Origin of the sequence: Paraburkholderia sp. WS6 (genome assembly GCF_030464835.1) — a bacterium.
Taxonomy (GTDB): Bacteria; Pseudomonadota; Gammaproteobacteria; order Burkholderiales; family Burkholderiaceae; genus Paraburkholderia; species Paraburkholderia madseniana.
In genome coordinates, this window is record NZ_JALQCK010000001.1 from 229,382 (window position 1) to 287,052 (window position 57,671).

General features: G+C 61.5%; 49 protein-coding genes (2 of these 49 running past the window's edge). 17 read left to right on the top strand and 32 right to left on the bottom strand.

Annotation, left to right across the window (positions count from 1 at the left end; translation table 11 throughout):
- The 4 genes in view from glgX to treY are tightly spaced (at most 30 nt apart) and all read left to right on the top strand, a layout consistent with a single transcriptional unit that may run on beyond the window.
- Positions 1-2,184, top strand: the 3' portion of a protein-coding gene (gene glgX, locus M0D64_RS00985; protein WP_266256314.1) for a glycogen debranching protein GlgX. It extends 36 nt beyond the left edge of the window; the window shows 2,184 of its 2,220 coding nt (coding positions 37-2,220); its start codon lies off the left edge, out of view; its stop codon occupies positions 2,182-2,184.
- Positions 2,185-2,214: 30 nt separating this feature from the next.
- The gene (gene treZ / locus M0D64_RS00990; protein ID WP_266256315.1) at positions 2,215-4,134 is read left to right on the top strand and encodes a malto-oligosyltrehalose trehalohydrolase; all 1,920 of its coding nucleotides are present in this window, start codon (positions 2,215-2,217) and stop codon (positions 4,132-4,134) included.
- Positions 4,131-6,332, top strand: coding sequence for a 4-alpha-glucanotransferase (gene malQ / locus M0D64_RS00995; protein ID WP_266256316.1), 2,202 nt, complete (start codon positions 4,131-4,133; stop codon positions 6,330-6,332). The genes treZ and malQ overlap by 4 nt, the downstream gene beginning before the upstream one ends.
- A complete protein-coding gene (treY, locus tag M0D64_RS01000) occupies positions 6,329-9,199 on the top strand; it encodes a malto-oligosyltrehalose synthase (protein ID WP_266256317.1) in 2,871 nt (956 codons plus the stop codon). Before malQ ends, treY begins: the two co-directional genes overlap by 4 nt.
- 84 nt (positions 9,200-9,283) lie before the next feature.
- On the opposite strand, the gene M0D64_RS01005 is transcribed toward treY, so the two are convergent.
- Together M0D64_RS01005 and M0D64_RS01010 are read right to left on the bottom strand one after the other, a co-directional pair.
- The gene (locus tag M0D64_RS01005) at positions 9,284-10,627 is read right to left on the bottom strand and encodes a hemolysin family protein (RefSeq protein ID WP_097394827.1); all 1,344 of its coding nucleotides are present in this window, start codon (positions 10,625-10,627) and stop codon (positions 9,284-9,286) included.
- 94 nt (positions 10,628-10,721) lie between these two features.
- Positions 10,722-11,528 carry a sensor histidine kinase KdpD gene (locus M0D64_RS01010; protein WP_266256318.1) on the bottom strand — a complete coding sequence of 269 codons (807 nt, stop codon included), beginning with the start codon at positions 11,526-11,528 and terminating at the stop codon, positions 10,722-10,724.
- A gap of 189 nt (positions 11,529-11,717) precedes the next feature.
- On the opposite strand from M0D64_RS01010, the gene M0D64_RS01015 reads away from it, so the two are divergent.
- Together M0D64_RS01015 and M0D64_RS01020 are read left to right on the top strand one after the other, a co-directional pair.
- A complete protein-coding gene (locus M0D64_RS01015; protein ID WP_027803023.1) occupies positions 11,718-12,059 on the top strand; it encodes an FKBP-type peptidyl-prolyl cis-trans isomerase in 342 nt (113 codons plus the stop codon).
- 44 nt (positions 12,060-12,103) lie between these two features.
- Positions 12,104-12,883 (top strand): AraC family transcriptional regulator, encoded by a 780-nt coding sequence (locus tag M0D64_RS01020; RefSeq protein ID WP_266256319.1) that lies wholly within the window; start codon positions 12,104-12,106, stop codon positions 12,881-12,883.
- A 66-nt stretch (positions 12,884-12,949) separates the two neighbouring features.
- Here M0D64_RS01020 and M0D64_RS01025 read toward each other — a convergent pair whose 3' ends face one another.
- From M0D64_RS01025 to leuC, 17 genes are all read right to left on the bottom strand, one after another.
- On the bottom strand, positions 12,950-14,140 hold the full coding sequence (locus tag M0D64_RS01025; protein ID WP_266256320.1) for an O-succinylhomoserine sulfhydrylase: 1,191 nt from the start codon (positions 14,138-14,140) through the stop codon (positions 12,950-12,952).
- 294 nt (positions 14,141-14,434) lie between these two features.
- Positions 14,435-15,982: an amidophosphoribosyltransferase gene (gene purF / locus M0D64_RS01030; RefSeq protein ID WP_153142101.1), complete on the bottom strand. Its 1,548-nt coding sequence runs from the start codon at positions 15,980-15,982 to the stop codon at positions 14,435-14,437.
- Positions 15,983-16,116: 134 nt separating this feature from the next.
- Positions 16,117-16,611, bottom strand: a complete 495-nt coding sequence (locus tag M0D64_RS01035) for a CvpA family protein (RefSeq protein ID WP_093634947.1) — start codon at positions 16,609-16,611, stop codon at positions 16,117-16,119.
- Positions 16,612-16,618: 7 nt separating this feature from the next.
- Complete coding sequence (locus M0D64_RS01040) at positions 16,619-17,539, bottom strand: SPOR domain-containing protein (RefSeq protein ID WP_266237901.1); 921 nt, start codon at positions 17,537-17,539, stop codon at positions 16,619-16,621.
- Between the two features lie 29 nt (positions 17,540-17,568).
- Positions 17,569-18,879, bottom strand: coding sequence for a bifunctional tetrahydrofolate synthase/dihydrofolate synthase (folC, locus tag M0D64_RS01045; RefSeq protein ID WP_266256321.1), 1,311 nt, complete (start codon positions 18,877-18,879; stop codon positions 17,569-17,571).
- 148 nt (positions 18,880-19,027) lie between these two features.
- The gene (gene accD, locus M0D64_RS01050; protein WP_093634944.1) at positions 19,028-19,900 is read right to left on the bottom strand and encodes an acetyl-CoA carboxylase, carboxyltransferase subunit beta; all 873 of its coding nucleotides are present in this window, start codon (positions 19,898-19,900) and stop codon (positions 19,028-19,030) included.
- Positions 19,901-19,981: 81 nt separating this feature from the next.
- On the bottom strand, positions 19,982-20,794 hold the full coding sequence (gene trpA, locus M0D64_RS01055) for a tryptophan synthase subunit alpha (protein WP_093634943.1): 813 nt from the start codon (positions 20,792-20,794) through the stop codon (positions 19,982-19,984).
- 33 nt (positions 20,795-20,827) lie between these two features.
- Positions 20,828-21,745: a site-specific DNA-methyltransferase gene (locus tag M0D64_RS01060; protein ID WP_266256322.1), complete on the bottom strand. Its 918-nt coding sequence runs from the start codon at positions 21,743-21,745 to the stop codon at positions 20,828-20,830.
- An 11-nt stretch (positions 21,746-21,756) separates the two neighbouring features.
- A complete protein-coding gene (gene trpB, locus M0D64_RS01065) occupies positions 21,757-22,950 on the bottom strand; it encodes a tryptophan synthase subunit beta (RefSeq protein WP_266237891.1) in 1,194 nt (397 codons plus the stop codon).
- 60 nt (positions 22,951-23,010) lie between these two features.
- Positions 23,011-23,724: a phosphoribosylanthranilate isomerase gene (locus tag M0D64_RS01070; protein ID WP_171927073.1), complete on the bottom strand. Its 714-nt coding sequence runs from the start codon at positions 23,722-23,724 to the stop codon at positions 23,011-23,013.
- Positions 23,721-24,533, bottom strand: a complete 813-nt coding sequence (truA, locus tag M0D64_RS01075) for a tRNA pseudouridine(38-40) synthase TruA (RefSeq protein WP_266256323.1) — start codon at positions 24,531-24,533, stop codon at positions 23,721-23,723. Before truA ends, M0D64_RS01070 begins: the two co-directional genes overlap by 4 nt.
- A complete protein-coding gene (locus tag M0D64_RS01080; RefSeq protein ID WP_266237885.1) occupies positions 24,530-27,247 on the bottom strand; it encodes a FimV/HubP family polar landmark protein in 2,718 nt (905 codons plus the stop codon). The genes truA and M0D64_RS01080 overlap by 4 nt, the downstream gene beginning before the upstream one ends.
- Positions 27,248-27,422: 175 nt before the next feature.
- Positions 27,423-28,544 carry an aspartate-semialdehyde dehydrogenase gene (asd, locus tag M0D64_RS01085; protein ID WP_027805102.1) on the bottom strand — a complete coding sequence of 374 codons (1,122 nt, stop codon included), beginning with the start codon at positions 28,542-28,544 and terminating at the stop codon, positions 27,423-27,425.
- A 361-nt stretch (positions 28,545-28,905) separates the two neighbouring features.
- On the bottom strand, positions 28,906-29,973 hold the full coding sequence (gene leuB, locus M0D64_RS01090) for a 3-isopropylmalate dehydrogenase (protein ID WP_054034794.1): 1,068 nt from the start codon (positions 29,971-29,973) through the stop codon (positions 28,906-28,908).
- A 26-nt stretch (positions 29,974-29,999) separates the two neighbouring features.
- Positions 30,000-30,653 (bottom strand): 3-isopropylmalate dehydratase small subunit, encoded by a 654-nt coding sequence (gene leuD, locus M0D64_RS01095; protein ID WP_154557949.1) that lies wholly within the window; start codon positions 30,651-30,653, stop codon positions 30,000-30,002.
- Positions 30,654-30,738: 85 nt separating this feature from the next.
- On the bottom strand, positions 30,739-30,897 hold the full coding sequence (locus tag M0D64_RS01100) for an entericidin A/B family lipoprotein (RefSeq protein ID WP_171927077.1): 159 nt from the start codon (positions 30,895-30,897) through the stop codon (positions 30,739-30,741).
- 6 nt (positions 30,898-30,903) lie between these two features.
- Positions 30,904-32,313, bottom strand: a complete 1,410-nt coding sequence (gene leuC / locus M0D64_RS01105; RefSeq protein WP_154557951.1) for a 3-isopropylmalate dehydratase large subunit — start codon at positions 32,311-32,313, stop codon at positions 30,904-30,906.
- A gap of 133 nt (positions 32,314-32,446) precedes the next feature.
- On the opposite strand from leuC, the gene M0D64_RS01110 reads away from it, so the two are divergent.
- On the top strand, positions 32,447-32,689 hold the full coding sequence (locus M0D64_RS01110) for a hypothetical protein (RefSeq protein WP_154557952.1): 243 nt from the start codon (positions 32,447-32,449) through the stop codon (positions 32,687-32,689).
- Between the two features lie 139 nt (positions 32,690-32,828).
- Positions 32,829-34,346 carry a Fic family protein gene (locus tag M0D64_RS01115; RefSeq protein ID WP_266256324.1) on the top strand — a complete coding sequence of 506 codons (1,518 nt, stop codon included), beginning with the start codon at positions 32,829-32,831 and terminating at the stop codon, positions 34,344-34,346.
- Positions 34,347-34,506: 160 nt separating this feature from the next.
- Here the strand turns inward: M0D64_RS01115 and gltA are convergent, their stop codons facing one another.
- The 7 genes from gltA to M0D64_RS01150 all read right to left on the bottom strand — a co-directional run bounded on the left by gltA (position 34,507) and on the right by M0D64_RS01150 (position 40,514).
- Positions 34,507-35,808 carry a citrate synthase gene (gltA, locus tag M0D64_RS01120; protein WP_028196113.1) on the bottom strand — a complete coding sequence of 434 codons (1,302 nt, stop codon included), beginning with the start codon at positions 35,806-35,808 and terminating at the stop codon, positions 34,507-34,509.
- A gap of 92 nt (positions 35,809-35,900) precedes the next feature.
- Positions 35,901-36,173 (bottom strand): succinate dehydrogenase assembly factor 2, encoded by a 273-nt coding sequence (locus M0D64_RS01125; RefSeq protein ID WP_097397112.1) that lies wholly within the window; start codon positions 36,171-36,173, stop codon positions 35,901-35,903.
- A gap of 84 nt (positions 36,174-36,257) precedes the next feature.
- Positions 36,258-36,962, bottom strand: coding sequence for a succinate dehydrogenase iron-sulfur subunit (locus M0D64_RS01130; RefSeq protein WP_054034792.1), 705 nt, complete (start codon positions 36,960-36,962; stop codon positions 36,258-36,260).
- A gap of 24 nt (positions 36,963-36,986) precedes the next feature.
- Entirely contained in the window at positions 36,987-38,762 is a 1,776-nt protein-coding gene (gene sdhA / locus M0D64_RS01135) for a succinate dehydrogenase flavoprotein subunit (RefSeq protein WP_093634934.1), read from the bottom strand.
- A gap of 4 nt (positions 38,763-38,766) precedes the next feature.
- A complete protein-coding gene (sdhD, locus tag M0D64_RS01140; protein WP_054034791.1) occupies positions 38,767-39,135 on the bottom strand; it encodes a succinate dehydrogenase, hydrophobic membrane anchor protein in 369 nt (122 codons plus the stop codon).
- Between the two features lie 4 nt (positions 39,136-39,139).
- Positions 39,140-39,556: a succinate dehydrogenase, cytochrome b556 subunit gene (sdhC, locus tag M0D64_RS01145; protein WP_054034790.1), complete on the bottom strand. Its 417-nt coding sequence runs from the start codon at positions 39,554-39,556 to the stop codon at positions 39,140-39,142.
- Positions 39,557-39,713: 157 nt separating this feature from the next.
- Complete coding sequence (locus M0D64_RS01150; protein ID WP_266256325.1) at positions 39,714-40,514, bottom strand: GntR family transcriptional regulator; 801 nt, start codon at positions 40,512-40,514, stop codon at positions 39,714-39,716.
- A 505-nt stretch (positions 40,515-41,019) separates the two neighbouring features.
- On the opposite strand from M0D64_RS01150, the gene M0D64_RS01155 reads away from it, so the two are divergent.
- From M0D64_RS01155 to acnA, 6 genes are all read left to right on the top strand, one after another.
- On the top strand, positions 41,020-42,003 hold the full coding sequence (locus tag M0D64_RS01155) for a malate dehydrogenase (RefSeq protein ID WP_154557955.1): 984 nt from the start codon (positions 41,020-41,022) through the stop codon (positions 42,001-42,003).
- A gap of 307 nt (positions 42,004-42,310) precedes the next feature.
- Complete coding sequence (locus tag M0D64_RS01160; RefSeq protein ID WP_266256484.1) at positions 42,311-43,327, top strand: CoA ester lyase; 1,017 nt, start codon at positions 42,311-42,313, stop codon at positions 43,325-43,327.
- Positions 43,328-43,487: 160 nt separating this feature from the next.
- Entirely contained in the window at positions 43,488-44,675 is a 1,188-nt protein-coding gene (gene prpC / locus M0D64_RS01165; RefSeq protein ID WP_266256326.1) for a 2-methylcitrate synthase, read from the top strand.
- A gap of 105 nt (positions 44,676-44,780) precedes the next feature.
- Positions 44,781-45,278: a hypothetical protein gene (locus M0D64_RS01170; RefSeq protein ID WP_154557958.1), complete on the top strand. Its 498-nt coding sequence runs from the start codon at positions 44,781-44,783 to the stop codon at positions 45,276-45,278.
- A 25-nt stretch (positions 45,279-45,303) separates the two neighbouring features.
- Positions 45,304-46,755 (top strand): bifunctional 2-methylcitrate dehydratase/aconitate hydratase, encoded by a 1,452-nt coding sequence (locus tag M0D64_RS01175; protein WP_266256327.1) that lies wholly within the window; start codon positions 45,304-45,306, stop codon positions 46,753-46,755.
- Positions 46,756-46,795: 40 nt separating this feature from the next.
- A complete protein-coding gene (acnA, locus tag M0D64_RS01180) occupies positions 46,796-49,513 on the top strand; it encodes an aconitate hydratase AcnA (RefSeq protein ID WP_054034783.1) in 2,718 nt (905 codons plus the stop codon).
- 233 nt (positions 49,514-49,746) lie between these two features.
- On the opposite strand, the gene M0D64_RS01185 is transcribed toward acnA, so the two are convergent.
- The 6 genes from M0D64_RS01185 to M0D64_RS01210 form a co-directional block, all read right to left on the bottom strand.
- Positions 49,747-50,607: a 2OG-Fe(II) oxygenase gene (locus M0D64_RS01185; protein WP_266237870.1), complete on the bottom strand. Its 861-nt coding sequence runs from the start codon at positions 50,605-50,607 to the stop codon at positions 49,747-49,749.
- A gap of 72 nt (positions 50,608-50,679) precedes the next feature.
- A complete protein-coding gene (locus M0D64_RS01190; RefSeq protein WP_266237867.1) occupies positions 50,680-51,780 on the bottom strand; it encodes a hypothetical protein in 1,101 nt (366 codons plus the stop codon).
- Positions 51,777-53,498 (bottom strand): HAMP domain-containing sensor histidine kinase, encoded by a 1,722-nt coding sequence (locus tag M0D64_RS01195; protein WP_266256328.1) that lies wholly within the window; start codon positions 53,496-53,498, stop codon positions 51,777-51,779. The genes M0D64_RS01190 and M0D64_RS01195 overlap by 4 nt, the downstream gene beginning before the upstream one ends.
- 18 nt (positions 53,499-53,516) lie before the next feature.
- Positions 53,517-54,146 carry a response regulator transcription factor gene (locus M0D64_RS01200; protein ID WP_266256329.1) on the bottom strand — a complete coding sequence of 210 codons (630 nt, stop codon included), beginning with the start codon at positions 54,144-54,146 and terminating at the stop codon, positions 53,517-53,519.
- A gap of 112 nt (positions 54,147-54,258) precedes the next feature.
- Positions 54,259-54,522 carry an OmpA family protein gene (locus M0D64_RS01205; RefSeq protein WP_266256330.1) on the bottom strand — a complete coding sequence of 88 codons (264 nt, stop codon included), beginning with the start codon at positions 54,520-54,522 and terminating at the stop codon, positions 54,259-54,261.
- Positions 54,523-55,371: an OmpA family protein gene (locus M0D64_RS01210; protein WP_266256331.1), complete on the bottom strand. Its 849-nt coding sequence runs from the start codon at positions 55,369-55,371 to the stop codon at positions 54,523-54,525.
- 111 nt (positions 55,372-55,482) lie between these two features.
- On the opposite strand from M0D64_RS01210, the gene M0D64_RS01215 reads away from it, so the two are divergent.
- The 3 genes in view from M0D64_RS01215 to M0D64_RS01225 are tightly spaced (each overlapping or abutting the next) and all read left to right on the top strand, a layout consistent with a single transcriptional unit that may run on beyond the window.
- Entirely contained in the window at positions 55,483-56,238 is a 756-nt protein-coding gene (locus tag M0D64_RS01215; protein WP_171926536.1) for a TetR/AcrR family transcriptional regulator, read from the top strand.
- Positions 56,235-57,194, top strand: coding sequence for an HlyD family secretion protein (locus M0D64_RS01220; RefSeq protein WP_266256332.1), 960 nt, complete (start codon positions 56,235-56,237; stop codon positions 57,192-57,194). Before M0D64_RS01215 ends, M0D64_RS01220 begins: the two co-directional genes overlap by 4 nt.
- Positions 57,191-57,671 carry the 5' portion of an ABC transporter ATP-binding protein gene (locus tag M0D64_RS01225; RefSeq protein WP_154557966.1) on the top strand. It continues 473 nt past the right edge of the window, so only the first 481 of its 954 coding nucleotides appear in the window; the start codon lies at positions 57,191-57,193; its stop codon lies beyond the right edge, outside the window. The genes M0D64_RS01220 and M0D64_RS01225 overlap by 4 nt, the downstream gene beginning before the upstream one ends.

Consider the following 57,671-nt stretch of genomic DNA (forward strand, 5'->3'; position numbering starts at 1 on the left):
TCGCCTTATCCGCTCGGCGCTAGCTGGGATGGCCTCGGCGTCAACTTTGCGGTGTTCTCGGCGAATGCGCAGAAAATCGAGCTTTGCCTGTTCGATCCCACCGGCCGCAAGGAGATCAGGCGCTTCACGCTGCCCGAATGCACCGACGAAATCTGGCACGGCTATTTGCCCAATGCGCACCCCGGCACGGCATACGGCTTTCGTGCGCATGGGCCGTACCAGCCGCAGCACGGACATCGTTTCAATCCGCACAAACTATTGCTTGATCCGTATGCGCGCAAACTGGTCGGGCAGTTTCGCTGGTCCGATGCGCTATTCGGTTACCGTGTGCATTCGAATCGCGCCGACCTGTCCATCGACCGGCGCGACTCGGCGCCGGCCATGCCAAAGTGCGTCGTGATCGACGAAGCCTTCGACTGGTCGCACGACAAGCGCCCGAATGTGCCGTGGGGCGAAACCGTCGTCTACGAGGCGCATGTGCGCGGCGTCTCGATGTTGCGCCCCGATTTGCGCCAGCACGAACGTGGCACGTTTGCCGCGCTCGCGTCGCCGGAATTCATCGAGCATTTACTGAAGCTTGGCGTGACCGCGGTCGAATTGCTGCCCGTGCATGCGTTTCTGAACGACCGCTTTCTGGTGGAGCGTGGCCTGCGCAACTACTGGGGTTACAACACCGCGGCATTTTTTGCGCCGGAGCCGTCGTATCTGAGTTCGCACCGGCTCGATGAAATGCGCATCGCCGTGCGTCAGTTGCATGCGGCCGGCATTGAAGTGATTCTTGACGTGGTCTACAACCACACCTGCGAAGGCAACGAGATGGGGCCGACCGTCTCATGGCGCGGCCTCGACAACGCAAGCTACTACCGCCTGATCCCAGGCGACGAACGCCACCATATCAACGACACCGGCTGCGGCAATACCGTGAACCTGCCGCATCCGCGCGTGCTGCAGATGGTGATGGATTCGCTGCGCTACTGGTCGACGAAGTTCAATATCGACGGCTTCCGTTTCGATCTCGGCGTGACGCTCGGCCGTGAACAGCATGGTTTCGATCCCGGCTCCGGCTTCTTCGACGCATTGCGCCAGGACCCGATCCTGTCGCAACGCAAGCTGATTTCCGAGCCATGGGACATTGGCCCTGGCGGTTATCAACTCGGCAACCATCCACCGGGCTTCGCCGAATGGAACGATCGTTTCCGCGATACAGTGCGCCGCTTCTGGCGCGGTGACGCGGGCCTGCGTCCCGATCTTGCCGCGCGTCTCACCGGTTCCGCGGATCTGTTCAACCGGCGTTTCAGGAAACCGTGGGCATCGGTCAACTTTGTCACGTCGCATGACGGTTTTACGCTCGCCGATACCACCGCGTATGAGCACAAGCACAACGAGGCCAATCGCGAAGACAACAACGACGGCCACAACGAAAACTGCAGTCGCAATTGGGGTGTAGAGGGCCCGACCGACGATCCGGTCCTCCTCGAAACCCGCAAACGCGTGGCCCGCTCGCTGATCGCCACGTTGCTGATGGCGCTCGGCACACCCATGGTGCTGGCAGGCGACGAATCGCTGCGCACGCAGAACGGCAACAACAATGCGTACTGCCAGGATAACGAACTATCATGGCTTGACTGGGAGCGCGCGGAGTCGCCCGACGGCCGTCAGATGACCACGTTCGTCGCGCGCGTGATCGCGCTGCGCAAACAGCATCCGCTGCTGCGCGAAACGCGCTTTCTGTTCGGCGATCGCGAAGTCTTGCCGGGCCTGTTCGATGTCGGCTGGTTCGATGAACACGGCGATCCGCTCACTATCGAAGCCTGGCAGGACCCCGAAGGCCGCGCGTTCACGCTGCGGCGCGCGGGTCCAGGCTTGAATAACGAAACGGAAGTATTGTTGATGATGCTCAATGCTGCGGACGAAACACGGCGTTTCACACCGCCCGCGCCACACCTGGAATGGCATGTGCTGCTAGATACGGCTGAGCCGGAAAGCGCGCCGCATCGGTTGGCAGTGCCGGAGGTCGAAGTGGCCGCGCATAGCCTCGTGATGCTGGCGGCGCAGCCCATTGGCGAAGCGGATTGGCAGGCGGGCTGGAAAGCCGGCGCGCACCACGGGCCGCGGCTGTTGACCGCGCTGCCGCCCGATCCGGGTGCGCATCCGCCGAGCAGCGATACGTCGCCGACCACGTAGGCGAGAAGCAAAACCGAATGGTGATGAATCATGTCCGAAAGTCCGATTGATCCTCACGCGCATCATCACGCGCATTGCCTGCCGTTCAGCGCACAGTTGCTGGGCGCTACGGGCGCGAAGCCGCGCACGCGGTTCCGTTTCTGGGCGCCTTCGTGCAAGACGGTCCAAGTGGAGATTGAAAACGGACCGGCCCAGGGCGCGCACGACATGACGCCTGCCGGCAACGGCTGGTTCGAAACCACCGTCGAGAGCGGCGCGGGCACACTGTATCGCTTCCGGCTCGATGGCGAGCATGCGGTGCCCGATCCTGCGTCACGCTTCCAGCCGCAAGACGTGCACGGGCCGAGCGAAGTGATCGACCCGCGCGCGTACCACTGGGAACATACGAACTGGCACGGTCGCCCGTGGGAAGAAACGGTGTTGTACGAGTTGCACGTCGGCGCGATGGGCGGCTATGCGGGCGTGCAGAAACGTCTGCCCACGCTGGTCGCGCTCGGCGTGACGGCCATCGAACTCATGCCGTTAAACGACTTTCCCGGCCGCCACAATTGGGGCTACGACGGCGTGCTGCCATATGCGCCCGATTCCGCGTACGGCCGCCCCGAAGAACTGAAAGCGCTGATCGACGCCGCGCACGGTCTCGGCCTGATGGTATTTCTCGACGTGGTCTACAACCACTTCGGACCGGACGGCAATTATCTGCACCAATACGCCCGCTCGTTTTTCCGTGAAGGCACGCACACGCCGTGGGGCCCCGCGATCGATTTCGAACGCAGTGAAGTGAGTGACTTCTTCATCGACAACGCTGTCTACTGGATCAACGAGTATCGTCTCGACGGCCTGCGTTTCGATGCGGTGCATGCCATCGACAATCACGCGTGGCTGCGCGAATTGTCCGACCATATCCGCGCGAAAGTGCAGCACGGCCGGCATGTGCATCTGGTGCTGGAAAACGAACACAACAGTGCGAGCCTGCTTGAAACGCATTTCGACGCGCAGTGGAACGACGACGCGCACAACACGCTGCACGTTCTGCTGACGGGCGAAACGGAGGGCTATTACCACGCATACGAGGATCAGCCGATCCGTCGCCTTGCGCGCGTGTTGTCGGAAGGTTTCGCGTATCAAGGCGACCCGTCGCCGATTCACGACGGCGCGCCGCGTGGCGAAGCAAGCCAGCATCTGTCGCCCACCTCGTTCGTGATGTTCTTGCAGAATCACGATCAGATCGGCAATCGCGCATTCGGCGAGCGCCTGCGCAAGCTGACGTCGGACGATGCCTTGCGCGCCGCCACCGGTTTGCTGCTGCTGTCGCCGCATATCCCCATGCTGTTTATGGACGAGGAATACGGCTCGACCCAGCCGTTCCTGTTTTTCACCGACTACACCGGCGAGCTAGCCGACGCCGTGCGCGAAGGGCGGCGTCGCGAATTCGCACGCTTTTCGGCGTTCAGCGATGAAAAGCGTCGCGCGCAGATTCCCGATCCGAACGACGTGCAGACCTTTACAGCCTCGTCGCCGCCTGAGCCCATTCAAGGCGCCGCTGCGGATGCCAACGCGAAAGACCGCCTCGAGTGGATGCACTTCTACAAATCCGCGCTCGCGGTGCGGGCGAAGCTGATCACGCCGCGTCTGAAACATGCCAAAGCGTGTGGCTCGACCGTGTTGACCGCCGCAAACGGTGGCGACGCCAATGCGCTGATTGCCCGCTGGAAACTCACCGACGGCGAAACCTTGTCGATTGTGTTGAATCTCTCGAAGGAGAACGTGGCGTTCCCCGATCTGCCTGCCGGCAAAGTGATTTTCGAAACGCCGCCGCGCGTGCGCGAGCAGATCGACGCCAACGTGTTGCCGTCATTCGCGTTCGTCGCGTGGGTGACCGGCGACGTCAGCGACTATGCCATCGGCCACGATGCCCGCATCGCCGGCCAACAGGAGCACAACGCGTGAGTGCCACCCGCCGTCCAAACGATACGATCGTGACCCTTGCCACGCGCGCTGGCTTCGAAGTCGAGTGGCGGGATGCGCACCATACGACGCAACACGTACCCGAGAGCACACTCGCCGTGCTGCTCGACCGGATGGGTTTACCGTGCGGTAACGCCACGCAGATCCGGCACAGCGCCGCCGCGCTCGAAGCGGAACTGTCCGGCCGCAAACTGCCCCCGCTGATGACGGCGGAGGTCGAGCGCGGCATCGCGCTGCCTGCCGCGGCGATCAAATCCGGCAGTCACTACCGGATCGAACTCGAAAGCGGCTCGATCATCGACGGTCGCTTCACGGCGCCTAAAGGCGAGGAAGCGTTGCTCACACCGATCGACGAGCCCGGCTATCACACGCTGGTGATCAACGAACAACGCATGACTTTGGCCGTCGCGCCGTCGCGCTGCTATACCGTCGCCGATGCATGGCGCACGCTGCACGACGGCGCCACGACGCATCCACCGCCGTTGTGGGGCATCGCCGCGCAGTTATACGGCTTGCGCCGCACGGGCGATGGCGGCATCGGCGACTATACGGCCCTCGCGCAAATGGCGATTGAAAGCGCAAAGCGTGGCGCGCATGCGCTCGCCGTCAGTCCGACGCACGCGATGTTCAGTGCCGAGCCGAATCGCTTCAGTCCGTATTCGCCGTCGTCCCGCTTGTGGCTGAATATCACGCATATCGACCCCACCGCGGTGTTCGGCGCCGAAGCCGCGCGCGCCGCGCTCGAGGCCGCGCAGGCCACCGAAGCATGGCCGGCACTCGAAGACTTGCCACTGATCGACTGGCCGAACGCGGTCGTGCTGAAGCTGAAGGTTTTGCGTGCGCTGTACGAGAATTTCTGCGCCCAGGAACGCGCGCACGACACGCCGCGTGCCCTCGAATTTCATGGTTTCTGCGAACGTGCCGGCCGTGCGCTCGAAGACCACGCGCGTTTCGAAGCGCTGCAGGCGGTGCAGTTGGCTCAGGAAGGCGGCAATGGCCACTGGCGCAACTGGCCCGAGGCGTTGCGCGATCCGCGCAGTCCGGAAGTTGAAGCCTTTGCCGAAGCGCATCGGCATGAAGTCGACTTTCATCTGTTTCTGCAATGGCTCGCCGCCAAGGGCTTGTCGCACGCGCAGCATGCAGCGAGCGACGCCGGCATGGCCGTCGGCCTGATCGCCGACCTCGCCGTCGGGTGCGATAGTGCCGGCAGCCATGCATGGTCGTACCGCGACGACATGCTGCAAGGTATTTCAGTGGGCGCACCGCCCGATCTGTTCAACCAGGCCGGACAGGCTTGGGGGCTGACCACCTTCTCGCCACGCGCGATGCGCACGCAGGGCTTCTCCGCATTCATCGACATGCTGCGCGCGGCGTTCGCGCATGCGGGCGGCATCCGCATCGACCACATTCTCGGCTTGCGGCGCCTGTGGCTCGTGCCCGAAGGCGAGAGCGCGCGTAACGGCGCCTATCTGCGCTATCCGCTCGAAGACCTGCTGCGGCTGATCGCGCTCGAATCGTGGCGGCATCGCGCGATCGTGATCGGCGAAGATCTCGGCACTGTGCCACCCGGTTTTCGCGAGCGGCTCGACGAGCACGGTCTGGCCGGCATTCGCGTGCTGTGGTTCGAAGGCGCGGAAGGCGGCAGGGGCTTCAAGCCGCCGCAGGCGTGGGACCGCAACGCTGTCGGCACCACCACGACCCATGATCTGCCGACCGTGGCGGGCTGGTGGCGCGGCAGCGACATCACGTGGCGCAACCGGATCGGTCAGACGATGGCGCGCGCCGATGGCCGCGACGCGGAGGAAGTGGCACAGGAAGAACGCGCCGCCGATCGCGCGCTGTTATGGCGCGCGTTCCAGCAAGCCGGCGTCGCCGCGCCGGACGTGGACGCGCCGCCGCCCGACAAGGCGCCCGTGGATGAAGCGCTCGCCTTCGTAGCCGCTACGCCCGGGCCGCTCGTCACTTTCCCGCTCGAAGATTTGCTCGCACTGGTCGAGCAACCGAATCTGCCCGGCTCGATCGACGAGCATCCGAACTGGCGCCGCCGCGTGATCTTGCCCATCGACGCATTGTTCGAGGACGGCACCTTCAGCGATCGCCTGCTGGCGGTCGACCGCGCGCGCCGCGGCGCCACCGTTCCTGCTGCTTCCAACGTTTCTTCGGAGCCTGATACGCCATGACCGTCCCGCGCTCCACGCTTCGCCTCCAGTTCCATCGAGGCTTTACCTTCGACGATGCCACCAAGCATGTCGACTACTTCGCCGCGCTCGGCATCAGCCACGTGTACGCGTCGCCCATCACCACCGCCGAGCCGGGTTCGATGCATGGCTACGATACCGTCGACTACACCCAGGTCAACGCTGAATGCGGAGGCGAAGCGGGCTTGAAACGCCTCGCCGACAAACTGCGCGCGCACAACATGGGGTTGATCGTCGACGTGGTGCCGAATCATATGGGCGTCGGCGGCTCGAACAACGCGTGGTGGCTCGATATCCTCGAATGGGGCCGGCACAGCGCGTACGCTCGCCACTTCGATGTCGACTGGCATTCGCCCGATCCGGCCTTGCGCGGCAAGGTGCTGGCGCCGACACTCGGCGCGCCGTACGGCGAGGAACTCGCGGCCGGCCGGATTGCGCTGCATTTTGCGGCCGACAGCGGGCGCTTTTATATCGGCTACGGGCCGCATATGTTTCCGGTGTGCCCAATCGACTACGCGGCGATTCTGCAAAGCGCGGACCGCGCCGATCTCGCCGCACTGGCCGAACGTTTCCAGGGCCTGACGACGCAGCCTGCCGATCAGCCGCGCGCCGCCGAAGGACGCGACATGCTGCGCGAATTCGTCGCGCAAAGCGGCAGCTCGGCGATCGAATTGGTGCTGGAATCGTATTCGACCGCAGACCCGGTGACGCGTGACCGTTTGCATCGATTGATCGAACGGCAGCACTTCCGCCTCGCGTGGTGGCGCACTGCTTCAGACGAAGTGAACTGGCGGCGTTTCTTCGACATTTCGACGCTGGCCGGTGTGCGTGTGGAGCGGCCTGAAGTGTTCGAGGCGGTGCACGCGCTGATTTTCCGTCTGTATCAGGAAGGCGTGGTGGATGGTTTGCGGATCGACCACGTGGACGGCCTCGCCGAACCGCGCGAGTATTGTCAGCGCCTGCGGCAGCGCCTCACCGAATTGCGCGACACCGCGCCGTATGTGGTCGTCGAAAAGATTCTCGGCCGCGGCGAGCCGCTGCGCGACGATTGGCCCGTGGACGGCACGACCGGCTACGATTTCATGAACGACGTGGGCGCACTGCTGCACGATCCGGCCGGCGCCGAACCGCTCGCGCAGACCTGGGCCGAACTCACCGGCCGCAGCCCTCGCTTCACCGACGAAGCCCTGGCCGCGCGACGCAAGATTCTCGCGGAAAACCTCTCGGCGGAACTGGACCGCGCGGCGCGCGCGCTGCACCGCATTGCCCGCGATTCGTTGACCACGCGCGATTTCACCTTCACCGCGCTGCGGCGCGTGCTGGCCGAACTGGTCGTGCATTTTCCGGTGTATCGGGTCTATCCACAGAACGGGCTGCGCAGCGCTGCCGATAACGTGTATTTCGAGCAGGCGCTAGCAGGCGCGAGAGAGACGCTTTCGCGCGCGGACTACGTGGTGCTCGACCGCGTGAACGCGTGGCTTGGCGGCAGCGCTGAAGATGTGCCGAACGCACGCGGCAATGCGCAATCGCAACAACAAGGTTCGAATGGCGCCCCGCCAAGTCATGCAGGTTCCGCGCGGCGCACTGCGCAGACGCTGTTTTCGCAATTGACCGCACCGGTCGCCGCAAAGGCGATCGAAGATACAGCGTGCTATCGCTATGGACGCTTGCTATCGCGCAACGAAGTCGGCTCGGACCCGGGCGAGTTTGCTCTGTCGGTCGCGCAATTTCATGCGGCGAATCTCGAACGTTCGCAGCGCTTTCCTCACGCGATGCTCGCCACGGCCACGCACGATCACAAGCGTGGCGAAGACGTGCGTGCGCGCCTTGCCGTGTTGAGCGAGATTTCTCATGACTGGAGCACGACGTTGCGGGCGTGGTCGACCTTGAACGCGCCGCATCGGCGTGCGCTCGACGGTAAGCCGATCAGCAGCGTGAGCCACGACACAAGCTACGATTGGGCGCCCGGCCCCGCCGCCGAGGCGATGCTGTATCAGACCTTGGTGGGCAGTTGGCCACCGGATTTAAAGCCGGACGATGAAGCGGGCGTCAAGGAACTGGCTGAGCGCGTCGCGCAATGGCAATTGAAGGCGCTACGGGAAGCGAAGCTTCAGACCAACTGGCTCGCACCCGACGAAGCCTATGAGGCCGGCTGCCGCGATTTCCTGTTCGATATCCTGGCGCCGCAGCGGCGCAACGGTTTCCTGCGCGAGTTGTCCGCGTTCGTGGCGCGGATTGGACGCGCCGGTGCGCTCAACAGTTTGCAGCAGACCGTGTTGCGGCTGACGTCGCCTGGGATTCCCGATCTTTATCAGGGTACTGAGTTGTGGGACTTCAGCCTGGTCGATCCCGACAATCGCCGGCCCGTCGATTTTGCGAGGCGTGAGGCGTGGCTCGCACAAACACCGCCTTCGGAGTTTCTGGCGAACTGGCACGATGGCCGGGTAAAGCTCTCGGTAGTGCAGCGCATGCTGGCGTTGCGCGCGCATTTGCCGGAGTTGTTGAGTCAGAGTGCGTATCTGCCGCTTGCAGTGCGCGGTGCGCATGCGTCCAATGTGGTCGCGTTTGCACGGCGGCATGGGAATGCGTGGGCTGTGGTGGTGGCGAGCCGGCTTGCTGCCGGGTTGCTCGGCGCAGAAGGCAATGGCGGCGATTTGCCGATGGTCGATCCGGCCAAATGGGGCGATACGGCGATCGAAATGCCCGCGGATCTGGCCGCGCGGGCGCTGTTCGACTGGCTGAGTCCGGCGGCGCCCAAGGTCGACGAAAACGGTTTGCTTTATCTGCGCGATGCGTTGAGCGCGATGCCTATCGCGGTGTTGGTGGAGGACGGCGTGCCACGTAGTTGATCTGTGATTTTTAGAAGATCTTTTGAAGATCGTATGCAGAGCAATGTTTCAGTGGACCTGAGACGGACTCAGCAAATAAGCCGTTCAACCGCCTTCGTCGTCATAGGTCTTCGGATAAACGCGCACGAGCACGATGCGCGGCCCCTTCATCTTTTTGACCACCACGTCGAAGCGATCGAACTCGACGCGCTGCCCTTCGGTAGGCAAATCGTTGAGCGCCTGAATCACGAGACCGCCGACCGATTCGGCCTTGCCCTCGTCAATGTCGATTCCGAGCGCGCGTTCCAACGACACCACCGGCAAGCTGCCCTTGCCCATCAGCGTGCCGTCGTCCATACGCGTCCAGTCGGCGTCGCCCTGGCGGAATTCGTCGTGGATCTGCCCAACCAGCGCGCCGAGCAGATTGTCCAGCGTCAGAAAGCCGATCGGCTTCGAGTTCTTGTGACCAACCAGTGCGAAGTGCGGCGCACCCTTGCGGAAGCGGCGAAACAGTTCGAGCGCCGGCATGTCCGGCTTCACGTACTGCACGGGTCGCGCATATTTGGAGAGATCGTCGAGTGTGCTGCCCGCGTGCCGCGCCAGCAGCAAATCCTTCAAGTGGATCATGCCCGCCACGCGCTCGCCGGACGCGTCTTCGAACAACGGATAGCGGCTAAAGCGGTGCCGCGCCACGACCTGCATGTTTTCGCGCAACGGCACATCGCGCCGCAGGCCGACCATTTCATAGGACGGCCGCATCAGATCCGAGACAGTCATGCGCGAAAAATCCAGCGAATGCGCAATCGTGTTCCATTCGTCCTGGCTGTATGCGCCATCCGGCGCACCGAGTTCAGTCGCGACGTTGGCGCGGCGGCCACGCAGGATCAGCTTGAGTTCGTCGGTCGAATAATGCGAGTCGTGGCCGTGGTCCGCGTCGAGACCCGCGAGCTTCAACACCGCGTTGGCGCTCGTATTGAGCACCCAGATCGCCGGATACATCGCCCAGTAGAAACCGTACAGCGGCGTGGCGGCCCACAACGAAACCTTTTCCGCTTCACGAATCGCCAGCGACTTCGGCGCCAACTCGCCCACCACGATGTGCAGGAACGAAATACACGAGAACGCGAAGAACAGCGAGATGCCGTGGATCAGCTTCTCCGACTCGACGCCGAGCAGGCTGAACACCGGCGTGAGCAGTTCCGCGAACGCCGGCTCACCGATCCAGCCGAGCCCAAGCGACGCCAGCGTAATGCCGAGCTGACAGGCGGACAGATACGCGTCGAGCCGGCCATGCACCTTCGCCAGCAAACGCCCACGCATGCCGTGTTTGGCCGCGAGGCTCTGCACGCGCGTCTGCCGCAGCTTCACCAGACCGAATTCGGCGGCGACGAAAAAACCGTTGAGGGCAACGAGAAACAATGCACCGATAAGGGCGACAACCTGGATCAAAGCGAAGGGCTCCGGCAACAAAAGTTGTCAGTATAAATGGCGAAAGCAAGCTGAAAGTTAATCGCGTGCAGGAACGCGCGTCGACAGCCGCCGCTCACGTTGCTGTCGTTGCACTCAACGGCACGTGCAGCGCGAGCGTCACCGCTTCGCTCTCAGGCGCGTCGCTTTGCTCGAAACTGCCGCCGTGCGCTTCCGCAACGCGCTTGCACAGCGCGAACACCCACGCGATCCGTTTGGCTTCGCGCGGTTCGCACGCCTGTTTGCGGGCAAAGGCTTCCAGCAAATGCGGCACCGCCGGATCGTTCAGTGCAGCGGCGTTTTGATTGAAGGTGACAGAGGCGTACCACCTGGTGGCGTCCGCACGTGCGGCCAGCGTGACCGCGGCGCCTTCCGTGCTCGCCTCGACGGCAAACGTGAGCATCAGCCACAGTGCGGCGGCCAGGCGCTCACGGTCGCCGTTGAGCTGCTCGGTAGCGAGGTGCGACTCGACCGTGACCTCGACCCCGCGTGCGCGCGCCAGCCCGGAATGGACTCCGTCAACGGTTTCATCGAGTAGCGGATGCAGCGAAAACGGCGCAAGAGCCAGTTCCAGCGATTTGGTCTCGGCGCGCGTGGCGTCGACAATCGTCTCCAGCAACTTCACCTGCTGTTCCACGCCGTTGCGAATGCCGGTGACGGCGCGTTGCGAATTCGGGTCGTTGGCATCGAGCTTGCGCTCGAGCACGTACGCCCAGCTATGGATGGCATTCAGCGGACCACGGAGGTCATGCGACACCAGCGACAGCACGTGATCGCGCATAAACAGCGCGGTCTCCGCGCGCAGGCGTGCGGTGCGTTCGGATACGGCGAAACCGGAAGGAACCGGCGGTGTGCCGGCGGTCCCGGTGGAAGGCGTTGTCACGATCGAACCCTCTCAGGCGGTGCATCAAATGTCAAACGAAGCCCCATTATAGGCATGCCGTCCAGCGCAACCAGCCTGGCCGGATGGCTAACCTGAACGCAAACCGCATGCCACGCGGCAATCCTCGGCGATGCGAGCCCAACACGCCTACAATGTCGGTTTTTACGTTTTTGATCTAAGGAGCGACACATGTCGACTGTGACTACCGAATCCGGCCTGAAATACGAAGACATCGTTGAAGGCACTGGCGCCGAAGCGGTGGCCGGCAAGACCGTCAGCGTGCACTACACGGGCTGGCTGACCGACGGCCAGAAGTTCGACTCGAGCAAGGACCGCAACGACCCGTTCGCGTTCGTGCTGGGCGGCGGCATGGTCATCAAGGGCTGGGACGAAGGCGTGCAAGGCATGAAGGTCGGCGGCACGCGCAAGCTGACGATTCCGCCGCAACTCGGCTACGGCGTGCGTGGCGCAGGCGGCGTGATTCCGCCGAACGCGACGCTCGTGTTCGAAGTCGAACTGCTCGGCGTCTAAGTTTTTCGCTGTGCTGTTTTGTATTTTGTAATTGGGCTTCGCCAATGAGTCACGCCGCCGTCACCGCTCCTAGCGTTTCGTTGCGCCGCTACGGCGCGATCGAAGCGTCGGACGTGCACGACTTTCACCAGGTCGTGCTCGGACTCGACGGCGCGATGGTGATGGCGGTAGACGGCGTTGCGCATCAGATCGACGCCGGCTCTGCCTGGCTCATCCCGGCGGGTGCACGGCACGACTATGCGGGCGTCGGCGAGAACCGGCAGTTGGTGCTGGATCTGCCGGCCACTTCGCTGGCCGTGCCCGAACGTTTGTTCGACCGCGCGCGGGCCGTGACGGTGGATGCCTCGCTCACGCAACTCGTGCATCGGATTGCAGCGCACGCCACAGGCGGTGCGCAAGGCGACGATCTGGATACGCGGCGTTTTCAATGGGACGCAGCCGCACGACTGGGCGCTGCGTTGGTGGCCGACACCGGCACGGTGGCCGAGGCGCAGGCATCTGGCGCCGGCCTCGACTTCGCGCGCATCGACAGCTGGCTGCGCGCTCATCTGTCGGAGCCGCTGCGTATCGCCGACCTGGCCGCCCACTGCGGCTTTGGCATGCGGCGCTTTCATCAGCTTTTTATCGACGCCTTCGGCGAAACGCCGCATCGCTATTTGCAGCGTTTGCGGCTCGATACCTCTCTTGGTTTGCTGTCCGATCCACGCCTGTCGCTCAGCGATATCGCGCTGGAAATCGGCTTCGGCGATCAGAGCGCTTACACGCACGCATTCACGCGGCGTTTCGGGCTGGCGCCCGGTCAGTGGCGCGCGTTGCGCCATTGAGTTTGTGCAACATGCGAGCCGCCTGAAAAGGCGGCCCGCGTTTCCTGCTGCGCTCGCCTAGCGCTATTAACCCGCTAAACCACGCTCCAGATCGCCGCGAATATCGCCGGCGTTTTCCAGACCCACTGCCAGACGGATCAAACCTTCGCTGATCCCCGCCGCCGCGCGCGCCTCAGGCGTCACACGACCGTGCGTGGTCGTAGCCGGATGCGTGATGGTGGTACGCGTATCGCCAAGGTTGCCGGTGATCGAGCAGATCTTCGTGCTGTCGATCACGCGCCAGGCATTCGCGCGCATCTGCTCAGGCGTATCGCCCTTCAGTTCGAACGACAGGATCGCGCCGCCCGCCTTCTGCTGACGCATGGCCAGCGCGTGCTGCGAATGCGATTCGAGTCCCGGATAGAACACGCGGTTCACGGCCGGATGCGTTTCCAGCCAGCGCGCGATTTCGAGCGCATTCGCCGACTGCTTTTCGACACGCAGCGACAGCGTTTCCATGCCCTTGAGCAGCACCCACGCGTTGAACGCGGACAAGGTCGGCCCGGCACTGCGCACGAACGGGAAGACCTTTTCCATGATGAACTGCTTCGAACCGACCAGCGCACCGCCGAGCACACGCCCTTGGCCGTCGAGAAACTTGGTGGCCGAGTGCATCACGACGTCCGCGCCGAGCTTCAGCGGCTGTTGCAAGGCGGGGCTGCAGAAGCAGTTATCGACCACGAAGATCGCATTGGCCGCCTTCGCGATCTTGCTGATCGCTTCGATATCGGCGACTTCGGTCAGCGGGTTCGACGGCGTTTCGAGGAAGAACATCTTCGTTTCCGGACGCACGGCGTTTTTCCACGCGTCCAGATTGGTCGGATCGACGAAAGTCGTCGTGATGCCGAACTTGCTGAAGATCTGCGAGAACATGCCGAGCGTCGAACCGAACAGCGCTTGCGAGCTAACCAGATGGTCGCCGGCCTGCAATGTCGACATCACTACCGACATGATCGCGGCCATCCCCGAAGCCGTGGCCATGCACGCTTCGCCGCCTTCAAGCGCGGCCAGACGGTCCTGGAACATCGAGACGGTCGGATTCGTGAAGCGCGAGTAGGTGTAATTGTCTTCGGAATTCTTGAATTTTTCGGCGGCGTCCGCGGCACTCGCGAAGACGAAGCTCGAGGTCAGGAAAATCGCTTCCGAATGTTCGTTGAAGTCGCTGCGCACTGTGCCCGAGCGGACTGCCAGCGTGTCGAAGTTCAGGGAGTCGTCCATGTTGGTTCTGGTATCCAATGTTCCATGGCTGGGTTCAGCGTCTGCGGCTCATGTTAGACGAGCACAACAACGCCAAACGGCAGCAACAAAAAAGCCCGCTTTTGCGTCGGCATAAGCGGGCTTCATGTGCGGGGGAAAGCTGGAGCGGAGGCGGATGACTGCGGCTTTTCCACCATTCGCTTTAGCTGTTTTGGGTTGCCCCGCGTCCGCAAGCTGAGATCAAATCGACGCAAGCCGTCATGCTAACACGCTCGCGGCGTGGCGTGCAGCGGGCCACGACGCGAGCGCTATTACTCAACCGACCGACAACTGCAGATGCAGTTGCGAACGCGACGGGCCACCCTCGGCCGCTTCGCTCGCGGCGTCACGATCCGACTGCGAGGACGGTGCGAGACGCGCGGTTTCGATGCGGTCGAGGTACTCGGTGGTGACATCGCCCGTCACGTAGTTACCGTCGAAGCACGAGGCTTCGAATTCCTTCAGCGCCGGGTTGATATCGCGCACCGCCTGCTTCAGGGCGTCGACGTCCTGATAAACCAGATAGTCCGCGCCGATCATGCGCGCGACTTCATCATCCGTGCGGCCATGTGCGACGAGTTCGCCGCGCGTGGGCATATCGATACCGTAGACGTTCGGGTACTTCACCGGCGGCGCCGCCGAAGCGAAGATCACCTTGTTCGCGCCGGCATCGCGTGCCATCTGCACGATTTCGTGCGAAGTGGTGCCGCGCACGATCGAGTCGTCGACGATCAGCACGTTCTTGCCCTTGAACTCGATGCCCATTGCGTTCAGCTTCTGGCGCACCGACTTCTTGCGCATCGCCTGGCCCGGCATGATGAAGGTGCGGCCCACGTAACGGTTCTTGAAGAAGCCTTCGCGATACTCCACACCCAGTTTCTTCGCGACCTGCATCGCGGCCGGACGAGACGAATCGGGAATCGGCATCACGACGTCGATCGCGACGTCGGGCAATTCGCGCTTGATCTTCTCGGCGAGGTAATCACCCATACGCAGGCGCACGTTGTAGACCGGCACGCCGTCGAGCACCGAGTCCGGACGCGCGAGGTACACGAGTTCGAAAATGCACGGGTTCAGGCTCGGATTCGTCGCGCATTGCTGCGAGTGCAAATTGCCTTCGAGGTCGATGAAAATGGCTTCGCCCGGTGCGATGTCACGCACAAATTCGAAACCGATACCTTCGATCGCAACCGATTCCGACGCCAGGATCCACTCGACACCTTCCGGCGTTTCCTGCTTGCCGAGGCACAGCGGGCGAATGCCGAACGGGTCACGAAAGCCGAGCAAACCGTAGCCGGCAATCAGCGACACGATCGCGTACGAACCCCGCACCCGGCGATGCACGCCCGACACCGCCTTGAACAGCGCGGCCGGATCGAGTTGCAGGCTCGAACTGGAGAGCTGCAATTCGTGCGCGAGCACGTTGAGCATCACTTCGGTGTCGGAATTGGTATTGATGTGGCGGCGATCGATGCGGAACATCTCATCTTTCAGTTGCTGCCAGTTGGTCAGATTGCCGTTGTGCGCGAGGATGATGCCGAACGGCGCGTTCACATAGAACGGCTGGGCTTCTTCTTCGCTCGATGCAGAACCGGCGGTCGGGTAGCGGACCTGGCCGATACCGGTGGTGCCGGGCAGGCTGCGCATGTTGCGCGTGCGGAACACGTCGCGCACCATGCCGTTGGCCTTGTGCATGTGGAAATTGCTGCCGTTCGCTGTCGCGATGCCGGCGGCGTCTTGACCGCGGTGCTGCAGAAGCAGCAGGCTGTCATAGATCAACTGATTGACCGGAGAATGGGAAACTACGCCTACGATGCCGCACATGGCATGTCCTTCAAAGGTACGAAATTCGTAACGGCGGCCGGTGCCTGCGATGCTGCGCGAGGGTACGCGACTACGTAGAGGCAACCGGATTGCGCCGGAGTCCTGCTGCGTTCCTCTAACCGTTCACCTGATCGTCACACGCGGACGTAGGCAGCGAGCGTCTCGGGAAGCAGCGGTTTCATTACGTGCACGCCCTCGACCGCATAGGGCCGAAGCAAGGCGTTGCGCCAGAATTCCTGTTGGGGCAGTTCGGTCAAGCCTGCAAGGGCGACCAGAATCAGCACCAGAACGACCCCGCGCACGAGGCCGAACATCAAACCGAGCGAGCGGTCCACGCCGCTCAAGCCGCTTGCCTGCACGATGCGGCTCAGCAGCGCGTTCAGCACGCTTGCGACCAGCACCACGCCGATCGCCACCAGCGCGAACGCCAAAAGCCACTGGGTCAGCGCGCCGCCCGGCCACGTGGCAGGGATAAACGGCACGACATAACCAACAAAGCGGCAAGCAATGAAAAACGCCGCGATCCAGCCGATCAGCCCGAATATCTCGGACAAAAAGCCGCGCCATGTGCCGCGCAAGGCCGACAAACCGATCACCGCCATTACAGCGTAGTCGAAGGCAGTGAACATCGCTCGCTTACTGTGCTGCGCCGCTGTTCGCGCCGGACGTCAAGCCGGCCTCACGAACCTTCGCAATCGCGGCGCTAGCCGCTGCACGGTCGGCGAACGGACCGGCGCGCAATAGCGTGAGCGTTGAGCCGTCGGCCTGCTTCCGATGTTCGGTATATGCGGGCACACCGGCCGCTTTCAACTTGGTGGCCCAAGTACGGGCATTGGCGTCGTTCGCAAATGCGCCCAACTGGACAGCGAAACGGCTGCCGGGCGGCGATGCCGGTGTGCCGGAATTGGCGTCCGCGCTTGCGGCGGCCGTATTCGTGCTGTCTTCGCTCGGGGCCGGAGTGTTCGCCGCGCTTTGCGTGGCGGGTGCTTTGGCCGGTTTGGCAGGCGTTTGCGCTACAGGCGCTGCAGGTGACGTATTGGCGGCAACGGCGGCGGGTGCTTGCGGTTTCGCAGCCGGTTTGGCGGCGGGCGCTGCGCTCGTAGCCGCACTCTGCTGTTTAGCGGCGCTGGACTGGCCTTGCGTGGCTGCCGTTGTCGGCGCAAGGCCGGAAGCGGCGAGTGCCGCGTCAGGCGCTGGGTTATCCGGTGCTACGCCGGCCTGCGTGTCTTCTTCGGTCTTGGTGGCGACCTTCGGCGCGGGGCGGCTTGGAATGTCGATGGAGATGTCGTCCGTGACGGGCTTTGGATGCGAATCCAGCACCATGGGCAGGATCACCACCGCTGCAACCACCAGCGCGACCGCGCCGACGAGTCTGCGTCGCGCACGCTGCTTTTCAGGCAACGTAGGGTCGAGCAGCATCGCATCGGCATCCACGGTGCGCTCCGTGCGGCGGGTTCGCCGCTCCACGCGCTCGCCACGGGCGGCCCGGGTGGAACTGGTGTTTGCGCCGCGCCGATTGGGCGCGTCGTCTTTCTTGCCGAACGAGAAAATTCCCATGAATCGCTTGGTTCGAGCCTGGCGCCCGTTCAGTGTTGCTGCGATTTACGGTAGGCCATTACGCCTGCTACCGTATAGAAACTGCCGAAAACCACGATTCTATCATTCTCTGACGCTCGTTTTAGCGCGTCTTGGAAAGCCTCTGCTGGTGTTGCGTAGCGCGTCACGCTGCTGTCATTGCCGTCGCTCACGCCCTGCTTGCGCAAAGCCGCCTCGAGTTCTCCCGCCGAAGCCGCACGCGGGGTCGGCAGATCGGTCACGCACCAGTGGTCGATTTCGCCTTTCAGATGCGTCAGCACGCCGGCAATGTCCTTGTCGCGCATCGCGCCGAACACGGCGTAGGTGTACGGGAAAAAGCCCATATTGCCGAGGTTTTGCGACAGCACTGCCGCGGCGTGCGGGTTGTGGCCGACATCGAGCACGATGGCCGGCTTGCCGGGCAGCACCTGGAAGCGCCCCGGCAATTCGACGTTAGCGAGGCCGAGCCGGATGTCCTGCGCCGAGACCGACAAACGATCGCGCAGCGCTTCAAGACCGGCCAGCGCCGCCGACGTGTTGATCAACTGATTCGCGCCGCGCAATGCCGGGTAGGCGAGCGCGGAACGGCGCATGGTCGGGCCCACGTAGCTCCATTGCTGGCGCTCGCTGCCTGCCTGCCCTTCGTAGCGGAAATCGCGGCCGAATAGCCACAGTTCGGCGCCGATCTTTTCAGCGTAATCGATCAATGTTTGAGGCGGCACCGGATCGGCGCAGATCGCCGGCTTACCGGGGCGGAAAATGCCGGCTTTTTCGAAGGCGATTTTCTCGCGCGTGTCGCCGAGATACTCGGTGTGATCGATATCGATGCTGGTGATGATTGCGCAATCCGCATCGAGGATGTTGACCGCGTCGAGGCGGCCGCCCAGGCCGACTTCGAAAATCACCGCGTCCAGTCCGCGCGAGGCGAACAGGCTCATGATCGCGAGCGCCGTGAATTCGAAGTAAGTCAGTGTGATCGGTTCGGCAAGGCTCAGGCGTGCGGCTTCGACGGCTTCGAAATGCGGCAGCAGGTCTGCGTCGCTCGCCATTTCGCCGTTCACGCGCGCCCGTTCGTTGAAGGTCAACAGATGCGGCGACGTGTGGCAGCCAACCGTGAAGCCCGCGCGCAGCAAAATCGATTCGAGGATCGCGCAGGTCGAACCCTTGCCGTTCGTGCCGCCGACCGTGATGATCGGGCACGCGAACGACAACTGCATCGCGTCACGTACCTGGGAGATGCGTCCCAATCCCATGTCGATGCCGACAGGATGCGCGGATTCAAGGTGCGTGAGCCACGCGTCGAGGGTGGGGAATGTGGTCATCGAGCGAATCTTTGCTGCGTTGCGAGATCGTGATTATCCCGGAAATGACAGCGCGCCGCTTGATGACTCTCGCGGCGCGCTATTTTTCGACTGCTTTTCGGACGGCTGCGGCGCCCTTTCAGGCGCGGCCCCGTATTGATGCAAAGGCTTACGCGACTGCGTCCGCCGGCTGATGGCTCAACAGCGCCATCAATTGCGCGATTTCTTCACGCAGCTTGCGACGATCGACGATCATGTCGACCGCGCCCTTCGTCAGCAGGAATTCGGCGCGCTGGAAGCCTTCCGGCAGCTTTTCACGCACGGTTTGTTCGATCACGCGCGGGCCGGCGAAGCCGATCAGCGCCTTCGGCTCGGCGATCACCACGTCGCCCAGGAACGCGAAACTCGCCGACACGCCGCCCATAGTCGGATCGGTCAGCACGGAAATGAACGGCAGCTTGGCTTCGGCTAGCTTGGTCAGCATGGCGGTGGTCTTCGCCATCTGCATCAGCGAAAGCAGGCTTTCCTGCATCCGCGCGCCGCCCGAAGCGGTGAAGCAGATAAACGGCACCTTCTGTTCGAGCGCGTTCTGAGCGCCCCGCACGAAACGTTCGCCGACCACCGAACCCATCGAGCCGCCCATGAACGAGAACTCGAAACACGCGACCACCACTGGCAGCGTGTGGATGGCGCCGCCCATCACGACCATTGCGTCGGTTTCGTCGGTGTCGTCCATCGCCTCTTTCAGGCGGTCCGGGTACTTGCGGCTGTCTTTGAACTTGAGCGCGTCGACCGGGACGATTTCCTGGCCGATTTCGTAGCGGCCTTCCGGATCGAGCAGGCCGTCGAGCCGCTCACGCGCACCGATGCGCATGTGATGGTCGCACTTCGGGCAAACGTGCAGATTGGCCTCGACGTCATTGCGGTACAGCACGGCTTCGCACGACGGGCACTTGATCCACAGGCCTTCCGGAATCCCCTTGCGGTTCTTCGGGTCGGTTTGTTTGATTTTCGGCGGCAGCAGCTTATCGAGCCAGCTCATATTGAATCCCTCTGGGTCAACCGGTTGCGCAAACGGCGGGACGAACCCGCCGCTCACACTACAGGAGACAAAAAATAACTGTTATCGGGCAGTCGCGACGCTATCGAGCGCCTCGCGCACTTCGGCAATGAAGCGCGTAAGCGTCTCGGCGGCGGCTTCGGGCGCCGCTTGTTCGAGCAATTGCACGATACGGCTGCCGATCACGACGGCATCGGACACTTCGGCCACCGAACGCGCCGTTTGCGCGTCACGGATGCCAAAACCGACGCCCACCGGCAGGGGTACGCGCGACTTGATGGCGGGGATTTTACTCGCGATGCTGGAAACGTCCAGATTTGCCGCGCCGGTCACGCCTTTCAGTGACACATAGTAGACGTAACCACTGGCGATTTTGCCGACTTCCGCGATGCGCTCATCCGTGGAGGTGGGCGCCAGCAAAAAGATCGGATCGATGCCGGCAGATCGCATCTGTTCGGCGAAATTAACGCACTCTTCCGGCGGGTAGTCGACAACCAGCACGCCGTCTACACCGGCTTCTTTCGCAGCCTTGGCGAACGCTTCGGTGCCCATGCGCTCGATCGGATTGGCGTAGCCCATCAGCACCACCGGCGTCTTGTCATCGGTTTCGCGGAAGCGCTTCACGTCGGCCAGTACATGGCGCAGCGACACGCCATGCGCCAGCGCGCGTTCGGACGATTGCTGGATCACCGGGCCGTCGGCCATCGGGTCGGAAAACGGTACGCCCAGTTCGATCACATCGGCGCCGCCGGCGGCGAGCGCGTGCATGAATTCAACTGTGCGCGCCGGATCCGGGTCGCCGGCCGTCATGAACGGAATCAGGCCTTTCTTACCCTGGGCGGACAACGCGGCAAACGTGTTCTTGATACGGGACATGGAATATTCTCGGATTTTTAAGCTACTGCGCGCTTATTGCGCCTCGGTTTGCTGCTCAGCTTTGGCCGCATTCTTGCGGCTTTTGCGAGCGGCAGCAGGCGCCGACGCGGCCGCGCTAACGCGTTCGCGTGCTATCGCACAGTAACTTTCATTGATCTCATAGCCGACGAATTCGCGCTGCTGCCGGGCGCAAGCGACTGCGGTGGTGCCGCTGCCCATGAACGGGTCGAGTACGCGCCCGCCCTTCGGACAACTTGCCAGCACCATCCGCTCGACAATTTCCAGAGGTTTCTGGGTCGGATGATCGACGCGCTCGGCGTGTTGCCGATGCAGCCGCGATACCGACCAGACGTCCTTCGGATTATAGCCAAGCTCCAGCCACTTACTGCCTTCGAACAATTTACGCGAACGCGCCTTCTTCGTGATGGCATCGTACGGGATGCGGACGGGATCGAGATCGAAAAAGTAATCTTTCGACACCGCGAAAAAGCCGATGTTGTCATGCACCGAGGTGAACCGGCGAACCGTTCCCCCCATGCTCGGCACACGCCGGTCCCAGATGATTTCGTTGATCATCGTGAGTTTTGTCTTCAGGAAGCTGAAGATTTCCGGCGCGTACTGCCAGGTGCAGAAGATATACAGCGAACCCGACGGCTTGAGCTTCGGAATAGCCAGCTCGAGCCAGCCACGCGTCCAGGCGAGGAAATCCTCGCCGGAGCGCATGTCGGAGTCGTTGCCATAATCCTTGCCGAGCCCATAAGGCGGATCGCACAGGATCAGGTCGATCGACCCGTCGGGGATGTTCGCTACATCGGTCAGAAAATCGCGGTTCAACAGCCGGATGCCGGCAGGCACCTGCGCTAACAAGGGTGCAGGCGCCTCGGCCACCACTACCTCGGCGGCCGGGCTGGTTTCAAGCGCCGGTTGCGGCTCATCGAACTCGTCGCGCATCGTCGCGGCGCTCAGAACTGAATGCCCGATCGCTCAGCGACCGTATGCATGTCCTTGTCGCCGCGGCCCGACAGATTGACCAGAAGGACCTTGTCCTTGGGCAGCGTCGGCGCGAGCTTCGCGGCGTAGGCCAGCGCATGGCTGGACTCCAGCGCCGGAATAATGCCTTCGATGCGGCAGCAGTCGTGGAACGCCTTGAGCGCTTCTTCGTCGGTGATGCTGACATATTGCGCGCGATTACTGTCTTTTAGCCACGCGTGCTCGGGGCCGACTCCCGGATAGTCCAGACCGGCCGATATCGAATGTGTTTCGATGATCTGACCGTTCTCGTCTTGCAGGAGATACGTGCGGTTGCCGTGCAGCACGCCCGGAGTGCCGGCGATCAGCGAGGCTGCGTGCCGGCCGGTTTCGATCCCGTCACCCGCTGGCTCGACGCCGATTAGCTGCACCGAAGCGTCGTCAATGTACGGGTAAAAGATACCCATCGCGTTAGAACCGCCGCCAACGCACGCAATCACGGCGTCGGGTTGGCGACCGACCAGTTCGGGCATCTGCACCTTGCACTCGTCGCCGATCACGCGCTGGAAGTCGCGCACCATCATCGGATACGGATGCGGCCCCGCCACCGTGCCGATGATGTAGAAGGTGTTTTCGACGTTGGTCACCCAGTCGCGCATCGCTTCATTGAGCGCGTCTTTCAGTGTGCGCGAGCCGGACGTCACGGGCACGACGGTTGCGCCGAGCAGCTTCATCCGGTACACGTTGGCCGCCTGGCGGCGTACGTCTTCTTCGCCCATGTAGACCACGCATTCCATGCCGAAGCGCGCCGCGATGGTCGCGGCCGCCACGCCGTGCTGGCCTGCGCCGGTTTCCGCGATCACGCGCGGCTTGCCCATGCGCTTTGCGAGCAGCGCCTGGCCAATCACGTTATTGATCTTGTGAGCGCCGGTGTGATTCAGGTCTTCACGCTTGAGGAAAACCTGCGCGCCGCCGAGCATTTCGCTCCAACGTTGTGCGTGATAAATGGGGGACGGACGACCCACGAAATGCTTCAGTTCGCGCTCGTATTCGGCGACGAATTCCGGGTCTTTTTGAAATTTCTCGTACGCGGCACGCAGCTCGTCGAGTGCGTGAACCAGCGTTTCGGCGACGAACACGCCGCCATACTGGCCGAAATGGCCTCTTTCGTCAGGCAAGTTATACATGGTGATCACTCTTCTCAGTGTGGCGCACGGCTTTTCTATGAGAAAACCGCGCCGCCTGAATCATTCAGCGTCCGCTGCGCGCACTGCGCGTACGAACGCCGCCATCCGGGCGTGATCTTTCACGCCCTTGGCGCCCGGCACTTCGATGCCGCTCGAGACATCGACCGCGTACGGGCGCACGCGATGGATCGCATCACTGACGTTTTGCGCGTTCAACCCACCACTCAAAACGGCCCGACGCGCGAGCTCTGCTGGAATAAGTGACCAATCGAAAACCTTCCCGCCGCCGCCATAGCCTTCGACATGGGTGTCGAACAGGAGGGCGCTGGCTGCTGAATAGTTAAGCGCTGATTTTACCAAATCTGCCGGCTGAGTATCCGCTGCGACTCGCAAAGCGCGCAACCAAGGCAAACCCGCAACACTGGCGAGGGATTCACACTGCTCAGCGGTTTCGTCGCCGTGGAACTGCAGCAGCGTAAGCCCGACATTGCTGGCGACTTCGCGAATCCAGTCCGGCGTTGCGTTCACGAACAAGCCGACTACCGATATGAACGGCGGCACGTCGTGTACCAGCTCTACTGCCTGCGCAACGCTTACCGAACGCGGGCTCGGCGGGTAGAACACGAGGCCGATCGCGTCGGCGCCGAGGTCGATCGCCAGCGACACGTCTTCCGGCTTCGACAGTCCGCACAACTTGATACGCGTGCGATGCGGCGCGGCATGCTGCTGCGCGCCGGCGTTTGCTTCGGCTGCCAGATTTTCAGTTGATTTCATGTTTGCGCTTGCTCGGTCCAGACGGTACTCCACGGCACGCTGCCGGTCTGCGGCGCGGGCACGGCGAATTGCTCAGGATATCCCACCTGCGCCAGGTACAGGCCGTCAGGCATGAAGGTCGGCGCGGCACAATCGCGTTCGCGGCTGGCAAGAACCTCGGCCATCCATTCGGCCGGATGGCGTCCCCGGCCGATATCGACCAGACAGCCCATCAGATTGCGCACCATGTGGTGCAGGAACGCGTTCGCCCGAAACCGGAAATGAACGAAGTCGCCCTGTTGCCGCATGTCGATCTGATACAGATGTTTGACCGGCGTTTTCGCCTGGCATTGCGACGAACGGAATGCTGAAAAATCGTGCTCGCCGATCAGATGAGCGGCCGCGGCCCGCATGGCGTCGACGTCGAGCGGCGTGTGTACCCAGCCGGCCCGCGTATCCTGCATCGGCGAACGGAACGGATGGACGTACAGGACGTAGTAATAGGTCCGTTCGAACGCTGAAAACCGCGCGTGGAATTCGTCGGGCATCGGCTTGGCCCATTGCACGGCGATCGTCTTCGGCAGGAAGGCGTTGGTGCCGCGAATCCACGAAAAGTCCGTGCGATCGAGTTCGGTGTCGAAGTGCACGACTTGGCCGAGGCCGTGCACGCCGGTATCGGTGCGCCCAGCCACAATGGTTTGCACAGGCGTTTGCGCGAACTCGCGCAACGCCCGTTCGAGCTCGTCCTGCACGGTCTTGCCGTGCGGCTGCGACTGCCAGCCGCAGAATGCCGAGCCGTCGTACTGAACGCCTAATGCAATACGCTTCACGACAACGGCGCGAGCGTCGAGAGCAGCGCGCGCGCCTCGGTGCGCGTGGCCGGATCGTTCGCTTCGATCACTTCGTTGATGAGCGTGCGCGCGCCGGACAGATCGCCGAGGTCGATATATTCGGCGGCCAGATCGAGCTTGTTGCGGGCGATGCGAGTGAGATCGGCCCGCGTGAAGGCCGGCAACGGCTGAGCTGGGCTCGGCGGCAACTCCAGGTCGAAATCGAGCTTCAGCGCGCCGAAGCCGGCAGCGCCCAGGCCCGCGACGGCTGCGTGGCCTGCGGTGCCGGCGGCGATTTCGTCAGCGACGTGCGGGAAGTCGTCCGGATCGTGCGGCGCTACGGTTTGTTGCGCCCTGGTTTCGGGGGAGGCAACCGGCTGTGTCGACTGCGATGCGGGTGCGCTCACGGCTGCGTCGTCGGTCGATTCGACGCGCGGCGGCAATGGCATGTTCAGACTGTTGAAGGCATCGAGGGCATCGCGCGGGAACTCGGTCGGCGCGGATAGCGCGGACTGAACTGGCGCGACGGGTGTCGGTTCGAAGTTCGGTGCACCTGCTGGCGTTGCGGGTTCGGCGTGCAGATGTGACTGCGGATGCGCTTCGTAAGACGGTTGATGCGTCGGTTCGACGTGAGCCGCGCCCTGTTGGGCTGCGGGCACTGCCGGCACCGAAGTATCGGGCACCGGATGCGCCGACGTCTCGCCGTGCGGCTGGCTGAACGGCGAACTCGTGCGCGGTTCAGCCTGCTGCCGCGTGAAATCGATGACCGGCGGCGGTGGGGTGTCCTGATGGCTCCGTGACTCTGCAAGCGGCTCATTCGTCGGCTCTGCCAACGGCATGGCCGGCGCGCTCGATGCCGGTTCGTCGTCCCATTGCAGACGGTGCGGAGGCACCTCTTGCTGGAAACTCTCGTCGACCGGTTCAAGTGGAGTCAGCGGCAATGCTTCGGCACCGAGTTCCGCGGCGGCTGCGAGGCTCGCAGCCGTGGTTGCCCCGTCGAGATTCTCGTGATGGGCCGAGGGAAGAGGTTCGGTTGTGGGAGCGCTTTGGCCGATCGATTCGGTGTCCGGGCTCGGCTGCGAAGCTTCGAACGGCGCGGGCGTCGGGTGGATTTCCTGCGACGCGCGTTGGAACGCATCGTGGTCTTGTGCGGGCGAGCCTGTGTGAGGTTGGTGGGCAGCGGCTTCGTGTTCTGCTGCGGCGCGTTGTGCCGCGTCGTGATCTTCTGCCGCACGCTCAGCCGCGGCTTTGTCTGCCTCCGCGCGTTCGGCTTCGGCGCGCTCCGCAGCAGCGTGTGACGCAGCTACGCGTTCGGCTTCTGCGCTTTCTACCGCAGCGCGCTCCGCTTCTGCACGTTCCGCCGCCAAGCGTTCGGTCGCCGCGCTCTCTGCATTTTCTCGTTCTGCTGCCTCACGCGCAGTCGCCGCGCGAATTTCCGCTTCGCGCTCTGCTGCCACGCGTTCCGCCACTTCTCGCGCCGCCGCTTCATCCCCAGCGATCTCGTGGTCAGTCGGCGCCACTACCGCCGCGTACCCGGCCGCCGCTTCGCCGCTCACGTCCGACGCTTCGCGCGTCGAATCGACATCCTGCGACCCAGCCGCTCGCGCGGAAGCCGCCGCTGCGTCCTCCGCCAGCGAGCCGCCTGTCGCGGCAACAGCAACGCGCTTACGTCGACTCAGACGCAAAGCCGCCAGCAACACGACCAACGCCGCGCCGATCGCCGCCGCGATGCTCAAATTCGTCTGCGAGATGCCGGCATCGGTCGCCGTGGAAACCGGCGCGCTGCCATGACCGGAAACGGCTGCCGCGGACGAAACACCGGCGGCCGGTTGCGCACCATTTGTAGCAGGCGGCACCGGCGCGGTCGGCGTACCACCGATGCCATGTTTCTGCAGTTCCATCAGCACGCGGTTTTTCAGCGCGAGCAATTGCTGCAAGCTGGAAACCTGCGCACGCGGTTGCGATGCCGGTTGAGCGGTGGCCGTCGCTGCTGCTGTGGCAGCCGCCGACGCCCCTTCGGCAGCCTCACTGGCCGAGGGCTGGATCGCGCCCGACCAGACATGTGCGCCGCTGGCCGGCAACACGCCTGCAGCCTGTGAACCTGCTACGGGGGCCGCACCGGCCGCTGCCGAGCTAGCCGGCGTCGCCGAGTTTGCTTCAGCCGTCGTCGAGCTGGCCGTCCCTGAAACCGCAGGCGTGGCAGCCTGAGCCGCAGCGCTTGCCGCGCTCGCTGCGGCGGCATTGACCTGCGCCACACCGCTCGCGGCGCCGACAGCAGCACCAACCGCCGCCGCGTTCGGCGCGGAAGCCGGCGCAGCCGTAGTGGCCGATGGCGCGGCAGACGCAGACCCCGCAACCGGCGCAGAAGCCGCCGGAGCACCGGTTGCATCGAGAGCCGGGATCGTCAACAGCGCACCGACGCGCATCCGGCTCGGGTCATGACTCATGAAGGCATTCGGATTCGCATCGAACAGCGCGCGCGAAGCGCGTGCGAGCGTCCCCTTGTCGTGCGATTGCGTGACGGCAATCGCCACGTCGTTCAACGACTGCCCGGGGCGCACCGTGTATTGGCTCCCGGCGGCGTAAGAAACGGAAGCGCCCTCAGGCGCGCTCGCGGCGTCGCCCGGCGCTGCCACCGCGCTACCCATACCGGCGCCCGCCAGCGCGAACGCCAAGGCGGCCACGGCCATCAGCCGGCCCGTACCTTGATGCATAGACATAGCCCGAAGGGAAGAGAGTCGAAGGCTCATCGGGACTCCAGGCGCGTCAGCGCGCAGCCCTTTTTTGCGGTTGGAAAGAGACAAGATAATCGGAGCACACAATGAAAAAAGCGCCGCGCAAGCGCGACGCTTTTTGAGTTTTCTACGCGTCGTGAGCGCGTAGTTTACTTTACTTGTCGAGCACAATGCGAAGCATGCGACGCAGCGGTTCTGCCGCGCCCCACAGCAGCTGATCGCCGACCGTGAAGGCCGACAGATATTCGCCGCCCATCGCCAGTTTGCGCACACGGCCAACCGGCACCGTCAGCGTGCCCGTGACCACGGCCGGGGACAGATCGCGCATCGACGCTTCGCGTTCGTTCGGCACAACCTTGACCCAGTCGTTACCCGAGGCGAGGATGCTGTTCACTTCGTCCAGCGGCACGTCCTTATTCAGCTTGATGGTCAGTGCCTGCGAGTGGCAGCGCATTGCGCCGATCCGCACACAGAGGCCATCTACCGGGATCGAACCCGGCGTGCCCATGGCCGGCTTGCCGAGGATCTTGTTGGTTTCCGCGCCGCCCTTCCACTCTTCCTTCGACATGCCGTTGCCGAGATCCTTGTCGATCCACGGAATCAGCGAGCCCGCAAGCGGCACGCCAAAGTTGTCGGTCGGCATACGGTCGCTGTTCATGGCGCTCAGCACGCGGCGGTCGATGTCGAGAATCGCCGACGACGGATCCGCCAGGTCTTCCTTGGCCGCGCCGTACAGCGTGCCCATTTGCTGCAGCAGTTCGCGCATGTTCTGCGCACCCGCGCCCGAAGCGGCCTGATACGTCATGGCCGTCATCCAGTCGACGAGGTTTTCGCGGAACAGGCCGCCCAGCGCCATCAGCATCAGGCTGACCGTGCAGTTGCCGCCGATGAAATTCTTCTGGCCCTTGACCAGCGCGTTCTTGATCACGTCGAGGTTGACCGGATCGAGAATGATGACCGCGTCATCCTTCATGCGCAGCGACGAAGCCGCGTCGATCCAGTAGCCGTTCCAGCCCGCTGCGCGCAGCTTCGGGAACACTTCATTCGTGTAGTCGCCGCCCTGGCAGGAGATGATCGCTTCGCACTTCTTCAGGTCTTCGATGCTTGTCGCATCTTTGAGCTTGGTCTCGTTTTTGGCGAACGACGGCGCGTTGCCGCCCGCGTTGCTGGTGCTGAAAAACACCGGTTCGATCAAGTCGAAATCGCCTTCCTGCTGCATACGTTGCATCAGGACGCTGCCGACCATACCGCGCCAACCTACGAGACCTACGTTCATGACTTCATACCCTTCGAATGGAAACTTCCCCGCATCTTTGCCCGCAGTGACCGCGCGGGGAAGATGAGCGGGCACGACGGACGATCAGCGTTTCGTGATCGTTTTCGGGGTAATCGCTTTTGTGGTGGTAATGGCGAACTCAACCACACGGGCCGTTTTGCCGTGCAGTTTCGAAATCGAGGAGATTTGAGCTATGTGCGCCATCGCTACAATATACACGAAAACCGGAATCTGGCGACGTGATCGTCTGCCGCTATCGTCCGTATTACGCGCGAATCGGCCTGTTTTGAGGCCAATTCGCGTTTTAAAGGCCGTTTGACTGCCTAACTACAACCGTTACCACTTGCTGTTTCAAAGGCCGTTACAGCGCGGCGACCACTGCGTCGCCCATCGCCACGGTGCCGACCTGCTTGCAACCCGGCGTCAGAATATCGCCCGTGCGGAGACCCTGTTCCAGCACCTTCTTCACCGCGTTTTCGATGCGATCCGCCTGTTCCGCCTTGTTCAGCGAATAGCGCAGCATCATCGCGGCCGACAGGATCGTGGCCAGCGGATTCGCCACGCCCTTACCGGCGATATCCGGCGCCGAACCGTGCGACGGCTCGTACAAGCCCTTGTTGTTCTTGTCGAGCGAGGCCGACGGCAGCATGCCGATCGAGCCCGTCAGCATGGCGGCTTCATCCGACAGAATGTCGCCGAACATGTTGCCGGTCACAACCACGTCGAACGCCTTCGGCGCCTTGACCAGTTGCATCGCCGCGTTGTCCACGTACATGTGCGACAACTCGACGTCCGCGTATTCCTTCGACACGTCGATCATCACGTCCCGCCAGAACTGCGACGTTTCGAGCACATTCGCCTTGTCCACGCTCGTCAGTTTCTTCTGGCGCTTTTGCGCGGCCTGAAACGCGACGTGCGCAATGCGGCGCACTTCGGGTTCCGAATAACGCATCGTGTCGAAGCCTTCCTTCGCGCCTTCGAACAGCCCATCCGGCGACGAACGCACACCGCGCGGCGCGCCGAAGTAGATGTCGCCGTTCAGTTCGCGCACGATCAGGATGTCGAGACCCGAAACAATTTCTTCCTTCAACGAGGAAGCACCAGTGAGCTGCGGATAGCAGATTGCCGGACGGAAGTTCGCGAACAATTGCAGGTGCTTGCGCAGACCGAGAATCGCCTGCTCCGGGCGCAGCGCGCGTTCGAGCGAGTCGTATTTCCAGTCGCCGACGGCGCCGAACAGGATCGCATCGGCTTCTTTCGCCAGCGCCAGCGTCGAATCGGGCAGCGGATGACCCTTGGCTTCGTAACCCGCGCCGCCAACCGGCGCTTCTTCGAGTTCGAACTTTTCGCCGAGCACGTTCAGGACCTTCACGGCCTCCTTGACGATTTCGGGACCGATGCCGTCGCCCGGCAAGACTGCGATCTTCATGCGAGTTTCCTTGATGATTTTTCTGTTTATCCGACGATGCGGTGATTCAGCCACGGCTGCTTCGCGATCCGCTCGGCTTCGAACTGGCGAATCTTGTCAGCGTGACGCAGCGTGAGGCCGATATCGTCGAAGCCATTCAGCAGACAGTACTTGCGGAACGCCGCCACTTCGAACGGATACTCGGCGCTACCGTCTGACGTGCGCACGACTTGCGCTTCCAGGTCGACGGTCAGCTTGAAGCCGTTGAACGCGTAGGTTTCGTTGAACAGGTGATCGACTTGCTGTTCGGTCAGCACGATCGGCAGCACGCCATTCTTGAAGCAGTTGTTGTAGAAAATATCGGCGAAGCTCGGCGCGATGATCGCGCGGAAACCGTACTGCTCCAACGCCCACGGCGCATGCTCACGCGAGCTGCCGCAACCGAAGTTTTTGCGCGCCAACAGCACCGATGCGCCCTGATAGCGCGGCTGATTCAGCACGAAATCCGGGTTCAGCGGACGCTTCGAATTGTCCTGACCCGGTTCGCCGTGGTCGAGGTAACGCCATTCGTCGAACGCGTTCGGACCAAAACCCGTGCGCTTGATCGACTTCAGGAATTGCTTCGGAATGATCGCGTCCGTGTCGACGTTCTCGCGATCGAGCGGCGCCACGACGCCGGTGTGTACGATGAATTTATCCATGACGCTTGCGCCTGTTTCAAGACCAAGCGATGCGCGTGGCGGCCGAAAAGCCGCTCGCGCATCGCCGGCAAAAATCAAAAACCGCTTATTTGTCAGCGTGATTGCTGATCGAATTGCCGAGGTGCGACATGTCCTCGCCAAATCCGTGCACCGTATTGCAGCCGGCCAGACCGAGCAATAGCGCGGCCAGGGTACCGAGTGCGAAGCGGCGCAATAGAGTGGTGCGATTCATGTTCTTCATCATGCGTGTTTATCCAAGCTTGCGAATATCGACGAAATGCCCTTCGATAGCCGCTGCGGCAGCCATCGCGGGGCTCACGAGGTGGGTACGGCCACCGGCGCCCTGACGACCTTCGAAATTACGATTCGACGTGGACGCGCAACGCTCGCCCGGATCCAACCGGTCGGCGTTCATTGCGAGACACATCGAGCAACCGGGCTCACGCCATTCGAAACCGGCATCCGTAAAGACCTTGTCGAGGCCTTCGCGTTCCGCTTGCGCCTTCACCAGACCCGAACCCGGCACCACCATGGCCAGACGGATGTTCGGTGCGACGCGGCGGCCGAGTTTCTTCACGACGTATGCCGCAGCGCGAATGTCTTCAATGCGCGCGTTGGTGCACGACCCAATGAAGATTTTATCCGGCTTGATGGATTCGATCGGCGCATTCGGTTCGAGCGCCATGTATTTCAACGCGCGCTCCATTGCGTCACGCTTGACCGGGTCCTTTTCACGCTCAGGATCCGGCACGCGGCCGTCCACGGCAGTGACCATCTCCGGCGACGTGCCCCACGTGACTTGCGGCACGATTTCAGCGGCGTTCAGCTCGACTACACGGTCGAATTGCGCGCCTTCGTCTGACTTGAACTGCTTCCAGTACTCGACCGCGTGATCCCATTCGACGCCTGCCGGCGAGAAGGGACGGCCCTTCAGATATTCGATGGTGGTGTCGTCCACAGCGACCATGCCGGCGCGCGCGCCTGCTTCGATCGCCATGTTGCAGACCGTCATGCGACCTTCCATGGACAGCGCGCGAATCGTCGAACCGCCGAATTCGATCGCATAGCCGGTGCCGCCTGCCGTGCCGATCTTGCCGATGATCGCGAGCACGATGTCTTTCGCGGTACAGCCGCGCGGCAACGGGCCTTCGACCTTCACCAGCATGTTCTTGCTTTTCTTCTGCAAGAGCGTTTGCGTGGCCAGCACGTGCTCCACTTCCGAGGTGCCGATACCGTGCGCCAGCGCGCCGAACGCGCCGTGCGTGGACGTGTGCGAGTCGCCGCAGACAATGGTCATGCCGGGCAGCGTTGCGCCCTGCTCCGGCCCGATGATGTGCACGATGCCCTGACGCAGGTCGTTCATCTTGAACTGCGTGATGCCATAGGCGTCGCAGTTCGTGTCGAGCGTATCGACTTGCAGCTTGGAGACCGGATCGGCAATGCCGTGGCTGCGATCCGTGGTGGGGACGTTGTGGTCCGACACCGCCAGATTCGCGCTGATGCGCCACACCGGACGCTCAGCCAGCTTCAGGCCTTCGAACGCCTGAGGGCTGGTGACTTCGTGCAGCAGGTGACGGTCGATATAGAGAATCGTCGTACCGTCTTCTTCCGTGTGGACCACGTGTGTGTTCCACAATTTGTCGTAGAGAGTCTGTGCCATGGTATGCGGAGTAGTAATGACTGCGGGCTGACTGTGTCGGTCGATTATGCCACGCAGAACCCGGCTTTGGGCCCATGAATCATGCAAAAAACCGATAAAAAACAGGGAGTTGGGTGGTAGTGGCGATACCTGTATGGGTGTTACCCGGCAAGGGATTGCATGGGGCAATACGAAGCTTGAAACGCGGCTCGTTGCCCGGGAATTTCCGGCGGTTGACACCCGCGAACAAGTGGTTCAACTTCGCCAAGCCTTTGTATTCGCGATATGTTTGGCTTTCCCCGAGTGCAACCGCGGGCTGGTAAAAAAATTTGCGAGAAAGACGGATTTCGAACAAAAAACTTGTTGGGATACAAAAAAAACGCTGAACTGCGCCTGAACGACAAATTTTTGGCCATGCGATGGCAGCGCTTCGGCGTAAAAAAATCTTCAGTCATACGGCGTTTTGTAAAAAAAACTGTGCCGATATAAAAAAATATTTGTAAGCTGCACGTTTGGGATAATTTTTCGGGACACTCATGTCAGCCGTCGGTTACGAGTACTTGCGCCAGCAATTGAACCTGAGCGCGCTGGAGCTCAAGCGGCCAGCCCTCGTGAAACCGGTCACGCGGCTGACCAACATCAACGACTGTCTGTCCGTTCCCAAAAACATGGCGCCGGCAGACGGAGCCTATCTTGACCACGTGCTCTTTGCTTTGAAGCACGAAGGCACCAATTTGGCGGTTCTCGCCCAAACATTGCCGAACATCAGTGCCGAGGATCTCCTGGCGGAACTGCGCCGCTCGCCTAGCGGTGGCTATATACGGAAAGCCGCATTTCTCTGGGAGACATTCACCGGTAAAGAACTCGAAGGCGCACCGGTTGCCGGTGGCGCTGTCATCCCCTTGTTTGATCCCACCCAGTACTACACAGGTCCCTCTGTGCGTAATGCACGCTGGAGGGTCGACTTCAACGGCCTTGGTTCAATGCGTTATTGCGCAACGGTCGCACGCACGCCAACGATTACTCAACTCCTCGAGTCAGACGTTCTCACACGGGCGCGCGAGTTCATGGCGTCGCTGCCGGCAGAGATGCAAGACCGGGCGCTCAGTTGGGCTTATCTCCACGAAACACAAGATTCGTTCGCCATCGAGAAGGAAGCGCCCTCCGAAGACAAGGCTCAGCGCTTCGTCAAGCTTCTGCGGCAAGCACATGAGCGTCATCCACTCAGCGAAGAATATCTCGTCGAATTGCAGAACATCTGCGTAACAAATCCACTGGATCAAGCCGCGTCTTATCGCGCGGAACAAAACCATCTGCAAAGCGGCCTGCGGGGAGCGGCGGGCGTGACATACGTGCCGCCACCGCCAGACATACTGACTGATCTGATGGCAGATTGGCTAGCATTTGCCAACTCCGCGCCCACCCAAGTAGACCCGATCATTGCGGCAAGCATCATCTCGTTCGGCTTCGTGTTCCTGCACCCGTTCATGGATGGTAACGGCCGGCTCTCACGCTTCCTGATTCATCACGCGCTCTGCTCATCGGGCAAACTCGAAAACGGCCTGCTTCTGCCGGTATCGATTGCCATGAAACGAGAGGAGCAGGCTTACCTGGAAGCCTTGCGGGATTTTTCAAAACCAATCCGCGAACGTTGGCAAGTCCGCTGGTTGGACGAAATGAAATACGACTTTAAATTTCAAGGTGACGTGTCGATTTATCAGTTCTGGGACGCGACTCCGGCGGTCGAGTTCGTCGCCAGAATGGCCGACCTCGCACTGGAAGTTGAGCTTCGTCAGGAGACGCTCTTTCTGCAACGGTATGACAAAGTGCTGCGCGCGGTAAATCAGCGATATGACGTGCGCGGCAGTATGCTTTCGACGCTGGTCATGATGTGTCTCGATAACGCTGGGAAAGTGTCTAAAAATCGCCGGAAGCAGTTCGCCAACCTCGTGCCTGAAGCGATTTTCGACGCCATCGAAGCTGAAGCGAAAGCCGTTCTGGACGAAGAGAATGAGTTGAGGGAGGAGCCCGGACATACACCGGACAACACCTAGTCCGCAGCTTGAGGGCTTCGTCCTCAACGCCTGGCGCTCGAGATCTATCGCCGCAAACAAAACGCCCCAACGATAAACCCGTTGGGGCGTTTTTTATCAACTGATTCCGCACTGGTTCGCAGCAATCACAACCCTACGAACCACGCAAACTCAACTCCGATCAACGTTGCGCAATCGGCTTCGCTTCACGTTGCGTATCGCCGATGAACAGTTGACGCGGACGGCCAATCTTCTGTTCCGGATCGGCGATCATTTCGTTCCACTGTGCAATCCAGCCGACCGTACGTGCCATCGCGAAGATACACGTGAACATCGACGTCGGGATGCCCAGCGCGCGCTGCACGATGCCCGAGTAGAAGTCGACGTTCGGGTACAGCTTGCGCGACACGAAGTATTCGTCTTCCAGAGCGATCTTTTCCAGCGCCATGGCCAGCTTGAACAGCGGGTCGTCGTGCAGGCCCAGCTCTTCCAGCACTTCGTGGCAGGTTTCGCGCATCAGCTTCGCACGCGGATCGTAGTTCTTGTAGACGCGGTGACCGAAGCCCATCAGCTTCACGCCCGAGTTCTTGTCCTTCACCTGCTTGATGAACTCAGGAATGTTGTCGACCGAGCCGATTTCTTCCAGCATGTTTAGCGCGGCTTCGTTCGCACCGCCGTGCGCCGGGCCCCACAGGCAAGCGATACCGGCCGCGATACACGCGAACGGGTTAGCGCCCGACGAACCCGCCAGACGAACCGTCGAGGTCGACGCATTCTGTTCGTGGTCAGCGTGCAGGATCAGGATACGGTCCAGCGCGCGCACCAGCACGTCGTTGACCTTGTACTCTTCGCACGGGTTCGAGAACATCATGTGCATGAAGTTCGCGCTGTACGACAGGTCATTCTTCGGGTACGCAAACGGCTGGCCGATGCTGTACTTGTACGCCATCGCGACGAGAGTAGGCAACTTCGCGATCATGCGAATGGCCGACACTTCACGGTGACGCGGATTGTTGATGTCGAGCGAGTCGTGATAGAACGCCGACAGCGCGCCGACTGCAGCGACCAGAATCGCCATCGGGTGCGCGTCGCGACGGAAGCCACGGAAGAAGAAGTGCATTTGCTCATGCACCATCGTGTGCTTCGTGACGGTGTTCACGAACTCGTCTTTCTGCTGCGCGTTCGGCAGTTCGCCCTTCAGCAGCAGATAGCAGGTTTCGAGGAAGTCGGCGTTTTGCGCGAGGTTGTCGATCGGGTAGCCGCGATACAGCAGCTCGCCCTTGTCACCGTCGATGTACGTGATCGCCGAATTGCACGCCGCCGTCGACATAAAGCCCGGGTCGTACGTGAACTTGCCGGTCTGGCCGTACAGTTTGCGGATGTCGATCACGTCCGGGCCGAGAGTGCCCTTGTAAATCGGCATTTCAACGCTCGGCGAATTGTCGCTGAACGATAGCGTGGCTTTAACATCTGACGGGGTCATAGCACATCCTCAATCGAAGTATGGAAACAGGGTTTCGATAATTTGCACGCCTGGGAACAACGGACAAGCGGCGCTCAAGACGTTAGCGGTGCTCAAGCATTCCGCAACAGCTCCAGCACCCGGATCACATCCGGGTCGGCAAGTTCGCCTTCCGGTTCCTTGCGAACGAGCAGCAAGTCCATCAGGTCGTTATCGCTCAGCTCGAGCAGGCGCGTGAGAGCGCCTACATCGGCATCGCTGAGGTCATGCTCATATCGGCTGAAAAAACGTTCAAAGATCAGATCGTTTTCCAGCAGGCCCCGCCGCGCGCGCCAGCGAAGGCGCGCGCGGCGGAGAGGGTCGGACTGATGCGATGTTTCGTTCATGTCAGTACGCGCCGGGCCGCCCCAAGCGTACTGACCGCCCCCTCGGGGGGCAGCGAACGATAGGGAGCGTGGGGGCTGTTCATATCAAACAGCGCGGCGAACCATCAATTCCTTGATCTTGCCAATCGCCTTGGTCGGGTTCAGGCCCTTCGGGCAGACGTCGACGCAATTCATGATCGTATGGCAACGGAACAGACGGTACGGATCTTCCAGGTTGTCGAGGCGCTCACCCGTCGCTTCGTCGCGGCTATCCGCGATGAAACGATAGGCTTGCAACAGGCCAGCCGGGCCGACGAACTTGTCCGGATTCCACCAGAAGCTCGGGCACGACGTAGAGCAGCTAGCGCACAGAATACATTCGTACAGGCCGTCGAGCTCGTCGCGTTCTTCCGGCGACTGCAGACGTTCCTTTTCCGGCGGCGGCGTATCGTTGATCAGGTACGGCTTGATCGAGTGATACTGGTTGAAGAACTGCGTGAAGTCGCAGATCAGGTCGCGCACGACGGGCAGGCCCGGCAGCGGACGCAGCACGATCTTCTGCGGCAGGTCGTTCATGTTCTGCAAGCAGGCCAGACCATTCTTGCCGTTGATGTTCATCGCGTCCGAACCGCACACGCCTTCACGGCACGAACGGCGGAACGACAAAGTTTCGTCCATCGCTTTCAGCTTGAGCAGTGCATCGAGCAGCATGCGTTCGTGCGAGTCGATTTCGATCTCGTACGTTTGCATGCGCGGCGCCGCATCCTTGTCCGGATCGTAGCGGTAAATTTCAAATGTACGCTTGGCCATTTCTGAATTCCTTTGACTTGTGCCTTAGAAGGTACGCGCTTTCGGCGGTACCGATTCGACCGTCAGCGGTTGCATCTGAACCGGCTTGTAGTCGAGGCGATCGCCTTCGCTGAACCACAGCGTATGGCGCAGCCAGTTTTCGTCGTCGCGATGTTCGAAGTCGTCTTGCGCGTGCGCGCCGCGGCTTTCCTTGCGCGCTTCGGCGGAAACCATCGTGGCGCGGGCCACTTCGATCAGGTTCTCCACTTCCAGCGCTTCGATACGTGCCGTGTTGAACACCTTCGACTTGTCTTTCAGGTAGATGTTGTCGACACGGTCAGCCACTTCGCGAATCCGCTCGACACCTTCGGCCAGCAGCTTCGACGTGCGGAACACACCGGCGTGCGCCTGCATCGTGGAGCGGATGTCGGCAGCGACGGTTTGCGAGTATTCGCCCGACGTGGACTTGTCCAGCTTGTTCAGACGCGCCAGCGAGAAATCGCCTGCGTCGGCCGGCAGCGGCTTGTGTTCCTTGATGTCCTTCACGTGCTTGACGATGTGATTGCCGGCTGCGCGGCCGAACACCACCAGGTCGAGCAGCGAGTTCGTGCCAAGACGGTTTGCGCCGTGCACCGACACGCACGAGCATTCGCCCACTGCGTAGAAACCGTTGACGACTTCCTTGTGATCCCGCGACGTGCCAACGACCTGGCCGTTGATGTTCGTCGGGATACCACCCATCTGATAGTGGATGGTCGGCACAACCGGAATCGGCTCTTTAATACAGTCGACGTTCGCGAATTTCATGGCGATTTCGCGGATCGACGGCAGACGCTTCATGATCGTCTCAGCGCCGATGTGCGACAGGTCGAGCAGCACGTGGTCCTTGTTCGGACCCACGCCGCGGCCTTCCTTGATTTCCTGGTCCATCGAACGCGAAACGAAGTCGCGCGGCGCCAGATCCTTCAGCGTCGGTGCGTAGCGTTCCATGAAACGCTCGCCGTTCGAGTTACGCAGAATGCCGCCTTCGCCACGCACGCCTTCGGTAATCAGCACGCCCGCGCCGGCCACGCCGGTGGGGTGGAATTGCCAGAATTCCATGTCTTGCAGTGCGATACCCGAACGCGCAGCCATGCCCAGGCCGTCACCCGTGTTGATGAACGCGTTCGTGGATGCTGCGAAGATCCGGCCCGCGCCGCCCGTAGCGAACAGCGTGGTCTTGCCTTCGAGGATATAAACGTCGCCGGTTTCCATTTCCAGCGCGGTCACGCCAAGCACGTCGCCGTCGGCGTCGCGGATCAGATCCAGCGCCATCCATTCGACGAAAAACTGCGTCTTGGCAGCCACGTTTTGCTGGTACAGCGTGTGCAGCAGCGCGTGACCCGTACGGTCAGCGGCCGCGCAAGCGCGTTGCACCGGCTTTTCGCCGTAGTTGGCGGTGTGGCCGCCGAACGGGCGTTGGTAAATCGTGCCGTCAGCGTTACGGTCGAACGGCATGCCGAAGTGTTCGAGCTCGTACACGGCGTTCGGTGCTTCACGGCACATGAACTCGATCGCGTCCTGGTCGCCGAGCCAGTCGGAACCCTTGATCGTGTCGTAGAAGTGATAGTGCCAATTGTCTTCGCTCATGTTGCCGAGCGAGGCGCCGATGCCGCCTTGGGCAGCGACCGTGTGCGAACGCGTCGGGAACACCTTGGACAGCACGCAAACCGACAGACCGGCGCGCGCGAGTTGCAGCGAAGCGCGCATCCCCGAGCCGCCTGCGCCGACGATAACCACGTCAAACTTGCGACGCGGCAGAGAATTCTTGATTGCAGCCATTCTTTTACACTCTCCAGAGAATCTGCGCAGCGTAGCCCGCACATGCGAGCAGCCAGACGATCGTCAGCGCTTGAAGAAACAGGCGCGTGCCAACGGGCTTCACATAGTCCATCCAGATGTCGCGGATACCAACCCACGCGTGATAGAACAGCGACAGCAGCGTGACAAACGTGGCGAGCTTCATCCATTGCGTTGCAAAGATCGAGGCCCAACCGTCATACGAAAAATCGCGCGCGCCGAAGAACCACGCGAGCAGGATCACCGTGTAGACGGCCATGATGCAGGCGGTGATGCGCTGGGCGAGCCAGTCGCGCAGGCCGTAATGTGCGCCGACGACGAGACGCTTCGGACCGATTCGGTTATTAGCTGCCATTTTTTTAGAATGCTCCGAAGAGTTTGAGCGCGAAAGCAATCGTCAGAAGCGACGAAACGACCAGCACCACGATGGAGGTTTGCTTGCCCTTCTCTTTAGTCGTGAGACCGTGGCTCGTGTCCATGAACAGGTGACGGACACCGGCGCAGAAGTGGAACAGGAAGGCCCACGCGAGAACGAGCGTGATGAGCTTGACGATGATGTTGGAGAGGAAGCCCTTGAAGACTTCGAAACTAAGTTCGGAAGTCAGGCTCTGATCGAAGAGGTACAGCAGGAACGGAAGAAAAACAAAAAGCAGCCCACCGCTTAAGCGATGCAAGATCGACACACGCCCCGCTAGCGGGAGACGGTATGCCGTCAAAATCTGCCCGATACCGATGTTCCGGAATTCCGGCCTCGGTTTTTTTACGGCTTCAGCCATGCTAGACCCCTACTATGTAGTCACACTAATCCGCAATTTTAGCGCCTTTTTATATCGCGCTGCAGCGAAAACCACCACAGGTCCGTTACAGCGTGCGCGATAAAGGCGCCTTCAAACAGGCGCGCGTGTGGGACGCGGCGCCCTTTTTCATCCCGATTCAGCTCAGATCGTTCTGATAGTAATACCCGGTTGTGACATACCAACCACGGCGCACCTCAACCGGCCGGTCTCCATATGTATAGGAGACGCGTTCAACCGACAGCAGCGGAAAACCCGCCGGCACATGCAGCAGGTCAGCGACTGAAGGCTCGGCTGCGACCGCGCGGATCTTCTCCGTTGCGCGGATCATGCGTGTGCCGAATTCCGTCTCGAACATTGCGTAGAGGGGACCTTTATACTCCGACAACCGCTCGAGCGTGAGCCCGCGAAACACCGCGCCGGGCAACCAGATTTCGTCGAGTACGGTGACTTCACCGTCGAACTGCAGCAAGCGCTTGATCAACACCACCGGATCGGCGGCTTTCAGATCGAGTTGCCGGGCGATGTCCGCCGAAGCGCGCAAACGCCGGCATTCAAGCAGGCGGCTGACGTGCGGATGTTCGGCGCCGTCATCGGCCAGTAATCTGAGGAAGCGAAACTGGGCGCGATCTTCGTTGTGCGTTGCAACAAAAGTACCCTTGCCCTGGCGGCGCACCAGCAGGTTGTCGGCGGCAAGCTCGTCGATCGCTTTGCGCACTGTTCCCTGACTGACCTTGAATCTGGCCGCCAATTCGACTTCACTAGGAATGATCTCGCCAGGTTTCCATTCGCCGGTTTCAAGGCTCTGCGTAATCAAGCCCTTGATCTGCTGATACAAGGGGCTGAAAGTGGGCGACGTAGCGGGCGTGGCAGCGGATACACCCTCGCCCGTGGCCCCTTGGCCGTTCGGATTCGCGGTGTTCGCCTGGTTCGAAGTCATCCGCGCATTTCATCATAAAGGGCCGGGCCGCGTCTAGGGTTTTCCCCGCAACAGATATGTCTTATATAAGACATAAGATAATGTTGACTTTGTGTCTGACGGCTCCTACACTCCTTGTCGAGCAAGGGTTTGCGGGTTTTTCGGCGGCTGTTTTGCACTGTGCAATACAGCGCCGCAGCGCACCGGCAGCCACTCTGCGCCATGCTGTTCCCACGCAGTCCAGGTTTCGATTCGCCGCCATTCGTTGGTCAGACGCTTGCCGAAACGCGCTGTTTGCAGGAGCCCGCATCGTGCAGCGGCTACCCGGCGCCAAGATGCCCCGCTCCCCGCCCGGCAGTACAGGTTTCCGGCATGGCGGTCTTGCCGCAGCGCGCCGCACAGCCTCGGCACATTCCGAGGCCGTACGCGAACAGTGAATTCCGCCGTGTTTCACAACGCTTCGCTGAACGCGCATATAGAATGGCGTTTTCCCTAGCGTCTAACGCATCGTCCTGGAGATTTCTCAATGGCTAAGCCCGCAAAGCGCGTTGCCGTCACCGGCGCCGCAGGTCAAATCGCTTACTCCCTACTGTTCCGCATCGCCAATGGCGATCTGCTCGGTAAGGACCAGCCGGTTGTCCTGCAACTGCTCGACCTGCCGCAAGCGCAAGGCGCCGTCAAAGGCGTCGTGATGGAACTGGATGATTGCGCATTCCCGCTGCTGTCGGGTGTCGTGATCACTGACGACCCGAAGGTTGCATTCAAGGATGCAGACGTTGCCCTGCTGGTCGGCGCACGTCCGCGTTCGAAAGGCATGGAGCGTAAAGACCTGCTGTCGGCAAACGCCGAAATCTTCACGGTTCAGGGCAAGGCGCTGAACGAAGTCGCCAGCCGCGACGTGAAGGTGCTGGTGGTCGGCAACCCGGCCAATACCAACGCTTACATCGCCATGAAGTCGGCACCGGATCTGCCGAAGAAGAACTTCACCGCCATGCTGCGCCTCGACCACAACCGCGCGCTGTCGCAACTGGCCGCCAAGTCGGGCAAGCCGGTCGCTTCGATCGAAAAGCTGGCTGTGTGGGGCAACCACTCGCCGACCATGTACCCGGACTTCCGCGTTGCAACGGCAGAAGGTCAAGACCTGACCAAGCTGATCAACGACGAAGAATGGAACCGCAACACGTTCATCCCGACCGTCGGCAAGCGCGGTGCAGCAATCATCGAAGCGCGCGGCCTGTCGTCGGCAGCGTCGGCAGCCAACGCTGCAATCGACCACGTGCGTGACTGGGTGCTCGGCACGAACGGCAAGTGGGTCACGATGGGTATCCCGTCGGACGGTTCGTATGGCATTCCGGAAGACATCATCTACGGTGTGCCGGTTACGTGCGAAAACGGCGAGTACAAGCGCGTTGAAGGTCTGGCAATCGACGCGTTCTCGCGCGAAAAGATGGACGGCACGCTGAATGAACTGCTCGAAGAGCGCGAAGGCGTTCAACACCTGCTCGGCTAAGCGCTAGATGCAGACGAACCGGAACTCGTGAGAAAACGCCGGGCCGCCCCAAGTTTTCTCACCCCCTTGGGGGGCCTGGCGCGAAGCGACAGGTCTGGAGGCACTCTCAGGCACTATCGCGGCGGGTTCCGGTTTTTTACGTGCGAATGCGGGTACGGCCCACGAAATTGCGGTTCACGTCGCAATTTGTCGTGCCAGTATTCGCCTCTGATTCGAACGCGCTTTGCGTCATGGCTGGCTGATCGCCGAGCAGAACGCGTCCGAATCCGATTTACCCACCCGACCACCCAGAATCCTGACGCCGAAGATGCGCGCCCTCACACCCGCCGAAGTGCTGTTTGACGGCGAAGTGCCGCCCGCTGTGCTGCCTGCCTGCGATCACTACGCCGGCAGCGAGAAGCTGATGCTGAAATCACTGGCATTGCAGCAGCAACTCGGCCCGGTGTTCGACATCACGCTCGATTGTGAAGACGGCGCGCAGGTCGGCCGCGAAGCGGAACACGCCGAGCTGGTCGCGTCGATGCTGGGCGGCGAGCATGATCGCTTTGGCCGCGTCGGTGTGCGGATCCACGACTTCGATCACCCGCACTGGCGTGACGACGTCCGTCTCATTCTGCGCGCTGCAAAGCGAGCGCCTGCTTACATCACCCTGCCAAAGATCCGCAACGTCCCCGATGCCGCCGAAATGGTCGCGTTCATCGAGGCGACGCGGCACGAACTCGGCATTGCGCAGCCTGTGCCCGTGCAACTGCTGGTCGAAACGCATGGCGCGTTGACGCGCGTGTTCGATCTGGCTTCGCTCCCCGGCGTCGAGGCGTTGAGCTTCGGCCTGATGGACTTCGTTTCAGCGCACGACGGCGCGATTCCCGACACCGCCATGCGCTCGCCCGGTCAGTTCGATCATCCGCTGGTGCGGCGCGCGAAGCTCGAGATTTCGGCGGCCTGCCATGCGTACGGCAAGGTGCCGTCGCATAACGTCAGCACCGAGGTGCGCGACATGAGCGTGGTTGCAAACGACGCCGCCCGCGCCCGCAACGAGTTCGGCTACACGCGCATGTGGAGCATCCATCCGGCGCAGATCGAAGCGATCGTCGCTGCATTTGCTCCGCGCGATGAAGAAATCGCCACTGCTACCGAAATTCTGCTGGCCGCGCAATCCGCGCAATGGGGACCGACGCGGCATCACGACACACTGCACGACCGGGCGAGCTATCGCTACTACTGGTCAGTGCTGCGTCGCGCGCAATCCACGGGCCGCGCCGTCCCGCAAGACGCTGCACCGCTCTTCACGAAAGTGGGCGCTAACGGGCAAGCCACATCATGAGCACGATGGCCAATGCAGCAACCGGCGTGGCAGCGCTGGGAGGCGCCCTCGCATGGCGCCGTACAAGCGAATCAGAGCAACGTCTCGCGCAGCAGGAAACAGACGTCGAATGCGTGGTTCAAGCGGAAACAATGAGCAGGCACAAAGGAGATTGCGGGAGATGAGCGAGACGACGCAAACCGCCGGTGCACAAGGCGAGAACGAACCTAAAAGCGGCTTCAAACCGAAGAAATCCGTTGCGCTGTCCGGCGTGACGGCTGGCAACACCGCGCTGTGCACGGTCGGCAAGACCGGCAACGATCTGCACTACCGCGGCTACGACATTCTCGACATCGCCGGTGCATGCGAATTCGAAGAAATCGCGTATCTGCTGGTCCACGAAAAGCTGCCGACGCAGGCTGAACTGACCGCGTACAAGACCAAGCTCAAGGCGCTGCGCGGATTGCCCGCGAACGTCAAAGCCGCGCTGGAATGGATTCCGGCCGCTGCTCACCCGATGGATGTGATGCGCACCGGCGTGTCGGTGCTCGGCACGGTGCTGCCCGAGAAGGACGACCACAACCTGTCGGGCGCACGCGACATCGCCGACAAGCTGATGGCTTCGCTCGGTTCGATGCTGCTGTACTGGTACCACTACTCGCGCAACGGCAAGCGCATCGAAGTCGAAACCGATGACGATTCGATCGGTGGTCACTTCCTGCACCTGCTGCACGGTGTGGAACCGTCGAAGGCATGGGTCGATGCGATGCATGTGTCGCTGAACCTGTACGCCGAGCATGAATTCAACGCGTCGACGTTCACCGGCCGTGTGATCGCCGGTACGGGTTCGGACATCTACTCGGCGATTACCGGTGCAATCGGTGCGCTGCGCGGCCCGAAACACGGCGGCGCGAACGAAGCCGCGTTCGAGATCCAGTCGCGCTATCAGACGCCGGATGAGGCCGAAGCCGATATCCGCAAGCGCGTCGAAAACAAGGAAGTGGTGATCGGCTTCGGTCACCCGGTGTACACGATTTCCGACCCCCGCAACAAGGTCATCAAGGAAGTCGCGAAGAAGCTGTCGAAGGAAGCGGGCAACCTGAAGCTGTTCAATATCGCCGAGCGACTTGAAACAGTGATGGCAGATGTGAAAAAGATGTTTCCAAATCTCGACTGGTTCAGCGCCGTTTCGTATCACATGATGGGCGTGCCGACGGCGATGTTCACCCCTCTGTTCGTGATCTCCCGCACCGCAGGCTGGAGCGCGCACGTCATCGAGCAGCGGATCGACAACAAGATCATCCGTCCGAGCGCAAATTACACCGGTCCCGAGAATTTGAAGTACGTGCCGCTAAATAGGAGAAAATAGCGGTCGCTGTGCGCTTTCATAGCGCGTGCAGTTCAACCCTCGCGGTCGCCAGGACCGGTAGCCCGCGTACTGTTCAACTGAAATTAGATAGAAAGGTTCTCCTCCATGAATAAGCTGTTGATTGCCGCCGTAATCGGCGCTTTGTCCACGACGATGCTGACTGTTGCGACGGACGCCGCTGCACAAACCACCACCACGCCGGCTGCCAAGGCTGTGCCGAAGAAGCCGCAACCGAAACGCCTGATCAAGCGCAAGGCCAATCCGGCCAAGGAAGCGAAGGTTGATCCGGTACCTGAAGGCGCGGAAAAGTGGTCGTGCAACGAAGGTCTGGCATTCGACCTGAAGGGCGACATGAAGCGTGACCAGATCGTCACGGTTCACTGGGCGAACAAAAACTACAATCTCCCGCGCGAAGCGACCACCACGGGCGCGGACCGCTTCCACGACGCAGCAACGGGTATGGACCTGGTCGTGATCCCGACGAAGGCGATGTTGTTCTCGGATAAGGACAGCTCGCGTCTGGCCGACGAGTGCAAGACGGCAGCCATGGTGCAAGGCGCACCGGCCCCGACGCAATCGAACGCGATCAACAAGACCAACTAATCCGTTACATCAGGAAAGCTCCCCGATGTCCGCTCCGATTTCCAACGTGCGACCCGACCCGGACCCAGTCCTGGTCGATATCGTCGATTACGTACTGGATTTCCCGATCGACAGCACGCTCGCGCTGGACACCGCGCGTAACTGCCTGATCGATACGCTCGGCTGCGGACTCGAGGCGCTCACCTACCCGGCCTGCACCAAGCTGATGGGACCGATCGTGCCGGGCACGATCGTCCCCAACGGCGCGAAGGTGCCGGGCACGTCGTTCCAGCTAGACCCGGTTCAGGCCGCCTTCAACATCGGCGCAATGATCCGCTGGCTGGACTTCAACGACACCTGGCTGGCTGCCGAATGGGGCCATCCGTCGGATAACCTCGGCGGAATTCTGGCGACGGCCGACTGGCTCTCGCGCAGTGCCATCGCAGCGGGCAAACAGCCGCTGACGATGAAAGACGTCTTGATCGGCATGATCAAGGCGCACGAAATTCAAGGCTGTATCGCGCTCGAAAACTCGTTCAACAAGGTCGGGCTCGATCATGTGTTGCTGGTAAAGCTGGCGTCGACCGCTGTGGTCGGCCAGATGATCGGTTTGACGCGCGATGAGTTGATCAACGCCGTATCGCTGGCGTTTGTCGATGGACATGCGCTGCGCACCTACCGTCACGCGCCGAATACCGGCTCGCGCAAGTCGTGGGCCGCGGGCGATGCGACTTCGCGCGCCGTACGTCTCGCGCTGATCGCGAAAACCGGCGAGATGGGCTATCCGTCGGTGCTGACCGCGAAGACGTGGGGCTTTTACGATGTCCTGTTCAAGGGCAATGCGTTCAAGTTCCAGCGCCCGTACGGCTCGTACGTGATGGAAAACGTGCTGTTCAAGATCTCATTCCCGGCTGAATTCCACGCGCAGACGGCGGTGGAAGCGGCGATGACGCTTCATGCGCAATTGCAGAACGCAGGCAAGCGTGTCGAAGACATCAGCAAGATCACGATTCGCACCCACGAAGCCGCGATCCGCATCATCGATAAGAAAGGTCCCCTGAATAATCCGGCCGACCGCGATCACTGCATTCAATACATGATCGCCGTGCCGTTGATCCATGGCCACCTGACGGCCGCGGATTATGAAGATTCGATCGCGCAGGACGCGCGTATCGATGTGCTGCGCGCCAAGATGGAGTGTGTCGAAGACGCGCAGTTCACGAAGGATTACCACGATCCAGAGAAGCGTTCGATCGCCAATGCACTGACGGTCGAATTCAACGACGGGTCGACGTTCGACGAAGTTGTAGTCGAATACCCGATCGGTCACAAGCGTCGTCGCGAAGACGGGATTCCGTTGCTGGTCGAGAAGTTCAAGACCAACCTCGCGCGCCGCTTTCCGGTCAAGCAACAACTGGCGATTCTCGACGTGTCGCTGGATCAGGCAAGGCTCGAAGCCATGCCGGTCAATGAATACGTCGATTTGTACGTCATCTAGTTAAGTACTGTAGTTCCGCGATCAAACCAAGGAAAACACCATGGCCCACAACCTCCACAAAACGCTCAAGGAATTCGACAGCGGTTCCGGCAAAGGCAAGTTCTACTCCCTGCCGCAACTCGGCAAGGCACTGAACATCAAGATCGACCGCCTGCCGGTTTCGATCCGTATCGTGCTGGAATCGGTGCTGCGTAACTACGACGGCAAGAAGATCGCCGAAGAACACATCGAGCAACTCGCGAACTGGAAGCCGACCGCTGCGCGCGTCGACGAAATCCCGTTCGTCGTGTCGCGCGTCGTGCTGCAAGACTTTACCGGCGTGCCGCTGCTCGCCGACATCGCTGCAATGCGCGGTGTCGCGAAACACATGGGCAAGGATCCGAAGTCGATCGAACCGCTGGTCCCGGTTGATCTGGTGGTCGACCACTCGGTGCAGATCGATCACTTCCGCGAAAAGAACGCGCTCGATCTGAACATGAAACTGGAATTCCAGCGCAACAACGAGCGCTACCAGTTCATGAAGTGGGGCATGCAGGCATTCGACACGTTCAAGGTCGTGCCGCCGGGCGTCGGTATCGTTCACCAGGTGAACCTGGAATACCTCGCACGCGGCGTGCACAAGAAGGCCGAAGGCGCGGACACCGTGTACTACCCGGATTCGCTGGTCGGCACCGACAGCCACACCACCATGATCAACGGTATCGGCGTGGTGGGCTGGGGCGTGGGCGGTATCGAAGCTGAAGCCGGCATGCTCGGCCAGCCGGTGTACTTCCTGACGCCGGACGTGGTGGGCGTCGAACTGAAGGGCAAGCTGCGCGAAGGCCTGACGGCGACCGACCTGGTCCTGACCGTGACGGAACTGCTGCGTAAGGAAAAGGTTGTCGGCAAGTTCGTCGAGTTCTTCGGTGAAGGCACGAAGTCGCTGTCGCTGCCGGACCGCGCGACGATCGGCAACATGGCGCCGGAATACGGCGCAACGATGGGCTTCTTCCCGGTCGACGAAAAAACCATCGACTACTTCAAGGGCACGGGCCGCACCGACGCAGAAATCTCCGCCTTCGAAAACTACTTCAAGGCGCAGGGTCTGTTCGGTATTCCGAAGGCTGGTCAGATCGACTACACGAAGGTCGTCACGCTGGATCTCGGCACGGTAACGCCGTCGCTGGCAGGTCCGAAGCGCCCGCAAGACCGTATCGAAATCGGTCACGTGAAGTCGACCTTCAGCGACCTGTTCTCGAAGCCGGTGGCAGAAAACGGCTTTGCGAAGAAGTCGGAAGACCTCGACGCGCAATACACGACGAGCAACGGCGTCGACGTGAAGAACGGCGACATCCTGATCGCCGCGATCACGTCGTGCACGAACACGTCGAACCCGAGCGTGCTGCTGGCTGCTGGTCTGCTGGCCAAGAAGGCTGTGGAAGCCGGCCTGACGGTCGCGCCGCACATCAAGACCTCGCTGGCTCCGGGATCGCGTATCGTCACGGAATACCTGACGAAGACCGACTTGATGAAGTACCTCGACAAGCTCGGTTTCACGCTGGCCGCTTACGGTTGCACGACCTGTATCGGTAACGCGGGCGACCTGACGCCGGAACTGAACGAAGCGATCACGAAGAACGACATCGTCGCGGCTGCGGTGCTGTCGGGCAATCGTAACTTCGAAGCGCGTATTCACCCGAACATCCGCGCGAACTTCCTGGCCTCGCCGCCGCTAGTTGTGGCTTACGCGATCGCCGGCAACATCACGCGTGACCTGATGACCGAACCGGTCGGCAAGGGCAAGGGCGGCAAGGACATCTACCTGGGCGACATTTGGCCGACCAGCGAAGAAGTCAACGAACTGCTCAAGTTCGCGCTGGACGCAGATGCGTTCCGCAAGAACTACGCGTCGCTGACCAAGAAGGGCGACCTGTGGAGCAAGATCGAAGGCGAAGAAGGCCAGGTCTACGACTGGCCGAAGTCGACCTACATCGCTGAGCCGCCGTTCTTCGGCAAAGACTTCTCGATGACGCCGGCCGACAGCATCGCTCCGGTCAAGGGCGCACGCGCACTGGGCATCTTCGGTGACTCGGTCACGACCGACCACATCAGCCCGGCAGGCTCGATCAAGGAAGACTCGCCGGCAGGCAAGTGGCTGAAGGCAAACGGCGTGCAGAAGGCCGACTTCAACAGCTACGGCTCGCGCCGCGGCAACCACGACGTGATGATGCGCGGCACGTTCGCGAACGTCCGGATCAAGAACCTGATGATCCCGGCGAAGGCAGACGGCACGCGTGTTGAAGGCGGCCTGACGATTCACCAGCCGAGCGGTGAGCAAGAGTCGATCTATGACGCAGCGATGAAGTACATCGACGCGGGCACGCCGACGGTTGTGTTTGCGGGTGAAGAGTACGGTACGGGTTCTTCGCGTGACTGGGCTGCTAAGGGTACGCAACTGCTGGGCGTGAAGGCCGTGGTCGCACGCAGTTTCGAGCGGATTCACCGTTCGAACCTGGTCGGCATGGGCGTGCTGCCGCTGCAGTTCAAGGGCTCGGATAGCGTGCAATCGCTCGGTATCACCGGCGAAGAAACGTACGACATCGAAGGCCTAGGCGCTGACTTCAAGCCGCAGCAAGAAGTGACGCTGGTGATTCGCGGTAAGGACGGCAAGGAGAAGCGCGTGCAGGTTCTGCTGCGTATCGATACGCCGATCGAAGTGGACTACTACAAGCACGGCGGGATTCTGCCGTTCGTGTTGCGTTCGCTGCTGGCTGCTTAAGGTACTAGGTAGCGTATGCAGTAACTGCAGGTTGTTTTGCAGGTGCTGCGTCCTTGTGGAAGGACGCAGCCGATTTGAGAGCCCGGCTTTGGCCGGGCTTTTTTTATTTGCGCGTTAGACGGCGGTTTGGGCTTGGCTAACTACTACTTACCCTTGTTGGATTAGGCACGCGGGTGTAAAGCAGCAGGTAAGCTAGCCTCACCTTAACAACGCCGCTAATTGACGCTCATTCGTCAGCGCCCGGTGCGACTGGCCAGCGGGCGCTCCGTGACCCACTTTGTCACGATCCACTTCTCTCCGGCCAGTACCGGCGCCCCCGCATGCAAGGTCAACGCATCCAGTTGCCGCAGCTCGTTCATATAGCGGAAATACAAGGCTCCGCCTTGCTTTGCGGCAACCGATAGTCCCAGCAGGGGAAATTGAGTGGCGCCGCCTTTGGGCACATCGTTCAGGTAGACGATGAGCGTAGCAACCCGTTGGCCGCCATCTTTACCGCGAGCGATGGCACCCGGTTGTTGTGGTGAGTAGTAGTCGTGATGCGGCTTGTATTCACCTGTGACCTTGTAGCGCTGGACTTGCAAGGGCTCCCCATTCGCCACAGGCCAATTCATCAGGCTAGCGAAACGCTCCTCCAGGCGCTGAATGAATTTATCCTCACCTGGGAGGAACCCAGCGGTATCGCTAGTGCGAATGCTGTTGTAGGCGCCAGCGCCAGTCACTGAACGTTTGAGCCGAGGTCGCGAGCGCTCGATCACCTCGGTACACTCCTCTGCGGAAAGAACGTTGTCAAATGCGATGATTTGCGGGCGTTCGCAGCGCATCGACACGGTGACGTCTCGGTCGAAGGCGCGAATGACGTTGTCCGTTGAGACTGGGCATGCGTCGTATTGATACTCGCCTGGCCGGGTGGCTTCCACACCCATCGGAAGCGGATCTTTTGACTGGATGCCTTGGAAAGTTGCGTCAATCGCGCCACCCGCCATGTCCGGTTCAAAGCCTTCTTTGAGCATGGCATCAAACATGGATTGGGGATTACAGCCGCGGCGTGCATGGTCGGTTAGCCATTCCTCGACGGCGGGATTGATGTCTGGCATCGATATTTCTCCAATATTGAATTGGGTCGTTCCGCGCGGAGCCCTACGAGCAATCCGCTGGAAAGGATTAAATTACTGTCGGCTGCCGCCGGTGTGGAAGGCGGCGGGATCGTCGGTGATGCGGCGCTGGGTCATGTGGTCGTTCCAGCTGTTGTCGAGCGGCGTCGCGGCACGAATGGTTGGCGACGGACGGTGCTGTTGGGCGGACCAGTTCCGCCACGGCGCGTCATCGGTCGAAACGTTGTCATGTAAACGTGAGGCGCCGGCGGTCCACTCAGGCTGCTTCGAAATGGCAGGCTGCGTTGCCGGATGAGTTGCCCGGCTCATGGCCATACGTTCGTTGACGTGAGCCTCAGACAAGCGCGCCACCTTGACCCGTTTCGCTGGTTTTGCTGGTGGCGTCCCGGCTTCGCCGTCACGTGCAATGACTTGCACGGTCTGCTTTGGTAAAACCTGTGCAACCTGCTTCGGCACGACGGAAGACAACGGCCCAGTCTCGACAACCAGGCTTGCCGAGGCCGCCGCCGGCGCGGCAGACGCAACTGCCGTCACTTGCACGGCCTGCTTGGGTGCGGCCGGCGACACCGGCGGCAATGGCTCGTCCGGCTTCGGCATAGCAGGAGACACCGGCACAGCCTGAGCGACATGAGTCTTAGCCGCCGCGTCCACACTTGCCGAAGCCGCCGGTACCGCGCTCGCGACGACCGTCTCGGCTGCAGGCTTCCCGGCGGCAATCTCAGCTTGCCAGGCTGCAACGGCCGGCGTCACAGACGCCGTTTTCACCTTCTCCGCTTCTTTCATCGAGCACGTGACCAGCAACCATGTCAGCGCGATGGTGCAACCGGCGAAAATCGACGCCGCGAGCAGATGATCCGAGCGCGACGAGCGCGGACGGGTCGTCGTGCTCATTTCCAGATAACGCTTTGCCTCCGCCAGCGCGGCGTCCCAACGTCCGTTGTCCACGCGTTGCGGCGGCGCCTTGTAGAACAGAATGTGCTTCGCGCCCGGTGGAAACAGGAACGCCCGTGCCGGTTTGGCAACCTGCTCTACGGCCTGTTGCACAGCCTCGCGCATTACACGCCGACGCGTACCAAACGGCGGCGGCAGCCCATCGAATGGCCGCGGTAGCGGGATCGTCAGATCGCCCTCGATCAAGGCTAGCGGTCGAGTCATTGCAGGTTGCTCCGGTGCGGGTCGATCGCCTGATCAAGTTGCATCATCAAGGTCCCAGCGCGCTTCGCAAGTACGTCGATTGCGTCTGCTTCGGGTTCCGGCTGTGCGACGCTGGCTTGCCGCAATGCATTCATCAAACTGGAGGCGCCGACCAGCCCCACCGCTCCACTCAGCCTATGAAGCGCAGCGCGCAATAAGGCGACATCGCGACCGTTACGCATGGAGTGCATCCGTTCCAGGTCATCGATCATCGAACGGCGCCAACCCTGAATAAACGTGTGTAGATCAATGCCTTCGTTCGACAGCGCGTCAAGATAGCTCGGGTCGAACGATTCAACTGGCGCGCCCGCCGGGCCCTGCGCCAACTGTGCAGCAACAGCTTGTCGCGGCACCTGAGCATTGCCGGTCGCCTCTTCTTCCGCAAATGAGAGCAAGGACTCAATGGCGAACGGTGCAGCGAACGTCGCGCAAGTACCGAAACCCGGCTGAGTCTCAACGGTGAGTTCGCCACCCATGCGCTGCGTAAGTAGCCGGCAGAGTACGAAGCCAGCGTCACCGTCGCAGTGCGGCTGGTCTTCTACGCGTTCGCCTGCACTAGATAACCCGGACAACTGCGTTTGCGCCGAAGGCGTGGCCCTCTCACCCATGTCTCTCACGCTGATGAAAATGCGCTGCGAACCGACGTTCAGTGGTTGGGCCCGCACGGCGATCGTGATCTGTCCGTGTTCGGTCGCCCGTACAGCACGGCTCAACAGATGGAAAACAATCTGACCGAGCCGAGCGCTATCGGTGAGGACGCGCGCGGCTACCGTTCGGTCGATGCTCACGCTCAAACGCAAACCGCGCTGTGCCGCCGCGGGTAAGAACAACACAACGACGCCATCAATCAGTTCGCGCAAATCCGTTGAATCTTCGTCGAGCACGATTTCACGCGGTTCGATTGGCGCCCGTGAAAGCATGTCCTCCAATACACGAACGCATGTCCGCACCGCGGATTGAATTTTTCTTACCAAGGTTCGTTGAACGGGTGTCAGCAAGGCTGTGTCGAATCCGGCCAGCAGACCAGCCAGCGCGGACAATGGGCCACCAACAAAGTGACGCATGGTAGTCAGGATACGGTCACGCTCCTGCCTTGCAGCGGCGGACGCCTGCGTGCCTGCCGCAGTGCGTGCGGCTTGCTCTCGCGCTTCGACCGCGGCATACCGGCGCTGCCATTCAGTTTCGGTGCTCCGCAGCTTCCCGGAGACGAGTTTCAGCGCAGTGCGCGCCCGGCACCATCCGCCGAACGCAACGATGGTCAGACCTGCGAGGGCAAGCAGTACGGCGAGCAACGCGCGCCATGCGGTCACGTCATTGCGCACTTCAACGGCAAGCGTGTCCTGCGAGGCGTGTGTTTCATTGTCAGGCCCCGTGCCGACGGCATGGGTATCGACAGCAACGCCGTAAGCGTTGGCGCCGCCAGCCTGCTGACCTACCGTGCCCACCGTTTCGCGCGCTGCAAGCGCGGCAACCGGGTGGGGATCGCCAGCGAACGGCGCGCGGGCGCCTTCTTCCACCAAGGGCGCAGCATTGGCGCGCATCGAGACAATGCACAGTAACGTGAAGGCAAAGAGGCTGCCCAAGACGGTCGCGTAGCGGATAGAGGCCGTACGTGCGGAGAGGGAAAAGCGGCACGCGCGATCTTGCGCGCCCGCAGGAGAACCAAACAGGCTCATCATGTTAATAGCCTGCGGAACTCAATCGATCAGTCTTTGCAGCGAAGCAAATTCAATCAACCCTGCCAGGGACGATAGACCCAGTTTTTCCTGGATGCGGCTTTTGTACGTGCTGACCGTCTTGTCGCTCATGAACAACGCATCGCCGATCGCCTTGTTCGACATGCCCTTCGACAGCATTTGCAGGATGACGAGCTCCTTATCGGACAGCAGTTTGAGCTTGTCTTCCTCGCCGGTTGCGGACGCCCCCCCGCTAGCACTGCCGGTTGACATCGGGAAAACGGTGTAACCCGCGAGCACGGCCTCGACGCCGCGCAAGATCTCCTTCATGTCCTGTGACTTGCCGACGAAGCCTTGTGCGCCCGTACGCATCGCGCGCGGCGCGAAGGTCGCCGGATCGTGACCCGATAGAACGAGCACGCGAATCTGAGGATGCGCCAGTTTCAGACGGGGGATGACATCGAGCCCGTTGATACGCGGAATATCGAGGTCGAGAATCGCAAGATCCGGCGTGTGTTGCCGAGCCAGCTCGACCGCGACCTGTCCGTTATCAGCCTCGATAATCTCGCTGATGCCTAGCAGTTGAGAAAGGTGAGTCTTGATCACCAGCCGCAGCGCGGGATGATCGTCCACAATCAGAATGGTAGTCATTTTCTATTTTCCTAAGGATTCCACATCGTCCATCAGCCCGTGCGCGCGAAGATGGGTTTGACGAGGGTACGCATGGGGTTGCGAGCAATAAGGGGGCGCGCCGGCTAATGGGTTAGCCCTGATCACGCACGAAATCGATCTCGACACGCCGGTTCGGCGCCAGACATTGCACCAGTTCATCGCGCTTCTTCCGCGGGCATTCCGCAAGCGGATTCGCTTTACCGTACCCCTGCGCAGTTATTGGCAACGTCACGCCGTGGTTGCGCAGATATTCCCGCACGGTTTGCGCGCGCTGCAACGAGAGCTGTTGGTTGTACGCGTCGCTGCCCAGACGGTCGGTGTAACCGTTGATGTGTAACTGGCGAATGCCCTTCACCTACTGCAGACCCGCTACCACTTTGTCGAGCTGTGCCTTACCGCCGGGCAGCATGCCGGCTTCGTCGCCGCCATTGAAACGGAATACCGAATCGGCTCTGAGGGTGATTTTTTGCGGGGCCGCTGGCTCAGCTGTCTGCTGCGGAGCGCATTGCAACGCCGCTTCCGCCGATTTCTGCAATTCGGTTTGAATACCCGGCAGTGATTTCTCGGCAGCCGCGAAATTGCGTGTCCATGCGTAGTGCCCGGCATGGATCAGTTCTACCTCGGCACACGCGAGCGGCTGTTGTGCCTCCGGGCAACGGGCGGTGGCTGGATCGCTCTTGATCACATTGACGATCTTCCACAGGTCGGGACGCACCGTCGACACCGTGCGCAGTTCCGGATTGGCAGCGGACAACGTCGTGCCGTCCTGCAGCCCGATCGTTATCATCGCCGCCTGGCCGATGGCCTCCTGGACAAAGCCCCATTGGTCACGGGCGCGCCACTCCTGCTGTCCGGCATTAATCCAGCATTGAGCCTTCGCATGGAAATAACCGTTCTTGTCACCTGGCAATGCGTCGAGCTGCTGTTGCAACGCCGTGAGTGCCTCGCCGCCGCTTGCGATTGGGGCATAGGCGCTCAACCATTGGGGCGTCGGCGCGCCGGTGGCCGCGTCTTGTGTCGTCCCAAGGCCCGTCTTCAGAACGGTCGGATCTTCGATACCGAGTCGGTCTCGTACGGCCTGCCCCGCGCAACCCGACAAAGCCAGCGCACATGCCAGCAGCGTTAACTGAAATTTCATGGAATCCTTGCGAAGAACGTATTCACTTTTAAGAAGTTTTGAGTATGGGCAGGCGCAAAGCGGCATGGAATGGGAAGATTCCTAGAGTTCTGTCAGATGAACAGGTCATCTTTGATGCGGGCTGCATACAGCAACACCCATCTTGAATTTAACTAACTCATCAATTAATCTGGATTAATGAACCCGACACGTTCTCCCGCGAAGCCACTCGGCCGCCGCCCGGCCGTCGAGGATTTCGATGTGCGCGAACACTTGCTCGACACCGCGACGCGGCTCTTTTCCGAATGCGGCATCGCGGCCACGACGGTCGCGCAGATCGCGAGCGAAGCGGGCGTCACATCGGCACTGGTCCATTACTACTTCACGAATCGCGAAAAGCTGCTTGACGCAGTGGCCGACGAGCGGCTCGCCCCTGCGGCGGAATTCGTCTGGCGCCCGGCCGTTGAAGACGCCACGAGCGATCCCTTCGCGCTGGTTCACGAATTCGTCGCGCGCCTCTTTGACGTGACGGACCGCATGCCCTGGTTGCCGCCGCTCTGGCTGCGCGAGATCGTCAACGAAGGCGGCCTGCTGCGTGAACGAATGATGCGACGCATCCCGTTCGACAACATCAAGCGCTTCGGTAGCCGCGTTGCACACGCTCAGCAGGACGGCACCGTCAATGGCAACCTGGAAGCGATGTTGCTATTCAACTCAGTTCTGGCGCTCGTGATGCTGCCGCTCGCCACAGCAAAGATCTGGCAAAACGCGCGGGGCCTGCCCGTCATCGAGCGCGATGCGTTGCGCCGGCATGTGATCGCACTGCTGATCGGCGGCATGCAGCCAGCCCCACATGCGGCATCGGCGCCAGCACACGCACGAGCACAGCAGCAGCCGAAGCCTCCATCAGGACGCCGCAGCCGCAAAGACACAGGAACAGGGAGCCCGTCATGAGTCGTCCGTTCAGCGCCTGCGTTTGTCTGCTGCTCGCGGCGATGGCTCTCGCAGCCTGCTCGCATCGCGACAACAATGTCTATCAAGGCTACATCGAGGGGGAGTTTGTGTATCTCGGCTCGTCGCAGTCCGGCAAGCTGGCGCAGTTGGCGGTCGCACGAGGGCAGACGGTTGACGCGAGCGCGCCGGTATTCACGCTCGAGTCCGAGGACGAGACTGCCGCATTACAGCAGGCACAACAGCAACTCGCTGCGGCACGCGCACAGCTAGCCGATATCCAGACCGGCAAGCGCCGTCCCGAAGTGAACGTCACCAAAGCGCAACTCGCTCAAGCCGTCGCCAATGCGCGCAAGGCGGCGTTGCAACTCACGCGCGATGAAGCGCAGTACCGCGCAGGCGGCATTCCAAAAGCGCAGCTCGACGATTCGCGCGCCAACGCGGACGCCACCGCCGCGCAGGTCCGCGAACTCAGCAACCAGGTGGATGTCGCTTTGCTTCCCGGCCGTTCGCAGCAAATCACTGCGCAGAGCGCGCAGATCGAGGCCGCTCAAGCCGCCGTCGTCCAAGCTCAATGGAAGCTCGACCAGAAGCGCGTCAACGCACCAGCGAAAGGACTCGTCTACGACACGCTGTATCGCGTCGGCGAGTGGGTTCAGGCCGGCAATCCTGTCGTACAGATGCTGCCACCGCAGAACGTGAAAGTACGCTTCTTCGTACCGGAGACCGTGGTCGGCAAGCTCGCACCAGGCAGTGCGCTTTCCATTCATTGCGACGGTTGCACCGCCGACGTCCCGGCGAAAATTACGTACATATCGAGCGAAGCCGAATACACACCGCCGGTGATCTACAGCAACGAGAACCGCGCGAAGCTGGTGTTCATGGTCGAAGCCCACCCTTCCGCCGCCGATGCAGTCAAGCTGCACCCCGGTCAACCCGTTGCGGTGAGCCTGCAATGAACCAGCCCGCACCGCAACCTGCGCAATACGCGATCGACGTGCACAAGCTCAACAAGCACTTCGGCGATAAACATGTCGTGAACGACGTGACGTTGCAGGTCGCGCGCGGCGAGATTTTCGGCTTTCTTGGGCCGAACGGCAGCGGCAAGACCACCTCGATCCGTCTGATGTGCGGGCTGCTCACGCCCGACTCAGGCAGTGGCACCTGTCTCGGTTACGACATAGTTCGCGAGAGTGCGCAGATCAAGCGCAACGTCGGCTATATGACGCAACGCTTCTCGTATTGGGACGACCTGACGATTCGCGAGAATCTCGACTTCGTCGCCCGCATCTATCAGATGGCGAACCGGCGCGAGGCGGTTGACCGCTCGCTCGAATCGCTCGGTCTGCAAAGCCGTGCGGATCAGTTGACCGGCGCGTTGTCCGGCGGCTGGAAGCAGCGGCTCGCGCTTGCAGCCTGCATGCTGCACGAGCCTC

Excerpts from the sequence above, each read along its gene's own strand:
- M0D64_RS01220 (WP_266256332.1), top strand. The coding sequence starts at position 56,235 with ATGAGTCGTCCGTTCAGCGCCTGCGTTTGTCTGCTGCTCGCGGCGATG.
- M0D64_RS01040 (WP_266237901.1), bottom strand. The coding sequence starts at position 17,539 with ATGGGAATTTTCTCGTTCGGCAAGAAAGACGACGCGCCCAATCGGCGC.
- purF (WP_153142101.1), bottom strand. The coding sequence starts at position 15,982 with ATGTGCGGCATCGTAGGCGTAGTTTCCCATTCTCCGGTCAATCAGTTG.
- gltA (WP_028196113.1), bottom strand. The coding sequence starts at position 35,808 with ATGACCCCGTCAGATGTTAAAGCCACGCTATCGTTCAGCGACAATTCG.
- M0D64_RS01015 (WP_027803023.1), top strand. The coding sequence starts at position 11,718 with ATGTCGACTGTGACTACCGAATCCGGCCTGAAATACGAAGACATCGTT.
- prpC (WP_266256326.1), top strand. The coding sequence starts at position 43,488 with ATGAGCGAGACGACGCAAACCGCCGGTGCACAAGGCGAGAACGAACCT.
- trpB (WP_266237891.1), bottom strand. The coding sequence starts at position 22,950 with ATGTATAACTTGCCTGACGAAAGAGGCCATTTCGGCCAGTATGGCGGC.
- M0D64_RS01170 (WP_154557958.1), top strand. The coding sequence starts at position 44,781 with ATGAATAAGCTGTTGATTGCCGCCGTAATCGGCGCTTTGTCCACGACG.
- treY (WP_266256317.1), top strand. The coding sequence starts at position 6,329 with ATGACCGTCCCGCGCTCCACGCTTCGCCTCCAGTTCCATCGAGGCTTT.
- sdhC (WP_054034790.1), bottom strand. The coding sequence starts at position 39,556 with ATGGCTGAAGCCGTAAAAAAACCGAGGCCGGAATTCCGGAACATCGGT.
- M0D64_RS01035 (WP_093634947.1), bottom strand. The coding sequence starts at position 16,611 with ATGTTCACTGCCTTCGACTACGCTGTAATGGCGGTGATCGGTTTGTCG.
- accD (WP_093634944.1), bottom strand. The coding sequence starts at position 19,900 with ATGAGCTGGCTCGATAAGCTGCTGCCGCCGAAAATCAAACAAACCGAC.
- M0D64_RS01190 (WP_266237867.1), bottom strand. The coding sequence starts at position 51,780 with ATGACTCGACCGCTAGCCTTGATCGAGGGCGATCTGACGATCCCGCTA.
- M0D64_RS01070 (WP_171927073.1), bottom strand. The coding sequence starts at position 23,724 with ATGAAATCAACTGAAAATCTGGCAGCCGAAGCAAACGCCGGCGCGCAG.
- M0D64_RS01080 (WP_266237885.1), bottom strand. The coding sequence starts at position 27,247 with ATGCATCAAGGTACGGGCCGGCTGATGGCCGTGGCCGCCTTGGCGTTC.
- M0D64_RS01130 (WP_054034792.1), bottom strand. The coding sequence starts at position 36,962 with ATGGCCAAGCGTACATTTGAAATTTACCGCTACGATCCGGACAAGGAT.
- M0D64_RS01155 (WP_154557955.1), top strand. The coding sequence starts at position 41,020 with ATGGCTAAGCCCGCAAAGCGCGTTGCCGTCACCGGCGCCGCAGGTCAA.
- M0D64_RS01100 (WP_171927077.1), bottom strand. The coding sequence starts at position 30,897 with ATGATGAAGAACATGAATCGCACCACTCTATTGCGCCGCTTCGCACTC.
- trpA (WP_093634943.1), bottom strand. The coding sequence starts at position 20,794 with ATGTCCCGTATCAAGAACACGTTTGCCGCGTTGTCCGCCCAGGGTAAG.
- M0D64_RS01200 (WP_266256329.1), bottom strand. The coding sequence starts at position 54,146 with ATGACTACCATTCTGATTGTGGACGATCATCCCGCGCTGCGGCTGGTG.
- sdhD (WP_054034791.1), bottom strand. The coding sequence starts at position 39,135 with ATGGCAGCTAATAACCGAATCGGTCCGAAGCGTCTCGTCGTCGGCGCA.
- M0D64_RS01215 (WP_171926536.1), top strand. The coding sequence starts at position 55,483 with ATGAACCCGACACGTTCTCCCGCGAAGCCACTCGGCCGCCGCCCGGCC.
- folC (WP_266256321.1), bottom strand. The coding sequence starts at position 18,879 with ATGACCACATTCCCCACCCTCGACGCGTGGCTCACGCACCTTGAATCC.
- M0D64_RS01125 (WP_097397112.1), bottom strand. The coding sequence starts at position 36,173 with ATGAACGAAACATCGCATCAGTCCGACCCTCTCCGCCGCGCGCGCCTT.
- M0D64_RS01115 (WP_266256324.1), top strand. The coding sequence starts at position 32,829 with ATGTCAGCCGTCGGTTACGAGTACTTGCGCCAGCAATTGAACCTGAGC.
- M0D64_RS01185 (WP_266237870.1), bottom strand. The coding sequence starts at position 50,607 with ATGCCAGACATCAATCCCGCCGTCGAGGAATGGCTAACCGACCATGCA.
- leuB (WP_054034794.1), bottom strand. The coding sequence starts at position 29,973 with ATGAAGATCGCAGTCTTGCCGGGCGACGGCATCGGTCCCGAAATCGTC.
- M0D64_RS01175 (WP_266256327.1), top strand. The coding sequence starts at position 45,304 with ATGTCCGCTCCGATTTCCAACGTGCGACCCGACCCGGACCCAGTCCTG.
- sdhA (WP_093634934.1), bottom strand. The coding sequence starts at position 38,762 with ATGGCTGCAATCAAGAATTCTCTGCCGCGTCGCAAGTTTGACGTGGTT.
- asd (WP_027805102.1), bottom strand. The coding sequence starts at position 28,544 with ATGAACGTAGGTCTCGTAGGTTGGCGCGGTATGGTCGGCAGCGTCCTG.
- treZ (WP_266256315.1), top strand. The coding sequence starts at position 2,215 with ATGTCCGAAAGTCCGATTGATCCTCACGCGCATCATCACGCGCATTGC.
- M0D64_RS01060 (WP_266256322.1), bottom strand. The coding sequence starts at position 21,745 with ATGCGCGACGAGTTCGATGAGCCGCAACCGGCGCTTGAAACCAGCCCG.
- leuC (WP_154557951.1), bottom strand. The coding sequence starts at position 32,313 with ATGGCACAGACTCTCTACGACAAATTGTGGAACACACACGTGGTCCAC.
- M0D64_RS01110 (WP_154557952.1), top strand. The coding sequence starts at position 32,447 with ATGGGTGTTACCCGGCAAGGGATTGCATGGGGCAATACGAAGCTTGAA.
- M0D64_RS01150 (WP_266256325.1), bottom strand. The coding sequence starts at position 40,514 with ATGACTTCGAACCAGGCGAACACCGCGAATCCGAACGGCCAAGGGGCC.
- M0D64_RS01195 (WP_266256328.1), bottom strand. The coding sequence starts at position 53,498 with ATGATGAGCCTGTTTGGTTCTCCTGCGGGCGCGCAAGATCGCGCGTGC.
- leuD (WP_154557949.1), bottom strand. The coding sequence starts at position 30,653 with ATGGATAAATTCATCGTACACACCGGCGTCGTGGCGCCGCTCGATCGC.
- acnA (WP_054034783.1), top strand. The coding sequence starts at position 46,796 with ATGGCCCACAACCTCCACAAAACGCTCAAGGAATTCGACAGCGGTTCC.
- M0D64_RS01210 (WP_266256331.1), bottom strand. The coding sequence starts at position 55,371 with ATGCCGCTTTGCGCCTGCCCATACTCAAAACTTCTTAAAAGTGAATAC.
- M0D64_RS01020 (WP_266256319.1), top strand. The coding sequence starts at position 12,104 with ATGAGTCACGCCGCCGTCACCGCTCCTAGCGTTTCGTTGCGCCGCTAC.
- M0D64_RS01160 (WP_266256484.1), top strand. The coding sequence starts at position 42,311 with ATGCGCGCCCTCACACCCGCCGAAGTGCTGTTTGACGGCGAAGTGCCG.
- M0D64_RS01025 (WP_266256320.1), bottom strand. The coding sequence starts at position 14,140 with ATGGACGACTCCCTGAACTTCGACACGCTGGCAGTCCGCTCGGGCACA.